Source organism: Exiguobacterium sp. s5 (genome assembly GCF_018618075.1).
In the GTDB taxonomy this organism is placed as follows: domain Bacteria; phylum Bacillota; class Bacilli; order Exiguobacteriales; family Exiguobacteriaceae; genus Exiguobacterium; species Exiguobacterium mexicanum_A.
In genome coordinates this window covers 170,397-212,585 of record NZ_JACSLK010000006.1, presented here as the reverse complement: position 1 = coordinate 212,585, position 42,189 = coordinate 170,397, and the positions used below count along the sequence as shown (strand labels likewise).

Annotated in this window: 36 protein-coding genes, 2 rRNA genes and 1 riboswitch (1 of these 39 cut by a window edge); of the genes, 34 read left to right on the top strand and 4 right to left on the bottom strand. The window is 54.5% G+C overall.

Going from position 1 to position 42,189, the window contains the following annotated elements; all coding sequences use genetic code 11:
• From KNP60_RS13100 to clpB, 27 genes are all read left to right on the top strand, one after another.
• Nucleotides 1-83, top strand: a 23S ribosomal RNA gene (locus KNP60_RS13100); the annotation flags it as partial.
• A gap of 57 nt (nt 84-140) precedes the next feature.
• Nucleotides 141-256: ribosomal RNA gene (gene rrf, locus KNP60_RS13095) — 5S ribosomal RNA — on the top strand.
• Between the two features lie 83 nt (nt 257-339).
• Nucleotides 340-531, top strand: coding sequence for an NETI motif-containing protein (locus KNP60_RS13090; RefSeq protein ID WP_034781380.1), 192 nt, complete (start codon nt 340-342; stop codon nt 529-531).
• A 140-nt stretch (nt 532-671) separates the two neighbouring features.
• Nucleotides 672-773, top strand: a riboswitch (purine riboswitch).
• 69 nt (nt 774-842) lie between these two features.
• Nucleotides 843-1,331, top strand: a complete 489-nt coding sequence (purE, locus tag KNP60_RS13085; RefSeq protein WP_214797642.1) for a 5-(carboxyamino)imidazole ribonucleotide mutase — start codon at nt 843-845, stop codon at nt 1,329-1,331.
• The gene (purK, locus tag KNP60_RS13080) at nt 1,331-2,425 is read left to right on the top strand and encodes a 5-(carboxyamino)imidazole ribonucleotide synthase (RefSeq protein WP_214797641.1); all 1,095 of its coding nucleotides are present in this window, start codon (nt 1,331-1,333) and stop codon (nt 2,423-2,425) included. The genes purE and purK overlap by 1 nt, the downstream gene beginning before the upstream one ends.
• Nucleotides 2,422-3,714: an adenylosuccinate lyase gene (gene purB / locus KNP60_RS13075; protein WP_214712328.1), complete on the top strand. Its 1,293-nt coding sequence runs from the start codon at nt 2,422-2,424 to the stop codon at nt 3,712-3,714. The genes purK and purB overlap by 4 nt, the downstream gene beginning before the upstream one ends.
• 48 nt (nt 3,715-3,762) lie before the next feature.
• Entirely contained in the window at nt 3,763-4,464 is a 702-nt protein-coding gene (gene purC, locus KNP60_RS13070; RefSeq protein ID WP_214797640.1) for a phosphoribosylaminoimidazolesuccinocarboxamide synthase, read from the top strand.
• Entirely contained in the window at nt 4,464-4,706 is a 243-nt protein-coding gene (gene purS, locus KNP60_RS13065) for a phosphoribosylformylglycinamidine synthase subunit PurS (protein WP_214754309.1), read from the top strand. Before purC ends, purS begins: the two co-directional genes overlap by 1 nt.
• Nucleotides 4,703-5,383, top strand: coding sequence for a phosphoribosylformylglycinamidine synthase subunit PurQ (purQ, locus tag KNP60_RS13060; protein ID WP_214754307.1), 681 nt, complete (start codon nt 4,703-4,705; stop codon nt 5,381-5,383). Before purS ends, purQ begins: the two co-directional genes overlap by 4 nt.
• The gene (purL, locus tag KNP60_RS13055) at nt 5,367-7,586 is read left to right on the top strand and encodes a phosphoribosylformylglycinamidine synthase subunit PurL (RefSeq protein ID WP_214754305.1); all 2,220 of its coding nucleotides are present in this window, start codon (nt 5,367-5,369) and stop codon (nt 7,584-7,586) included. Before purQ ends, purL begins: the two co-directional genes overlap by 17 nt.
• Nucleotides 7,562-8,971 carry an amidophosphoribosyltransferase gene (purF, locus tag KNP60_RS13050; RefSeq protein ID WP_058765678.1) on the top strand — a complete coding sequence of 470 codons (1,410 nt, stop codon included), beginning with the start codon at nt 7,562-7,564 and terminating at the stop codon, nt 8,969-8,971. Before purL ends, purF begins: the two co-directional genes overlap by 25 nt.
• Before the next feature lie 12 nt (nt 8,972-8,983).
• A complete protein-coding gene (purM, locus tag KNP60_RS13045) occupies nt 8,984-10,018 on the top strand; it encodes a phosphoribosylformylglycinamidine cyclo-ligase (RefSeq protein ID WP_034781315.1) in 1,035 nt (344 codons plus the stop codon).
• A complete protein-coding gene (purN, locus tag KNP60_RS13040; RefSeq protein ID WP_214754303.1) occupies nt 10,015-10,593 on the top strand; it encodes a phosphoribosylglycinamide formyltransferase in 579 nt (192 codons plus the stop codon). The genes purM and purN overlap by 4 nt, the downstream gene beginning before the upstream one ends.
• A complete protein-coding gene (gene purH / locus KNP60_RS13035) occupies nt 10,590-12,110 on the top strand; it encodes a bifunctional phosphoribosylaminoimidazolecarboxamide formyltransferase/IMP cyclohydrolase (protein WP_214797639.1) in 1,521 nt (506 codons plus the stop codon). The genes purN and purH overlap by 4 nt, the downstream gene beginning before the upstream one ends.
• A 13-nt stretch (nt 12,111-12,123) precedes the next feature.
• Nucleotides 12,124-13,377, top strand: coding sequence for a phosphoribosylamine--glycine ligase (gene purD / locus KNP60_RS13030; protein ID WP_214797638.1), 1,254 nt, complete (start codon nt 12,124-12,126; stop codon nt 13,375-13,377).
• Nucleotides 13,378-13,476: 99 nt separating this feature from the next.
• Nucleotides 13,477-15,762: a putative bifunctional diguanylate cyclase/phosphodiesterase gene (locus KNP60_RS13025; protein ID WP_235420260.1), complete on the top strand. Its 2,286-nt coding sequence runs from the start codon at nt 13,477-13,479 to the stop codon at nt 15,760-15,762.
• Between the two features lie 179 nt (nt 15,763-15,941).
• Nucleotides 15,942-17,684: an adenine deaminase C-terminal domain-containing protein gene (locus KNP60_RS13020; protein WP_214754297.1), complete on the top strand. Its 1,743-nt coding sequence runs from the start codon at nt 15,942-15,944 to the stop codon at nt 17,682-17,684.
• A 68-nt stretch (nt 17,685-17,752) separates the two neighbouring features.
• A complete protein-coding gene (locus KNP60_RS13015) occupies nt 17,753-18,058 on the top strand; it encodes a YerC/YecD family TrpR-related protein (protein ID WP_034781303.1) in 306 nt (101 codons plus the stop codon).
• Nucleotides 18,059-18,094: 36 nt separating this feature from the next.
• Entirely contained in the window at nt 18,095-19,477 is a 1,383-nt protein-coding gene (locus KNP60_RS13010; RefSeq protein WP_052090282.1) for a TrkH family potassium uptake protein, read from the top strand.
• Between the two features lie 12 nt (nt 19,478-19,489).
• Nucleotides 19,490-19,726 (top strand): hypothetical protein, encoded by a 237-nt coding sequence (locus tag KNP60_RS13005; RefSeq protein WP_131437309.1) that lies wholly within the window; start codon nt 19,490-19,492, stop codon nt 19,724-19,726.
• A 93-nt stretch (nt 19,727-19,819) separates the two neighbouring features.
• On the top strand, nt 19,820-20,497 hold the full coding sequence (gene pcrB, locus KNP60_RS13000; RefSeq protein ID WP_214797637.1) for a heptaprenylglyceryl phosphate synthase: 678 nt from the start codon (nt 19,820-19,822) through the stop codon (nt 20,495-20,497).
• 38 nt (nt 20,498-20,535) lie between these two features.
• On the top strand, nt 20,536-22,752 hold the full coding sequence (pcrA, locus tag KNP60_RS12995) for a DNA helicase PcrA (protein WP_034781291.1): 2,217 nt from the start codon (nt 20,536-20,538) through the stop codon (nt 22,750-22,752).
• A gap of 9 nt (nt 22,753-22,761) precedes the next feature.
• The gene (gene ligA, locus KNP60_RS12990; RefSeq protein WP_214797636.1) at nt 22,762-24,759 is read left to right on the top strand and encodes an NAD-dependent DNA ligase LigA; all 1,998 of its coding nucleotides are present in this window, start codon (nt 22,762-22,764) and stop codon (nt 24,757-24,759) included.
• 240 nt (nt 24,760-24,999) lie between these two features.
• Entirely contained in the window at nt 25,000-26,844 is a 1,845-nt protein-coding gene (locus tag KNP60_RS12985) for a DUF7507 domain-containing protein (protein WP_214797635.1), read from the top strand.
• A 142-nt stretch (nt 26,845-26,986) separates the two neighbouring features.
• Nucleotides 26,987-28,159, top strand: a complete 1,173-nt coding sequence (locus KNP60_RS12980) for a CamS family sex pheromone protein (RefSeq protein ID WP_214797634.1) — start codon at nt 26,987-26,989, stop codon at nt 28,157-28,159.
• A gap of 141 nt (nt 28,160-28,300) precedes the next feature.
• Entirely contained in the window at nt 28,301-29,164 is an 864-nt protein-coding gene (locus KNP60_RS12975) for a DnaJ C-terminal domain-containing protein (protein ID WP_214708842.1), read from the top strand.
• A gap of 18 nt (nt 29,165-29,182) precedes the next feature.
• Entirely contained in the window at nt 29,183-31,774 is a 2,592-nt protein-coding gene (gene clpB, locus KNP60_RS12970) for an ATP-dependent chaperone ClpB (protein WP_034781279.1), read from the top strand.
• Nucleotides 31,775-31,812: 38 nt separating this feature from the next.
• On the opposite strand, the gene KNP60_RS12965 is transcribed toward clpB, so the two are convergent.
• Together KNP60_RS12965 and hemG are read right to left on the bottom strand one after the other, a co-directional pair.
• The gene (locus KNP60_RS12965; protein WP_034781277.1) at nt 31,813-32,886 is read right to left on the bottom strand and encodes a TIGR04053 family radical SAM/SPASM domain-containing protein; all 1,074 of its coding nucleotides are present in this window, start codon (nt 32,884-32,886) and stop codon (nt 31,813-31,815) included.
• Nucleotides 32,883-34,247: a protoporphyrinogen oxidase gene (gene hemG / locus KNP60_RS12960; RefSeq protein WP_034781274.1), complete on the bottom strand. Its 1,365-nt coding sequence runs from the start codon at nt 34,245-34,247 to the stop codon at nt 32,883-32,885. Before hemG ends, KNP60_RS12965 begins: the two co-directional genes overlap by 4 nt.
• Before the next feature lie 112 nt (nt 34,248-34,359).
• On the opposite strand from hemG, the gene KNP60_RS12955 reads away from it, so the two are divergent.
• Together KNP60_RS12955 and glsA are read left to right on the top strand one after the other, a co-directional pair.
• Complete coding sequence (locus KNP60_RS12955; RefSeq protein WP_214797633.1) at nt 34,360-34,533, top strand: hypothetical protein; 174 nt, start codon at nt 34,360-34,362, stop codon at nt 34,531-34,533.
• 58 nt (nt 34,534-34,591) lie between these two features.
• On the top strand, nt 34,592-35,533 hold the full coding sequence (gene glsA / locus KNP60_RS12950) for a glutaminase A (RefSeq protein WP_034781271.1): 942 nt from the start codon (nt 34,592-34,594) through the stop codon (nt 35,531-35,533).
• On the opposite strand, the gene KNP60_RS12945 is transcribed toward glsA, so the two are convergent.
• A complete protein-coding gene (locus KNP60_RS12945) occupies nt 35,530-36,303 on the bottom strand; it encodes a CHAD domain-containing protein (protein ID WP_034781270.1) in 774 nt (257 codons plus the stop codon). The genes glsA and KNP60_RS12945 overlap by 4 nt on opposite strands.
• A gap of 37 nt (nt 36,304-36,340) precedes the next feature.
• On the opposite strand from KNP60_RS12945, the gene KNP60_RS12940 reads away from it, so the two are divergent.
• From KNP60_RS12940 to KNP60_RS12925, 4 genes are all read left to right on the top strand, one after another.
• Nucleotides 36,341-37,711 (top strand): MATE family efflux transporter, encoded by a 1,371-nt coding sequence (locus KNP60_RS12940; protein ID WP_214797632.1) that lies wholly within the window; start codon nt 36,341-36,343, stop codon nt 37,709-37,711.
• Between the two features lie 172 nt (nt 37,712-37,883).
• On the top strand, nt 37,884-39,029 hold the full coding sequence (gene nagA / locus KNP60_RS12935) for an N-acetylglucosamine-6-phosphate deacetylase (RefSeq protein WP_214797631.1): 1,146 nt from the start codon (nt 37,884-37,886) through the stop codon (nt 39,027-39,029).
• The gene (nagB, locus tag KNP60_RS12930; RefSeq protein ID WP_214797630.1) at nt 39,026-39,790 is read left to right on the top strand and encodes a glucosamine-6-phosphate deaminase; all 765 of its coding nucleotides are present in this window, start codon (nt 39,026-39,028) and stop codon (nt 39,788-39,790) included. The genes nagA and nagB overlap by 4 nt, the downstream gene beginning before the upstream one ends.
• A 151-nt stretch (nt 39,791-39,941) precedes the next feature.
• Nucleotides 39,942-41,045 carry an LCP family protein gene (locus KNP60_RS12925; protein WP_034781266.1) on the top strand — a complete coding sequence of 368 codons (1,104 nt, stop codon included), beginning with the start codon at nt 39,942-39,944 and terminating at the stop codon, nt 41,043-41,045.
• A gap of 33 nt (nt 41,046-41,078) precedes the next feature.
• Here the strand turns inward: KNP60_RS12925 and KNP60_RS12920 are convergent, their stop codons facing one another.
• Complete coding sequence (locus KNP60_RS12920; protein WP_034781265.1) at nt 41,079-41,807, bottom strand: GntR family transcriptional regulator; 729 nt, start codon at nt 41,805-41,807, stop codon at nt 41,079-41,081.
• 96 nt (nt 41,808-41,903) lie between these two features.
• Between KNP60_RS12920 and KNP60_RS12915 the strand changes: the two genes are divergently transcribed.
• A protein-coding gene (locus KNP60_RS12915; RefSeq protein WP_214797629.1) for an alanyl-tRNA editing protein crosses the window boundary here: on the top strand, nt 41,904-42,189 show its 5' end (the start). 875 nt of this gene lie beyond the right edge of the window; only the first 286 of its 1,161 coding nucleotides appear in the window; the start codon lies at nt 41,904-41,906; its stop codon lies beyond the right edge, outside the window.

Sequence of the window (42,189 nt, the reverse complement as noted above, 5' to 3'; positions counted from 1 at the left end):
AGACGATGAGGTAGATAGGTCATGGGTGGAAGCACGGCGACGTGTGGAGCTGAATGATACTAATCGGTCGAGGCTTTGATCTAGTCTAATGGTTTGTATGAATTGATGAGTCTTCAGTTTTGAGAGAACGATCTCTCTTGTCTGGTGGCGATGGCGAAGTGGTCACACCCGTTCCCATGCCGAACACGGAAGTTAAGCACTTCAGCGCCGAAAGTAGTTGGGGGTCTCCCCCTGTGAGGATAGGACGTCGCCAGGCAAACGGTGGTTCTGGAGCATTCGCTCAAGGGCCGCCGCTTTTTTTATTTATATCGCGATTCAAATGAAAGAGAGGAAGAACAGATGGCCAAAAAAATCAAAGTATACGTCGAGCCAAACGAGACAATCGATGAGTGTTTAAATCGAATTGCTCAAATGGGGTATCGCCCGGTACGTAGGATTGAGAAGCCTGTCTTTGAACAAACGGGAACCAAAGACGAACCTGTACATTCCCATCAGTCGATTTTATTTGAGTGCGTTGCTCTCAAACCATAATGCCAAACCGTCACGAATGAGTGGCGGTTTTTTTGTGTTTTAATGAACCTAAAGACGAACGATAAATATTCAGACAATTAAATTGTTCGCCGTTTGTTGACATGTTTTGAATGAACAAGGTACGATAGGCGTGTGAGTTAAGAACAAATTAAATAGTGCTCCATATAATCGCGAGGAAATGGCTCGCAAGTTTCTACCTGATCGCCGACTCTGATCAGACTATGGGGTATAGTCGACATTTTTTTGTCGTGGTCTATACCCTAAACTGGTTATTCGGTTTAGGGATTTCTTTTTTTAAGGGGGACATTTAAGTGAAGGCAACAGTAGGTGTGATCATGGGTAGTTCTTCCGATTGGGAAACAATGAGCCATGCTTGTGAGATCCTTGAAGAGTTGAGTATTCCATATGAAAAACAAGTTGTCTCGGCGCATCGGACGCCGGACTTAATGTTCGACTACGCTGAGGAAGCTCGGGCAAGGGGCATACAGGTCATTATCGCAGGAGCGGGAGGCGCAGCTCACTTACCAGGTATGGTCGCTGCAAAGACCACATTACCCGTCATCGGGGTACCAGTACAATCGAAGGCGTTAAACGGACTTGATTCATTGCTCTCGATTGTTCAAATGCCTGCAGGTGTACCGGTCGCAACAGTCGCCATCGGTCGAGCTGGGGCGATGAACGCAGGTCTTCTCGCGGCGCAAATCTTGAGCCTCCAATCTTCTGAATTGATTGAACGTCTCGAGGTTTACCGCCAAGTGAAACGAGATATGGCACTCAAAGCGACAGAGGAGCTGATTTGATGAGAATCGGAATTTTAGGCGGAGGCCAGCTAGGTCGGATGATGTCACTCAGCGCGAGTGCTATGGGATACGAAACGCTAAGTCTTGATCCAAACCCAAACGCACCGGCCGCTCAAGTCGCGCCAAGCATCGTGGCTACATTTGACGACGTAACAGCAGCTCGTGAACTCGCTCAGCGTTCAGACGTCATCACATACGAATTCGAAAATATCGATACAGCGATGATTGAGGCTATCGCTGACAAGTGTCCGCAAGGGATGGATGTCTTAAAGGCGACACAGCATCGGCTCTATGAGAAGCAAATGATTGAAGGTGCGGGCCTTCACGTCGCTCCATATGTTCCAGTTCGTTCCCTCCGAGACGTCACTCGAGCAAGAGACGTGTTAGGCCTCCCATTCGTCATCAAGACGTGCCGATTCGGATATGACGGAAAAGGTCAAACGGTCTTGCGGACGGAGCAAGATGTTCGCACATTTACGGATCAGTTCGAAGAGACGGAGTACGTGGCCGAAGCTTGGCTGCCTTTTAAAAAAGAAATTTCGGTCATCGTAACGAGAGGGGCTCACGCGACGACAACGTTCCCGATCAGCGAGAACATTCATCATCAAAATATTTTACACTTATCGATAGTGCCAGCCCGAGTAGAACAAGACATTTTGGAAGAGGCTCGGCATTTGGCCCTTCAACTCGCTGACCACATCGGATTGATTGGAACGCTTGCGGTTGAACTGTTCATCATGGAAGATGGTTCCTTGTATGTGAATGAACTTGCTCCCCGTCCCCACAATTCAGGGCATTACACGATTGACGCCTGTGAGACGTCCCAGTTCGAGCAACATGTACGGGCAATCACTGGTATGAAGCTCGGTCGTACGACACTCCACACCCCGGTCGTGATGGTTAACCTGTTAGGCGAACATATGAATGAGCTGAATCCGCAAACGTTACCGTCGAATGTTAAACTACATTTGTATGGAAAAGAAGAAGCGAAGACTGGTCGGAAGATGGGGCACTTGAACGTGCTCGCCGATTCCGTCGAAGAAGCGCTTCAGACCATCGAACAATTGGCAATCTGGAAGGAGACCGTTTTATGATTTCACGTTATACCCGTCCCGAGATGGCGGCGATTTGGACAGACCAAAACAAATTTGAGGCATGGCTTCAAGTAGAACTTTACGCATGTGAGGCGTGGAGCGAGCTAGGCGTCATTCCAAAAGAAGATGTCGCGGTCCTGTGGGACAAAGCATCGTTTGATGTCGAACGCATCTTGGAGATCGAGCAAGAGACGCGCCATGACGTTATCGCCTTCACGCGTGCCGTCTCAGAGACGCTTGGAGAAGAGAAGAAGTGGGTGCATTACGGACTGACTTCGACAGACGTCGTCGATACGGCCTTATCGTACTTGATTAAGCAAGCAAACGATATTTTAGAAGCTGACATCGACCGCTTCATCGAGATCCTCGCTGAGAAAGCGAAAGCACATAAGTATGACATCATGATGGGCCGTACACACGGTGTTCACGCAGAACCGACGACGTTCGGATTGAAACTCGCCCTTTGGTACGAAGAAATGAAGCGCAACAAGAAGCGGTTCATGGCAGCCCGTGAGACGATTGAGTTCGGCAAGATGAGTGGTGCGGTCGGCACGTTCGCAAACATCGATCCGTTCATCGAGTCGTATGTATGTGACAAATTAGGGATTCAAGCGGCACCGATTTCGACACAGACGTTACAACGTGACCGTCACGCCGAATACATGTCGACACTCGCATTGATTGCCACATCAATCGAGAAGATGGCGACAGAGATTCGCGGCCTCCAAAAGACAGAGACACGTGAGGTCGAAGAATTCTTCGCCAAAGGACAAAAAGGGTCGTCAGCGATGCCGCATAAACGCAACCCAATCGGTTCAGAGAACATGACCGGCCTGGCCCGTGTCATTCGCGGTCATATGGTGACGGCGTATGAGAACGTTCCCCTCTGGCATGAACGTGACATCTCACACTCATCAGCAGAACGGATCATTCTTCCGGATGCGACGAGTCTCCTCAACTACATGTTGAACCGCTTTGGCAATATCGTGAAGAACTTGACGGTCTTCCCGGACAATATGCGCCGGAACATGGACCGGACGTTTGGCATTATCTTCTCCCAACGCATCTTGCTCGCGTTGATCGAAAAAGGATGGTCGCGCGAAGCGGCGTATGACGCCGTTCAACCGAAGGCGATGCAGGCGTGGGAAGAAGAGACGATGTTCCGCACTTTGATTGAACGAGACGCCGAAATGGGCGCGCTCTTTACGAGTGACGAGCTCGACGACCTATTCGACCCGAGCCATCACGTGCGCCGTGTCGATGTTATTTTTGAACGCTGTGGTTTGTGATCGTTGAGGGGCGTCATGCCCCTCTCACTTTTAAGGGGGACGATACAGATGGAAGCAATTTACGAAGGTAAGGCAAAAGCGTTATTCGAGACAGAAGAACAGGGTGTGCTCCGCGTCTATTATAAAGACGACGCGACAGCATTTAACGGGGAGAAGAAAGAATCAATCGCCGGCAAAGGCGTGTTGAACAATGCTATTACGACGCGCTTGTTCGAACTCATGCACGATAACAAGATTCCGACACATTTCATTAAGCGTCTATCGGATCGTGAACAGCTCGTGCGCCGTGTCGACATCATTCCGCTCGAGGTCGTCGTTCGCAACATCGCCGCCGGAAGCCTTGCGAAACGACTCGGTTGGGAAGAAGGGACACCGCTCCTGTCACCAATCGTCGAGTTCTACTATAAAGATGACGCACTCGGAGATCCACTCTTAACAGAGGACCATATCCGTTTACTGCAAGTCGCCACACACAAAGAAGTCGAAACATTGCGACAACTTGGGCTGTGGGTCAACGATGTGTTACTCGACTTCTTCAACGAACACGGCATCGATTTGATCGATTTCAAACTCGAGTTCGGTAAAGTCGACGGCACGATCATCCTTGCTGACGAGATTTCGCCGGACACGTGCCGACTCTGGGACAAAGAAACGAAACAAAAGCTCGATAAAGATGTTTTCCGCAGAGACCTCGGATCTCTGACAGACACGTATAGCCAGTTGTTAACACGCATAGGGGGAATGAACTGATGAAAAAAGTAAACGTGTACGTGACATTACGTGAAAGTGTACTCGATCCACAAGGCGTCGCCGTCAAAGGCGGACTCGAACATCTCGGCTTTACAGGCGTTGAATCAGTACGCATCGGGAAAGTGATCGAGCTTCAAGTGGCAGAAGAGACGACCGAAGCGATGGTCCGTGACATGTGTGAGAAGTTGCTCGTCAACACGGTCATCGAGAACTATCGAATCGAGATGGGGGTACTCGCATGAAATTCGCTGTCATCGTCTTCCCGGGATCAAACTGTGACCTCGACATGTATCACGCTGTAAAAGATGTCCTCGGCGAAGAAGCGGACTATGTGTTCCATACGGAAACGTCGCTTGACGGTTACGACGGTGTGCTCCTGCCAGGCGGATTCTCATATGGGGATTACTTGCGCTGCGGCGCCATCGCCCAGTTCTCACCGATTATGAGTGAAGTCAAACGGTTCGCAGAAGAAGGGCGTCCGGTACTCGGCGTCTGCAACGGTTTCCAAGTGCTCGTCGAAGCAGGACTCCTACCGGGCGTATTGATGCGTAACCGTGATTTGAAGTTCATGTGCAAGACGGTCGAATTGAAAGTCGAGACGAACGAGACGATGTTCACGAACGATTATGCACTCGGGGAAACGATCCAAGTCCCGATCGCGCACGGGGAAGGCAACTACTACTGTGACGAGGCGACGCTTGAGACGCTTCGTAGCAATGGGCAGATCGCTTTCACATATACCGACAACCCGAATGGATCGGTCGCGAATATTGCAGGGATCACGAACGCACAAGGCAACGTACTCGGAATGATGCCGCACCCGGAGCGAGCGGTCGAAGTATTGCTCGGCGGGGAAGACGGCAAACGATTATTCACTTCGATGGTGAAATGGGGGACTCGACATGCTACTTACAACTGAACCGACAGCAACACACATCCGTGAAGAGCGACTTTACGCCACGATGGGATTGACCGATGAGGAATACGCGCTCGTCGTCTCACTGCTCGGTCGTGAGCCGAACTACACCGAGATTGGGTTATTCTCGGTCATGTGGTCTGAACACTGTTCGTACAAAAACTCGAAGCCTGTCCTCCGGAAATTCCCGACAACCGGGAAACATGTCCTTCAAGGACCTGGGGAAGGTGCTGGCATCGTCGATATCGGCGATGGCCAGGCCGTCGCTTTCAAAATTGAGAGCCATAACCATCCGTCGGCGATTGAGCCGTACCAAGGTGCGGCGACAGGTGTCGGCGGGATTATCCGTGACATCTTCTCGATGGGCGCGCGACCGGTCGCACTCCTTAACTCGCTCCGCTTCGGAGATTTGAACGAATCACGTGTGAAACATCTCTTCGGTCATGTCGTCTCAGGCATCGCCGGGTACGGCAACTGTGTCGGTATCCCGACGGTCGGGGGGGAAGTCGCGTTCGACCCGGCCTATGCGGGTAACCCGCTCGTCAATGCGATGTGCGTCGGGCTCATTCGCCATGAAGACATTCAAAAAGGGATTGCCGAAGGTGTCGGTAACTCAGTGATGTATGTCGGGGCGACGACAGGACGCGACGGCATTCACGGGGCGACGTTCGCCTCGGAAGAACTCGGTGAGGATGCGGACGAAAAACGCCCGGCCGTCCAAGTCGGTGACCCGTTCATGGAGAAACTGTTGATTGAGGCGTGTTTGGAAGTCATTAAGCACCCAGCCCTCGTCGGGATCCAGGACATGGGAGCGGCTGGTCTCACGTCGTCTTCGGCCGAAATGGCATCGAAGGCAGGCATGGGCATCGAGATGAACCTCGACCTCGTCCCACAACGCGAGGCTGACATGACGCCTTACGAGATGATGTTGTCCGAGTCACAAGAGCGGATGCTCCTCGTCGTCAAGGCAGGACATGAAGATGAGATCGAAGCGATTGTCACGAAGTGGGGACTTCATGCGATCAAAGTCGGTGAAGTCATCGAAGACAAAGTGCTCCGCCTGCTCCATCACGGGGAAGTCGCGGCCGAAGTACCAGTCGATGCGCTCGCAGAAGACGCACCGGTCTACCATAAGCCGTCGAAAGTACCGGCGTACTATGAAACGTTCCAAGCGATGACACCAATCCAACCGATTGTCTCGGACGTCCTCTCGACATGGAAAGACGTGCTCGCCATGCCGACAATCGCTTCGAAACGCTGGGTGTATGAGCAATACGACCATATGGTCCAAACGTCGACCGTCGTCGCCCCAGGAAGTGATGCGGCCGTCATCCGCATTCGCGACACAGACAAAGCACTCGCGATGACGACGGACTGCAACGCCAAGTACGTGTACCTCGACCCACGTGTCGGTGGTGCGATTGCGGTCGCAGAGGCAGCGCGCAACATCGTCGCCAGCGGTGCCACACCACTCGCCCTCACCGACTGCTTGAACTTCGGTAGCCCGGACAAACCAGAAGGCTTCTGGCAGCTCGACCAAGCTGTCGAAGGGATGGCCGAAGCGTGCCGTGCCCTCGATACACCGGTCATCGGCGGAAACGTCTCGCTTTACAATGAGTCGAACGGGACGGCGATTTATCCGACGCCGGTCGTCGGCATGGTCGGCTTGATCGACAAGCCGGAACATATCACGACGTCGTTCGCGAAAGCAGCAGGCGACATCATCTTCCTACTCGGGGAGACGAAACCAGAATTCGGCGGTAGTGCGCTCCAAATGCTGCAAGACGGTAAAGTGAGCGGACAGGCGCCGATGCTTGACCTCGAGACAGAGAGCCGTCAGCAACAAGTATTGCTTACGGCGATTCGGGAAGGTCTTGTCACAGCGGCTCACGACGTATCGGAAGGTGGACTGGCCGCGGCACTTCCTGAACTCGTGTTCGGCACGGGCTTCGGCGCAGATGTCACAGTCGACGCCGATCTCGTGACGACACTTTTCAGCGAATCACAGTCACGGTTCCTCGTCACAGTCGTGCCACATCAGGCTGATGCGTTCGCGAAGTTGACGAAGGCGACACGCATCGGACAGGTGACAGACACGCCACAATTGACGGTCCGTGCGAGCGACCGCCTCATCGAAATGGACGTCACGGAACTTGAACGGGTATGGGAAGGAGCTATTCCATGTTATATGACATCCGAGGCATGAACGAGGAGTGCGGGGTATTCGGGGTTTTTAATCACCACGAAGCGTCACACCTCGCCTACTATGGCCTCCACAGCCTGCAACACCGGGGACAAGAAGGGACAGGCATCGTCACGGCTGACGGCGAGCGCTTGCACGCCAAACGCGGGCTTGGCCTCGTCGCTGAAGTGTTCGACGAACCGTCGCTCGACGCATTGACCGGGCATCACGCCATCGGTCATGTCCGTTATTCGACGGCAGGCGGCAACACGCTCGAGAACGTCCAACCGCTCCACTTCAAGTCGCTTACGGGCGACTTGGCGATGGCGCATAACGGTAACCTCGTCAACGCCAACGAGTTGAAACACATGCTCGAAGCGGAAGGTGCGATCTTTCAGACGACATCTGACACGGAAGTCGTCGCCCACTTGATTAAACGAAGCCGCGGCAACTCGATGAAAGAGCGGATTGCAGATAGCTTGGCCCGTCTCGTCGGCGCGTTCGCCTTCCTCTTCTTGACGGAAGACGCGCTCTACGTCGGCGTCGACGTTCACGGCTTGCGTCCGCTCTCGCTCGGCCAGACCGAGGATGGCGCTTACGTATTCGCCTCAGAGACATGTGCGTTTGACGTCGTGGGGGCGACGTACGTACGCGATGTCGAGCCAGGGGAACTCCTCATGATCACGCAAGACGGGATCGTGTCGGAGCGGTACAGCGAGGCATCGGTCCGCGCGATGTGTTCCATGGAATACATCTACTTCTCGCGGCCGGACTCGATCATCGATGGCGTCAACGTGCACACGGCCCGTAAGGCGATGGGGAAGAAGATGTTCGACGAGGCACCAGTCGAAGCGGACGTCGTCACCGGCGTCCCGGACTCGAGCATCTCGGCGGCCATCGGTTACGCTGAGGCGAGCGGAATCCCGTACGAGATGGGACTCATCAAAAACCGCTATGTCGGCCGGACGTTTATTCAGCCGTCGCAAGAACTACGGGAGCGCGGTGTCAAGATGAAGCTGTCAGCGCTTCGAGGCGTCGTGAACGGAAAACGGGTTATCATGGTCGACGATTCGATCGTCCGCGGTACGACGAGCAGACGCATCGTCAAGTTGCTCCGTGAAGCCGGGGCGACCGAGGTGCATGTTCGCATCACGTCACCACCAATCAAGCATCCGTGCTATTACGGTATCGATACATCATCAAAGGAAGAGTTGATTGCGGCCACCAAATCCATCGAAGAGATTAAAGAAGAGATTGGGGCCGATTCACTGGCGTTCCTCACATTGGACGGAACGGTCGAAGCGATCGACCGGCCGTTCGAAGGGAACTTGCGCGGGCAGTGTGCCGCTTGCTTCACCGGACTTTATCCAACTGAACTGGCGGAACTTGTAACAGAGACAAAAGCTTGAGGGGGACTGACGATGAGTTTAAGATATGAACAAGCGGGTGTGAATTTAGAAGCAGGCTATGAAGCAGTATCACGCATGAAGCGTCACGTTGCACGGACGATGCGTCCAGAAGTGATGACCGGGCTCGGCAGTTTTGGGGCGATGATCGACCTCGGCTCGATGCAGTTGAAACATCCGATTCTCGTCAGCGGAACGGATGGGGTCGGCACGAAACTCAAACTCGCGTTCGCGCTCGACCAACATGATACGATTGGAATTGACTGTGTGGCGATGTGTGTCAACGACTGTCTCGTCCACGGGGCCGAACCGCTTTATTTCTTAGACTATATCGCGACCGGCAAGGCAGAACCGGCCAAACTCGAGCGCATCGTCGCAGGGGTCGCCGAAGGTTGCGTCCAAGCGGGCTGTGCCCTCGTCGGAGGCGAGACGGCCGAGATGCCGGGTATGTATCCGGACGGCGAGTACGATATTGCTGGATTCGCCGTCGGTGTCGTCGAGAAGGAAGCACTCATCGATGGCCGGACAATCGAAGCGGGGGACATCGTCCTCGGACTCGCGTCATCCGGTGTTCATTCGAACGGATTCTCGCTCGTCCGCCATATCGTCGAGTCACAAGGCCTTGCCTACACTGACGAGATCGCCATGCTCGATACGACGCTCGGGAACGCCCTTTTGTTGCCGACACGCATCTATTCCGAGGCGGCGAAAGCGGCCATCGCGACGGGGCGTGTCCAAGGCATGGCCCACATCACGGGCGGCGGTTTTTACGAGAACGTGCCACGCATGCTGCCGGAAGGCCTCGGTGTCACATTCGATGCCTCGAATTGGCCGAGCCTGCCGGTGTTCGACTGGCTCGAGCAAGTCGGGCACGTCTCGAAACAAGAGATGTTCAACGTATTCAATATGGGCATCGGCTTCATGATCACGGTCCGGCCTGAAGATGTCGAAGCCGTCGAAGCCGCACTCGAACGCGCCGGAGAGACGTCGCACCGTATCGGGAAAGTTGATGCCAAACCGGGCGTCCGCATCATGGGGGTCGACCAGTGAAAAAGTTTGCCATCTTCGCCTCCGGGTCCGGTAGCAACGCCGAAGCGATTTGGCAAGCCATCGACCGAGGCGACTTGTCAGGGGAATGTGTCCTGCTCGTCACGGACAAACCAGAAGCGAAAGTACTCGAGCGGGCGGATCGGTTCAACATCGCGAGCTTCTCGTTCGAACCGAAGGCATATGCGTCAAAAGCGGAATTCGAACAAGAGATTCTCGTCTTGTTACAGACGCTCGGCGCCGACTATATCGTCTTGGCCGGGTATATGCGGTTGATTGGGGACGTATTGCTGTCAGCATATCCGAACCATATTATCAACATCCATCCGTCGCTCTTACCGGCGTTCCCTGGAAAAGACGCCATCGGTCAGGCGCTCGCGGCGAACGTGCCGACGAGCGGTGTCACCGTTCATTACGTCGATGCCGGGATGGATACGGGACCGATGATTGCCCAACAAGACGTCGCCATCGCAGGCTGTGATGCGGCCGAAGCGGCAAGACGCATCCAAGCGGTCGAGCATCAGCTCTATCCGCACGTACTACAACAAGTGTTTATCCAACAGGAGGTTTTCAAGTGAGAGCATTACTGAGTGTGTCAGATAAAACAGGAATCGTCGAGCTCGCGCAGGCGTTGCATGAAGCGGGCATCGAACTCATTTCGACAGGCGGGACGGAAGCGGCGCTCATCGCGGCCGGTCTTCCCGTAAAAAATATCTCGGAAGTGACATCGTTCCCAGAGATGCTCGACGGTCGCGTGAAGACGCTCCATCCGCTCGTACATGGCGGACTTCTCGGACGCCGCGATTTAGATTCGCACGTCGAACAGATGAAAGACCACGACATCGAGCCAATCGACTATGTCGTCGTCAACTTGTACCCGTTCAAAGAAACGATTGCGAAAGAGAACGCGACGTATGATGAAGCGATTGAGAATATCGATATCGGTGGACCGAGCATGCTCCGTTCGGCCGCGAAAAACCATGCCAGCGTGACGGTCGTCGTTGACCCGGCCGACTACGGTCATGTGGCCGAAGCGGTTCGTGCCGGCGGGACGACGTTCGAAACACGTCAACGTCTTGCCACAAAAGCGTTCCGTCACACGGCGGCGTATGACGCCTTGATTGCCGACTATTTAGGGCAGCAGATCGGCGAGACGTTCCCGGAACAGCTCACGGTCACGTATGAGAAAGTACAAGACCTCCGTTACGGGGAAAACCCGCACCAGCAAGCAGCGTTTTATAAGACGCCGCTCTATCACGGGATGACGCTCGCGAACGCGGAGCAGCTCCATGGAAAAGAACTCTCATATAACAATATCCAAGATACGAACGCGGCGCTCGAGGCGCTCAGTGAATTGACGGAGCCGGCAGCGGTCGTCGTCAAACATATGAACCCATGTGGTGTCGCTGTCGGACAGACAATCAGCCAAGCGTTCTCAAGAGCCCATGCGGCCGATCCGGTCTCGATTTTTGGGGGCATCGTCGCCTTGAACCGTGAAGTCGATGTGGAAACGGCAGAGGCCCTCCGTAACATCTTCCTAGAAATCATTATCGCGCCATCCTTTAGCGAGGCAGCACTTGACCGATTGAAAGAGAAAAAGAATCTTCGGTTATTGACGCTCGATATGGGCCAGATGACAGGGATGCGCTTGACAGCTGTCGCGGGCGGTCTACTCGTACAAGATGGGGACGACGTCACACTCGATGATGCGTCATGCCAAATCGTGACGGACCGTCGTCCGACGGCGTCTGAATGGGAAGACTTGAAACTTGCGTGGCGTGTCGTTAAACACGTGAAATCAAACGCCATCGTCGTCGCCAAAGACGAGACGACGATCGGCATCGGTGCGGGACAGATGAACCGCGTCGGCGCGGCGAAAATCGCATTCGAACAAGCAGGGGAACGTGCTCAAAGGGCCGCTCTCGGTAGCGATGCGTTCTTCCCGATGGGCGATACGGTCGAGGCTGCGGCCGCAGCCGGGATCACGGCCATCATTCAACCAGGCGGATCAATTCGTGACGAGGAGTCGATTGAAGCGGCGAACCGTCACGGCATCACGATGGTGTTCACGTCAGTTCGACACTTCAAACATTGAGAGGAGCGATAAGATGAACGTACTCGTCATTGGACGCGGCGGGCGTGAGCACGCGCTCGCTTGGAAGTTGAGACAAGACGGACATGAGGTGTTCGTCGCTCCGGGTAATCTTAATATGGGCGACGTGACGTGTGTACCAATCGAAGAGACAGATGTCTCTGGCCTCGTCGAGTTTGCGAAACGCGAGGCGGTTGACTGGACGATCGTTGGTCCAGAGTCGGCCCTCATGGCCGGTGTCGTCGATGTGTTTCAAGCTCATGGACAAAAAATCTTTGGACCGACGAAGGCGGCGGCGTTGCTTGAAGGCAGTAAAGCGTTCGCGAAAGAAGTGATGCGTGAAGCCAATATCCCGACCGCAGGGTACGACACGTTCACCGACGCTGAGTCAGCGCTCCGACAGATCGATCAACTCGAAGCACCACTCGTCGTCAAAGCGGATGGACTCGCCGCCGGTAAAGGGGTGACCGTCGCGTTCACACTTGAAGAGGCGAGAGCAGCCATCCATGATATTTTCGATACCGATAAGTTCGGGGACCAATCACGTGTCGTCATCGAAGAATTTTTGGATGGAGAAGAGTTCTCGCTCATGGCGTTCGTGTCAGGGGAGCACGTTATCCCGATGATCACGTCACAAGATCATAAGCGTGCCTATGACGGAGACGCAGGACCGAATACGGGCGGTATGGGCGCCTACAGTCCGATGCCTCACTTGGATGATGCTGTGTATCAAGAGGCGGTCGAACGTGTGCTCTTCCCGCTGGCGCGGACGATGGTCGAGCGGGGCACACCGTTCGAAGGGTTCTTGTATGCGGGCCTCATCTTGACGGCGGATGGCCCGAAAGTGATCGAGTTCAACGCTCGATTTGGCGATCCCGAGACCGAGGTCATTCTTCCTAACTTGGCATCTCCTCTCCTCGGCGTCATCGAGGCGGTCATGGACCAAAAACCGTATCCGATTGAATGGGTAGAAGGCTATACGATTGGAGTCGTCGTCGCGGCAGAAGGCTATCCTGATCGAGCGACGACCGGGCAGGTACTGTCAGGCTTCGGTGACTTACGAGATGATGTGCTCGTGTTCCATGCGGGGACGACCCGGGACGGGACCCACATCATCGGTAACGGAGGGCGATTGTTCGTCCTCACGTCGACGAAACCGACGTTGCTTGAAGCGAAGACGGCCGTCTATACGGCACTCGAACAACTTGATTTGCCACAGACGTTTTACCGGCGTGATATCGGAGGGCGGGCGTTGGCTCAGATTTTTTAAAGGATGGGTCAACCCGTCCTTTTTTTCATGCGAAAAGAAGGGAATCCGTACTTCCTGCTCTACAATAATGGAGTAGATTGAAGGAAGAAGGTGGTCGACGTGCGCATTCGGACGAAGCTCATGATTGCGGTGGCCGTGAATATAATTGTGTTTGTCGGTGTCATCTTTTTTGGGGTACGACCATATTTCATCGAGAAAAGCATGGAGCAAGATCGTCAAACGGTCGAGAGTCAAATCGCGAGCGTATCTGAGACGCTCGCCAATCGGAAGAGCACACTCGAGCGCACACTCATCGACTGGGCTGTCTGGAATGATACGTACACGTTCGTGCAGCGACGAAATGCCGCTTATATCCAAAGTAACATCAGTGAACAGTCGCTCGAGAACTTGAGCGTCAACGCTATCGTCTATTTGGACAACGAGGGGGAAGCTTTCTACTCGGCGTTTCGTTCGACAGCCATGTCATTGTCGAAAGCCGACCAACAAGCGATCATCCGGGCGGTTACCTCTCGCTTGACCAATCGGAGCGATGCACAGAACGGCGTATACGCCAGTGATTTTGGCCCGACGTTATATGTCAGTCATCCGATTCTACGAAGTGACAGTAGTGGACCACGCCAAGGAACGCTCATCATGCTCGAGTTCGTCGATTCGACGGTCATGGCAGATATAAGTGCCCAAACGAAGATACCATTGACGATTCAGCCGGTTCGTCGAGAAGAGACAATCATCAAGAGCGGGACGGACGGGACCGATGTGGTGATCCCACTCGACACGGTGTTTCAGCAATCCGATTATGAAGTCGGGTTCACCGTCGCGCAAACGCACTACGAAAATACGGTCACGATGTTGCGGCTCGGCATGCTCGCGCTCGTCATCCTCGGGTTCGGTCTGTTCTTCTCTTTGTTATGGACGATTCACCGGGTCGTGATTCGGCGGCTGATGGAGATCGTGAGTGAGTTGAAGATCATCACACTCGAGCGGGACAGCCGACTCCGCCTCAGTCGGGACGCGCACAGCCACGACGAAATCGAACAGATGGCGACGAGTATGAACGAGGTGCTCGCGGCACTCGAAGATACGCGCGCCGAAGTGATCGACCGGGCGTTCCGAGACGCATTGACGCTTCTTCCGAACCGGCTCGCGCTAGAAGATTATTTCTCGACCGTGCGTGGAAAGCAGGAACGGATCGGAGTGCTCGGATTGGATTTGGATGACTTCCGCCGGATCAACGACCAATACGGACATCGGACGGGTGATTCTGTTCTCATCTATCTCGCCTCACGGCTCAACTTCTATAAAGAAGACGGGTTCGTCGCTCGCATCGGTGCCGATGAGTTCATGCTCGTCCATCCGGGCTGGACACTTGACCAGCTCCAACCGGTCGCCCGGCACTTGACGAAAGACTTGAAGGACTGGGCCCATGTCAACGGTGTGAAAGGGATGGCGGCGACAATCGGCATCGATGTGTTCACCTATGCCGAGCCGCAACACACGTATGAGGTCATGATGGGGCGGCTCGACGTGGTCATTCACGAGGCGAAACTGTCAGGGAAGAACCGTGTCTTGACGTTCCAAGAAATCGAGGACGGGAGCCATTATTTACAGACGCTCGAGATGGAACGCGATTTGCGCCATGCCCTCGAACACGATGAGTTTGAACTGTATTATCAACCGATTGTATCGCCACGGCCGTTTGCAGTACGGGGAGTCGAGGCGCTCATTCGCTGGAATCATCCGGGCAAAGGTCAGATTTCCCCAGGCCTATTCATCCCGGTCGCCGAGCAGCTCGGTCTTATCTCGGACTTGGGACGCTGGGTGCTCGTACAGGCGGTCACGGAGATGAAGGATCATGTGGAACGACATCACTTGTTCCTTTCGATCAACGTATCGAAACGCCAAATCGCCGACGGGTCGTTTTTAGCTTCATTGGAACACGTGCTGACCGAAACGGGATTTGACCCTCATCGCCTTCATGTCGAAATCACCGAGAGTGAGGTCGGCGGGAATTTGTATGAGCTTCAGCAGTTCATTCACGCGCTCAAAGCGATCGGCGTCAAAATCTCGCTCGATGACTTTGGTGTCGGGACATCGTCGCTCTCGTTCTTGCAGTCGCTTCAACTCGATATTATTAAAATCGATCAAAACTTTGTCAAAGGGATTCCTGAGAACACGTTCGATCGGGCCTTGCTTGAAGGGTTATATCAAACGTTCCATACACTCGGTCTCGATATCGTCACGGAAGGTGTGGAGCGTCCGGAGCAGCTCGCGTTCGTGCTCGAACATAGCAGTTCGCTCATCCAAGGTTACCATTACAGCAAACCGGTTCCGCTGGCACAACTTGAGCATTACTTGAAGAAAACGGTCACGATGTATGACTGGTAAAGACACCTCCTGCGGGAGGTGTCTTTATTTGTGTGAATTTCATGTGAATTCCGTTACAATTAGCAACATAACTTGCGACCCTTTCATAGAAAAGGTAAACTTGAAACAGATGAAAGAAAACGCTTACAAAATTATTGTCTGATAATAATGGCGAGGCGATTAAGGGAGGATTGGGTTCGATGCCAACAAAACGATCGGCGCGGGCACCGTGGTCTAAAGCGATGATTCGGTCACAACTAGAAGTCGTGAGCCAAGTCAGGCCACCTTCGCTCGTATTGACGAATGCCACGTACTTGAACATGTACGTGAAGCAGTGGAAACAAGCAAATATTTGGATCGAGCATGACCGGATCGTCTATGTCGGGCCAGATGTACCGAAAGCGGCCGTCGAGACGGTGGACGTATCCGGAAAATATATCGTGCCTGGCTATATCGAGCCACATGCGCATCCATTCCAACTTTATAATCCGGCGACGCTGTCGAAGTATGCAGGCGAGCGGGGGACGACGACGCTCGTGAATGACAACATGCTTCTTTTTTTACAAAATAAGGAGCAAGCGTTTGCGCAACTCGATGCGATCCAACAGCTTCCGACGAGCACATATTGGTGGGCGCGTCTCGATACACAGACCGAGCTCGACCGGGACAGTGTCCTTGTCGATTCCGAGCGGATTCACGACTGGTTCAATCATCCGGACGTCATCATGGCCGGTGAATTGACGGCATGGCCGCGCACGTTGAAAGGCGATGACGAGATGTTGCAGTGGATGCTCGACGCGGAGACGTGCGGGCTCCCGGTCGAAGGGCATTTCCCGGGTGCCTCGGCGAAGACGTTGACGAAGATGGCGCTGATGGGTGTTCACAGCGACCATGAAGCGATGACGGCCGAAGAAGCGCTCTGCCGGCTCGAACACGGCTATACGACGACACTCCGTCATTCTTCGATTCGTCCTGACCTTCCGGGACTCATCCGTGGCCTGCTCGACGCCGGACTCGAGGCGTTCGATCATGTGATGGTCACGACAGACGGGTCGACGCCAGGATTTTATCAAGACGGGCTGCAAGACGCGCTTATTAAGATCATGATTGAGGCCGGATTGCCGCCGATTGAGGCGTACCGCATCGTGTCATTGAACGTGGCGCGACACTTTGGGCTCGATCACGTTCTCGGTTCGATTGCGCCGGGACGCATCGCCCATCTGAATATTCTTGATGCGATCGACGAGCCGCGCCCGTCCGCCGTCATCGCCAAAGGGCAATGGATTTACCGGGACGGGGCATCGTTGTTCCCGAACGAGCTCGTCGATGCGGCGCTCGCGCTCATGCCGTCGACGGACGTCGACATCGAACTGACGCCGAACGATCTGTCGTTCAGCATGCCTGTCGGGCTCGACATGGTCAACTCGGTCATCATGAAACTGTTCAAAATCTCGCACGACACCGGTCAAGACGAATTGCCGCGTGACGGGGACGAGTCGTTCCTCATGTTGCTTGATAAAGAAGGGAAGTGGCGCCTCAACACGGTGCTGAAAGGATTTGCCAACGACTTTGGCGGGCTCGTCAGCTCGTATTCGATTAGTGGCGACTACTTGATCTTAGGGAAATGTAAACAAGACATGCTGACGGCGTTCGAACGGATGAAACAGCTCGGCGGCGGTATCGTCCTCGTCGACCGTGGTGAAATTATCGCGGAAATTCCGCTCCCGCTCTGTGGCATGACGTCGAAGGAGCCGATTGAACAGTTGATCGTCCAAGAAGAAGTGTTGCGGTCCGAACTGCTCACGCGTGGTTACAAGTTTGAAGACCCAATCTATACGCTCTTGTTCTTGGCGTCGACGCACTTGCCATATGTGCGGGCCACACCGCTCGGAATTTACGAAGTGATGAAGAAACAAATACTATTTCCGGCGATTTTACGATGAACAGTTGAGTCCGAGCCGGTCGTGCTTTAGAATGATAAAGAAGTACGATGGAGAGAGGATGCTTGCGGATGCAACTCGATAAATTACGAGGACGAGAGCTCGATCAGCTGTTTGAGGCGATTTTGAAGCTCGATACACTCGAAGATTGTTATCAACTATTTGAAGATTTAGCGACCGTGAACGAAGTGCAGGCGCTCGCCCAACGGCTAGAAGTGGCCCGCCAAATTCGTGAAGGTAGCACGTACCATAAAATTGAAGAAGCGACAGGAGCTTCGACGGCCACGATTTCCCGCGTCAAGCGTTGCTTGAACTATGGGTCAGGCGGCTATGATCTTGCCCTTGAACGTCTACAACAATCAGAAGGTGACTCGTAAGAGTCATCTTGTTTTTGATGGGAGAGGAGGGGCGAGATGCAAGACAAGTTTATGAAGCGAAATTTACAGCTGTTCTTTCGGAAGCTGACACCGGTCCAGACACTCGTGTTGATTTATAGCGCGGCGGTCGTGTTGGCCGTCATTTTGCTCGCTTTACCGATTGCGCGACAACCGGGCGTCTCGATCACGTTCACCGATCTCGTCTTTTTCGCGGTCAGCTGTGTCAGCGTTACCGGATTGACCCCGATCGTCGTGACCGATACGTTCTCGACGTTCGGATTATTTATCATCTTGTTCATCGTTCAAGTGAGCGGGGTCGGGTTGATCAGTCTTCACGTCATCATGTGGATCTTGCTTGGCAAGCGCATCGGTTTTCGCGAGCGCCAGCTGATTTTACGTGACCAAAACCAGACGTCGATGTCTGGGATCGTCAAGTACATCACCGAGATCGTCATCACCGTTATCGCGATTGAAGCGGTCGGTGCGGTGTTGCTTGGGGTCCATTACTTAAATTACTTCGATACGGCCAGCGAGGCGTTCTTGCAAGGCCTGTTCGGTTCGATCAGTGCGACGACGAACGCCGGCTTCGACATCACCGGCAGCTCGCTCGCACCATTCCGGGAAGACCCGTTCGTCATCTTCACCCAAATCGCGCTCATGACCGGCGGTGCCATCGGGTTCCCGGTCCTCGTCGAGATTCGCACGTATTTGACGAACCGAATCATTCGGAAGCGCGAGAATTTCCCGCGCCGTTTCTCACTGTTCACAAAACTGACGGTATCGACGTTCTTCATCTTGATTGCCATCGGGACCGTCGGTTTGTTCCTGTTTGAGTATGACAACGCGTTCAAAGAGTTGCCGCTCTGGCTCGCACTCTCGGACTCGTTGTTCCAGTCCGTGACGACGCGAAACGGGGGGTTGTCGACCGTTGATGTCAACTTGTTCTCGGAAGGCAGCATGTTGCTGCTCTCGATTCTGATGTTCATCGGGGCGTCACCGTCCTCGGTCGGTGGGGGGATTCGGACGACGACGTTCGCCGTCGCCGTGCTCGGGGTCGTCGCGTTCATTCGCGGGGACTCGTCCATTAAAATCTTCGGACGTGAGATCGTGCTCGAGGACATTTGGAAAGCGTTCGTCATCATTACCGTGTCTCTGGCCGTCCTGTTGACCGGGGTCATGGTGCTGACGTTCTTCGAAGACGCATCGCTCACGCGTATCTTGTTCGAGGCGTGCTCGGCGTTCGGAACGACCGGGTTGTCGGTCGGGCTATCGTCCGAATTTAGTAACGTCGGCAAGTGGGTGCTCACCATTTTAATGTTCATTGGACGCATCGGTGTCATCGCCTTCATCTTGATTTTGCAGCGGAGACAGCCGAAACGGATGTACAACTATCCGAAAGAATCAATCATCTTAGGGTAAGGAGATCAGAACATGAAAGCTTTTTGGATCAATTTCGGTTACGTGTTCGCCGTCCCGGTGTTGCCGTTCATCGCGGTTGTGAACGGAACGGCGCTCTGTTCACCGGATTCTCCGCTACTTGATATTCCCGTGCTCGGCTTTTTCTTGGCGAATCCGCTCTGGTTCATCCCGGTGTACGGGCTGTTCGCTCTGCTCGTCGCCAAGTGGATGACGGCCCGCGAACAAAAGACGCACGCGAGACGTGCTTGAGACTTGCCTCGGCAAGTCTTTTTTTGTTCAACAGATGCAAGTGGCGGGAAAAATCGCTACACTAGAGAAGGTATCGAAGGGGAGGGAAGCCGAATGGATTTTCAATCGTGGCGCCACGTGTTTAAACTAGATCCGAATAAACCGCTCGATGATTCGGCGCTCGCGGCGCTCATCCGCTCCGGTACGGACGCCTTCCTCATCGGAGGGACCGACGGGGTCGATGCGGAGAACACATTCGCGCTCTATGCCCGACTCGAAGGGTGCGGCATTCCGCTCGCGCTTGAGATGAGCCATCCCGAGCAAGTGGTTCGAGGCTTCGATCACTATTTTATTCCGACCGTCCTGAATGCAGGAACTGTCGACTGGCTCATCGGTCATCAAGTGAAGGCGTTTGAACGACACGGACACTTGTTTCATGACCAGGTGACCGGACAAGGCTATATCGTCTTGAACCCGGACGCGAAAGTGGCCCGTGTGACCGAGGCGAAAACCGACCTTTCCATCGAAGAGGCGGTCGCTTACGCAGAAGCCGGTCATCGCTTGTTCCGCTTGCCTTCGCTTTACGTGGAGTATAGCGGCACACTGGGATCCGTCGAGCTCGTCAAAGAAGTACGTTTAGCGGTGCCGGACGCCCACTTGTTTTATGGGGGCGGCATCACTGATTTTGAATCAGCTCAAACGATGGCCGCATACGCGGACACGATCGTCGTCGGTAATGTGATTTATGACAATTTCGAAGGAGCGCTTGCGACTGTCGCAGCACTTCGATAAAATAAGAACAAACGTTTGGTTAGAGAAAGGAAACGATTATGTATAACTTGAGTGAAGAACTAGTCAAAGGCATGAACCCCCCGCAAGCGGAGGCGGTCAAATATACGGACGGGCCGCTCCTCATCATGGCCGGGGCAGGGTCTGGGAAAACACGTGTCTTGACGCATCGCGTCGCCTACTTGATGGCGTCGAAACAAATCGCGCCGTGGAACATTCTCGCGATTACGTTCACGAACAAAGCGGCCCGCGAGATGAAAGACCGGATCGCCCGCCTCGTCGGCGGTGTCGCGGACGATATTTGGATTTCGACGTTCCACTCGATGTGCGTCCGGATTTTGCGCCGCGACATCGATCGCATCCGCTATGACCGGAACTTCTCGATTCTCGACTCATCCGATCAGTTGACGGCAATCAAGCAAGTGCTCAAAGAGCTGAACCTTGACCCGAAAAAATATGAGCCGCGGACGCTCCTCGGCATGATCTCGAACCATAAGAACGAACTCCGTACGCCGCAAGACGCGGCTGGACTCGTCGGTAACAACCCCTACGAGAAAGTCATCTCGGACGTCTATACGGCGTATGAGAAAAAGTTGAAGCAAAACAACGTGCTCGACTTTGATGACTTGATCATGAAGGCGATTCAGCTGTTCCAAGAAGCGCCGGACGTGCTCGCGTTTTATCAGAAGAAGTTCCAATACATCCACGTCGACGAGTATCAAGATACGAACCGGGCCCAATATACGCTCGTTAAACTGCTCGCGCAAGCGCATGAGAACTTGTGTGTCGTCGGTGACTCGGACCAGTCGATCTATCGCTGGCGCGGGGCCGATATCGCCAATATCTTGACGTTTGAGAAAGATTACCCGAGTGCGCACGTCATCTTGCTCGAACAAAACTATCGGTCGACGAAACGGATTTTGGAAGCGGCGAACGGTGTCATTCAAAACAACTCGAGCCGAAAAGATAAGAAGCTATGGACCGAGAACGTCGAAGGGGAGAAACTGCTCCTTCACGTCGCCTCGGATGACCGGGATGAAGCGTTCTTTATCATCAATCAGATGAAAGAACTCCGCCAAGAGGGTGTCGATTACGGCGAAATGGCCGTTCTGTATCGGACGAACGCTCAATCGCGTGGACTTGAAGAGATGCTTCTCAAGTCGAACATCCCGTATAAAATGGTCGGCGGGACGAAGTTCTATGAACGAAAAGAAATCAAAGACATCTTGGCGTATTTGCGCTTGATCGCCAACCCGGACGAGGACATCTCCTTCGTCCGTGTCGTCAACGAACCGAAGCGCGGCATCGGCGCCGCGACGGTCGATAAGCTCGGCGACTTCGCCGGGATGCAGGGTGTGTCGCTCATGGAAGCGATTCGTGACATCGAGCTGTCGGGCATTGCCCCACGCACAGCGACGAAGCTTGCCGAGTTCCGTCAATTGATGGTCGATTTGCGTCAAATGGCCGACTACTTGTCGATTTCCGAATTGATTGAAGAAGTGCTGAAGAAGTCAGGCTACGAAGAGATGCTCAAAATCGAGAAGACGCTTGAAGCCGAGAGCCGCCTCGAGAACTTGCAAGAGTTCCTCTCGGTCGCGCAAAACTTCGAGAAAGAGAGCGATGAACAAACGCTCGTCGCTTTCCTGACCGACTTGACGCTCGTCTCGGACCTCGACACGCTCGAAGAAGTCGACGAGTTGCACCAAGTGACGCTTATGACGCTCCACTCGGCCAAAGGGCTCGAGTTTCCAGTCGTCTTCTTGATTGGGATGGAAGAAGGGTTGTTCCCGCACAGCCGTGCCTTGAACGACCCGGAAGAGATGGAAGAAGAACGTCGTCTCGCCTACGTCGGGATCACACGGGCTGAGAAACGTCTCTATTTGACGCGGGCCCAGTCTCGCATGTTGTACGGTCGTTTCCAAAACAACCCGGAATCGCGCTTCTTGCACGAGTTGCCAGAGACGCTCTTGGAGCGTTCGGGCAAAGCGAAAAAGGCGATGCCATGGAATCCGGTCGAGTCGCCGGGGAAACTTCCGGTGAACGGCTTCAGCTCGAAACCAAAACCGAAGCTTGCCCAGTCGTCCGGCGCCGAATCGATCGGTTGGAACGTTGGGGATAAGGCCAATCATAAAAAATGGGGTCAAGGCACGGTCGTCCAGACGCGTGGCGAAGGCGATCAGCTCGAACTCGATATCGCTTTCCCGGCAGTCGGCATCAAGCGCCTGCTCGCCAAGTTTGCCCCAATCGAAAAAGCGTGAGGTGATCACATGGAGATGGCAGAACGTGTTGAAGCGATTCGTCAAAAGTTAAACCAATACGGATATGAATATTATGTGCTCGACCGCCCGAGTGTCCCGGATGCGGAATACGACCGTCTCATGAACGAATTGATTGAAATCGAGACGGACTATCCGGAACTTCGGAGTCCAGACTCTCCGACGCAACGGGTCGGCGGTGCCCCGCTCGACGCGTTCGTCAAAGTGACGCATGATACGCCGATGCTCTCGCTCGGGAACGTGTTTTCTAAAGAAGAGCTCGTCGAATGGGTCGAACGCATCGAGAAAGATCTCGGTTACAGTCCGCTCTTCGTCGCCGAGCTCAAGTTTGACGGGCTCGCTGTGTCACTGAAATACGAAGACGGTCGGCTCGTCCGTGGCGCGACGCGCGGTGACGGGACGACCGGAGAAGACATCACGCAAAACTTGAAGACGATCCGCTCGATTCCGCTCCGGTTGAACGAGGACGTCACGTTCGAGGTGCGCGGTGAGGCATATATGCCGAAACGGTCGTTCGAACATTTGAACGACGAGCGAGAACGTCTTGGGGAACCTTTATTCGCCAACCCGCGCAATGCGGCGGCAGGTTCGCTCCGGCAGCTCGACTCGAAAATCGCGGCGTCGCGGAATTTGGCGTTCTTCGCCTACGGGCTCGTATCGACGGACGACCTCGTCGCCTCGCATGACGAGTCGCTCGCGTATTTGCGCCGTCTCGGCATCGCCGTCAGTCAAGAATACACGACATGTCATACGGCCGATGAGTTATGGGACTATATCGAAACGTATGTGACGAAGCGGTCCGAACTGCCGTACGAGATTGACGGCATCGTCATCAAAGTCGCAGCTTACGAAGAGCAAGAACAGCTCGGCTTCACGGCGAAGAGCCCGCGTTGGGCCGTCGCGTATAAGTTCCCGGCCGAAGAAGTCGTGACGACGATTGAAGACGTCGATTTCAGTGTCGGGCGGACCGGAAAAGTCACGCCACGCGCACGGTTCGCACCAGTCTCGGTCGCCGGGTCGACCGTGACGTATGCGACGCTCCATAACGAGGACTTCATTGTAGAGAAGGACCTTCACATCGGGGACCGTGTCGTCATCAAGAAAGCCGGCGATGTGATTCCAGCCGTCGTCTCGGCGCTCGTCAGTGAGCGGACCGGGGAGGAGACGGAAATCGTCTTCCCGACGCATTGTCCAGCTTGTGAATCTGAACTCGTACGGTTAGAAGGAGAGGCGGACCACCGCTGCGTCAATCCGGAATGCCCGGCCCAACTGCTCGAAGGGTTGATTCATTTCGTGTCACGCCCGGCGATGAACATCGATGGGCTCGGCGAGAAAGTAATCACACAACTCCACGCGTCCGGGCTCGTTCATAACGTGGCCGACCTGTACCGTCTCGACCGGGACGCGCTCCTCGAGCTCGACCGGATGGGCGAGACGTCGGTGACGAACTTGCTCGCGGCGATTGAGCAATCGAAACAGAACTCGCTCGAGCGCGTCTTGTTCGCGCTCGGTATCCGCCTCGTCGGACAAAAAGCGGCCGCGTTGATTGCGGAACGGTTCGAGACGATGGAAGCGGTCATGGAGGCCTCGATCGACGACTTGACGTCAATCGATGGTATCGGTACGAAGATGGCTGAATCGATCGTCTTATACTTTGAGAAGCCGGAAGCTCGTGACCTCGTTCGTGACCTCGGCGCGGCAGGTGTCAACCTGACGTTCAAAGGTACGAAACGACCGGTCGCTGACGCTGATGCGCCGCTCGCCGGCAAGACGGTCGTTTTGACCGGGAAACTGCATGAGATGACGCGCGGGGAAGCCGGCAAGCAGCTCGAATTGCTCGGTGCGAGTGTCACGGGAAGCGTCAGCAAGAACACCGACCTTCTCGTCGCCGGCGAGAAAGCCGGGTCGAAACTGACGAAAGCCGAATCGCTTGGCATCGAAGTGTGGGACGAGGCGGCGTTGCTCGCCTTCTTGGCAGAACAATCTTGAAGGAAAGGTCTTCCGTGTGGAAGGCCTTTTTTCATTGACCTAATTTTCAACCGTTTTAGGATGACGGCGGGTTCGTGAGAACGTGCGAAGGGTAATGAATAGTATCTACAAATACTTTTTGACACCAAGAACTCACACCACGACTCGCGCACAATCATCCTCTATCCCTCTCCCGTGCCGGAGCGTGTCATCGCAGACAGTCGTCACAGTTTGGCAGACACCTTAGAGGAGGGGACCATCATGCGAAACACTAACCGACGCATCTTTGCACTCATCACATTCGTCCTCGTATTGATTGGCATGTGGGCACCGAATGGCATTTATGCGAACACGACAATGACACCAACGCCAATTTATGCACAAATTGATTTGAGCCCTGAAGAAATCGAAGCGTACGACGACGCAAGCCTGATTTACGACGACGTGACGTACTACGGGGCGCGTGAATCGTCAACGATTTGGCGGTTCATGTTGGATGCCGCCGACGTTGACGTTACGACCATCGATCAAGTCACGTTATATAATGGTGAGGGCGTTCCTTATTCGTTCCCGGACGCCGTCTATGCATTTCATGTTGAGGAACTTGCGGGCGAGTCGACTGAGCCGGGTGATGACGGGACAGAGACAGTTCCGGACGTTGAAACACCGGTCGAGCCTCCGCTCGTTGAATCAGAGCCAGAACCTGTCACAGAAGAAGTGACCGCACCCTCCGCCACCCCAGTAGTTGCCATCGATCAATTGGTGCTCGGTGCCGACGGGCCAATCGAGCGTGTGTTAGGCGGAGATTTAGTGACGTATCGGCTCGTCATCGATGTGACGGGCGCCCCTGTCGATAATTTTTCCGTATCCAACACGGTCCCGGAAGCGTTGACCGTCGTCGCGGACTCGGTTGAAGTTCTCGGTCCGGAAGGGTCGGTACCCCCGACGACCGTGAGTGGACCACCCGCCTTCGATTGGACGTTTCCGACGATACCGGTCGGGACGACGACAATCCAGTTCGATGTGTTCGCACCAGACGTGACAGATGAGACGGTGGTGACGAATACGTTTTGTATCGGTGTTGAAGGAGCAGATGAATTGATTCCGGCCGAATGTGCCGAGGCGACCGTCACGGTCGTACCGAATGAGACGATTGGTCTCGAGGTCGGTAAAGAGGCAAATATTGATCAAGCCGTCGTCGGCGGAGTGATTCCGTATACGTTCGTCATCGAGAACACAGGCGAGACGGCGCTCATGATCACCTCCATCGAAGATGAGTTCTTTAGCGGCGACATCGATGCTGACAAGGTCGAAGCATTCAATGCCGACGTGCGTGAGCAGTTGATGGCGCTCATCGGGGAGAACGGCCTCGCGGCAGGTGAACGCGTCGAGGCGACGGTCAACTTAACAATCCCGAGCGACTATGACCGGACGAACGCTCCTGAGATCGGGAACGTGTTCCGGGTCGGTGCGACCGATTCCTATGGACGGATCGTCGATGCCGAGAGTCAACAGATCGTCTTATTGAACCAAGCTGATTTCACGGTCACGAAAGTGGCGAGCCCAGGGACGGTGCACCCGGGCGAGGCGATTCGCTATACGTATACAATCACAAACACGTCGAATGTCACCTTGTACTTTGTCGATGTCATCGATGAATGGACGAGCGGGGCGTTGACGACCAAAGAACAGCGCGAGACGACCGAGACGCTTCGAGACGGCATGCAGGCTCTCGCTGAAGTCGAGAACGGACTCATCCCAGGTGAGGAAGTCGTGCTTGAAGTGGAGAAAGTGTTGTTACCATCCTATGATGTGCGAGCGGGCGCAGTACTGACGAACCGGACGACGTTCACGTTCGAGGTCAATCGTGAAGCGCGTGTGTCCCGAACGGCCGAGGCGACGGTGCATGTGAAACAAGCCATCCCGGAACCTGAACGCGACGAATCTGTGTATGTGCCTGAACCGACGACCCCGGTGACACCTGACCAAGCGACACTACCGATGACAGGTTCGACAGAAACGTGGGGGACGGTCATTGGTCTCGTTTTAATCGTGCTCGGGCTCTTGTTCGTGACGCATCGGCGCCGTCCATCCACAAAAGCATGATCGCAGGCGCCCTCCGACACGAGTCGGGGGGTGCTTTTCTTTGAATCGGGACTGATGCCGCTTCGACACTTTTTTCGACGGACGATTTTGTTATAATGGACGAAGTGTAACGAATCGAATCATCAAAGGAGTTCAGACATAGATGAAATGGAAACAATTGATTATCCCAGCTCTCGCCGCGACGGTTTTCCTCGGCGGGTGCTCGATGAAAATCCCGATGGGGGAAGAGGAAGTCACACCGACGGGTGAAGAGACGGCAGCCGAAGGCGTCACAGAAGCGATTCAAGCGCGTGATTCATATTACCAGATGGTCATTCCATTTAAACCGGCGGCAGCCCGAGGTTTGGCCCAGCGCCAAGTGAGCTCGTCGCTCGAGCTCGAAGAAGTGGAGCTCGGCCTCATGCGCCATTCGACCGGCGCATTCAAACCGGAAAACTATGCGTACCAAGAAGGACAGCTATTGACGAGTGAAGATGTCTCGCGTCTGCTTGGCCGTAAAGACAAAACGGCAGAAGGGCTCGTCCCGCTCAACCCGGCGTATGCGAACGGCACGGCCGAAGTGGCCGAAAACCAATTCGTCGAGGAGAATAAAAAGTCGCCACTCTATTTGGCGTCGCTCGTCGAACAGAACTATATGACGAAGACGGATAACGGCTATCAACTCGGCGGTGTTTCATTCGCTTTGATTTTGAACCGGGAGTACGTGTTCCAAGCGCCGAATTTCGGTCCGACGTATACGGAAAAGTTGGACGAGAAGAAAGTCATCGCTGAAGGAGAACGCATGGCGAATGAACTCGTCGCCCAGTTGCGGAAACGTGAGGACTTCAAAGATCTCGATATCAACGTCGCATTGTATATGAAAGCGTCGCAAGGGTCACCGACGCCGGGGAACTATGTCAAATCGGCATTCGTTGGCACGGCTGGCGAGGTGACGGCGAGTGATTGGAAAGATGTCGACGAGACGTATTATTACTTCCCGTCCGCCAAAGCGACGACGGAAGTGCGCGATGACGCTCAAAAATTCTCCCTCTTCAGCGACCGAATCGCTGATGTGTTCCCAGATTTCAGCGGGATGATCGGGAAAGGTTTTTATCAGAACGGGGAATTGTCACGGATTGAGATCGATATTCCGATCCAGTTCTATAGCCGAGCCGAACTCGTCGGCTTCACGCAGCACGTCGTCGGCCTGCTCGAGAACCGCTGGGAATACAACCGGAACGTACCGGTCCGAATCAACGTCACCTCGCTCGGTGGCGAACAAGAAGTGACGATCGTGTTTGAAGAGGGCATGGATAGTCCGAAAGTATATTTCTAACCGATAAGAAGGCATCGTGATGAAACGAATGCCTTCTTTTTTTCGTATGACAAGTAACGAGGAAATTCTTTGACCTTCTTTGACCAAATCGGTAGAATAGACTTAACAGAATCGGGAAAGGGATAGGTGAGGTGAAACGAGATGGCAAAAAACTATTATGACGTCCTTGGCGTGCCGAAGCAGGCATCCGACCAAGACATAAAACGAGCGTATCGAAAGTTGGCAAAACAATACCATCCGGACGTGAATAAAGATCCGGGTGCCCAAGACAAGTTCAAAGCAATCCAAGAGGCTTTTGACGTGTTGAGCGATCCTGACAAAAAAGCGAACTATGACCGTTACGGAAGTCCGGAAGGACCGACGTTCGGTGGAGGGTACAGCGGTGATGGGTACGGGGAAGGATCGGCCCAATTCGAGGACTTGTTCCGTCAATTCGGCGGTGGGTCACGAACGACGTCGCGCACATTCGGTTTTGAGGACATGTTTGGCAGCTTCTTTGACCAGGCGGTCGAAGAAGACCTCGATGAGACGGTCCGAGTCAATGTCCCGCTCAGTCAGTTGACGAGTGATGCCAAAGTGAGCCTGCGCCTACAGACGGGGACGGTCAACGTCAAAATCCCGCAAGGCGCCCATGAAGGACAAAAGCTGCGGCTCAAAGGCAAAAGCAGTAAAGTCGGACAGTCGGGCGATCGAGGCGATGTGTACGTCGAGCTCCACTTCACCGATGACGACATGTACCGGCGCGAAGGGGCGAACGTCATCACCGTCAAACGGTTGCGTCCGCTCGCTTTCCTCGACGGCGCGGAAGTCGTCGTGGCGACACTCGATGGTGGTCGGGTCAAGCTGAAAGTCAAACCGGGGTCGCGGCCTGGTCAACGGATGCGCATCCCGGGACGTGGATTCATGACCGCTTCGAAAGTCCGATCGGATCTATTCGTCCAACTTGAAGTCGATTTGCCGCTAGACGCCGCCCACCGATCTGTTTACGAACAACTCGAACGCTGAGCCTAAGGAGGAAGCAGAATGGATTTCAATCGATTTACCGATAAAGCACATGAAGGTATCGTCAGCTCGCAGGCACTTGCGAAACAGTACCACCATAGCGAGATGAACGAATGGCACGTCTTGGCGTCGATGATTTCACAAACGGACGGCATCGCGCCGCTCTTACTGCAAAAAATGGAACTGAGTGTCGCTGATATCGAGGCCGAGGTCGCGATGGCGCTCAAGAACGCACCGAAACTTCAAACACCGACGACGCCGATGATCTCGGCCTCGTTGTTGAACGTGTTGACGACGGCGGAACGTGAAGCGACAGGGATGAGCGATGAATACGTCTCGGTCGAACATATTCTGCTTGGGATCATCATGAACAAGAGTCAAGCACAGAACATGCTCGAGCGCAAAGGTGTGACCGAGGAGAGATTGCGTGAGGCACTCGTCGCCGTCCGGGGCAATCGACGGATCACGTCAAAATCACCGGAAGCGACGTATGACGTCTTGACGAAGTATGGACGCGATTTGATCCAAGAAGTGAAGACCGGCAAAATCGATCCCGTCATCGGGCGCGATAGCGAGATTCGGCGTGTCATCCGTATCTTGAGCCGGAAGACGAAAAACAACCCGGTCTTGATCGGGGAACCAGGCGTCGGGAAAACGGCGATCGTCGAAGGGCTCGCCCAACGCATCGTCCGCGGCGACGTGCCGGAGAGCTTGAAAGACAAGACGATTTTCAGTCTCGATATGAGTTCGCTCGTCGCAGGGGCCAAATATCGCGGCGAGTTCGAAGAGCGGCTCCAAGCCGTCTTGAACGAAGTGAAAGAAGCGGAAGGGAAAATCATCCTCTTCATCGATGAACTGCACACGATCGTCGGGGCCGGTAAGTCCGAAGGCGCGATGGACGCCGGGAACATGCTCAAACCGATGCTCGCCCGCGGTGAACTCCACTGTATCGGTGCGACGACACTCGATGAATATCGGCAATATATTGAGAAAGATCCAGCGCTCGAGCGCCGCTTCCAACAAGTGCTCGTCGACGAACCGGACGTCGAAGACACGGTGTCGATCTTGCGTGGATTAAAAGAGCGCTTCGAGATTCACCACGGTGTCCGCATTCACGACAACGCGCTCGTCGCAGCGGCCGTGTTATCGAACCGCTATATCACCGACCGGTTCATGCCGGACAAGGCGATCGATCTCGTCGACGAATCGTGTGCGATGATTCGGACGGAGATGGAATCGATGCCGGCCGAGCTTGATGAACTCGTGCGCCGCGTCATGCAACTCGAGATCGAAGAGGCGGCCCTGAAGAAAGAGAGCGATGACGCCTCGAAGAAACGACTCGATGCGTTGCAGCAAGAGCTCGCCTCGATCCGCGAACAGTCCGACGCGCTTCGACTCCGCTGGGAAAACGAGAAAGAGTCGACCCATCGTGTCCAACATATCCGTGGGGATTTAGAAAAAGTGAAACTTGAACTGCAAGAAGCCGAGAGCCGTTACGATTTGAACCGGGCCTCCGAGCTCAAATATGGCCGCATCCCGGAACTCGAGCGCGAGCTTGCAGAAGCAGAGCGGCTCGCTGGTTCGGTGACACGTGAACTCGTCCGGGAAGAAGTGACCGAGGAAGAGATTGCCGAGGTCGTCTCGAAATGGACGGGCATCCCTGTGACGAAATTGACCGAAGGAGAACGAGATAAGTTGCTCAACCTCGAGACGGTACTTCATCAACGCGTCTTCGGACAAGACGATGCGATTCGGCTCGTCAGCGACGCCGTCATTCGGGCTCGGGCCGGCATCAAAGATCCGAACCGTCCGATCGGCTCGTTCTTGTTCCTCGGACCGACCGGTGTCGGGAAGACCGAGCTCGGGAAAGCGCTCGCCGAAGCGATGTTCGACTCGGAGGACCATATCGTTCGCCTCGACATGAGCGAGTATATGGAGAAACACGCCGTGTCGCGTCTCGTCGGGGCACCTCCGGGTTATATCGGCTATGAAGAAGGCGGCCAGTTGACGGAAGCGGTCCGCCGCAACCCGTACTCGGTTCTCCTGCTCGACGAGGTCGAGAAAGCGCACGCCGATGTGTTCAACATCTTGCTGCAACTGCTCGACGATGGTCGCTTGACCGACTCACACGGGCGTGTCGTCGACTTCAAAAACACGATCGTCATCATGACGTCGAATATCGGGGCCGACATCTTGCTCGAAGCGGCGAAAGATGGCGTCATCGATGAGGCGGAAGAACGCCAAGTCATCGAGCGGCTCCGCCGCCACTTCCGTCCCGAGTTTTTGAACCGGGTCGATGAGACGATTTTGTTCCATCCACTCACGCGGGCTCAAATCGGCCAAATCGTCGAAAAAGCGGTCGCGCGCATGGGCAGTCGCTTGACGGCGCGTTCGATTCAAATCGAGATCACGGATGCCGCGAAGGTGTTCATCGCCGACGAGGCGTATGAGCCACAGTTCGGGGCCCGTCCAATCAACCGGTACGTACAACGGACGATTGAGACGAAACTCGCCCGTAGCATTCTCGCCGGAGACATCGAGGACGGCCAGACGGTCGTCATCGACGTCGAGAACGACGAGTTGACGCTTCGTCCCGCGACGGTCACTCACTGAATCACGAAAGAGCGCTGGCTGACGCCGGCGCTCTTTGTTTATGCAATCGGTTCGGGTTGATAGACGCAGTACGGTTCCTCGGCCTTATAGTCGCCGGTGACGGCATAAGCGCGGGCCCGAGACCCTCCGCAGACGTATCGATATTCACAGTAGCCGCATTTCCCGTGGTGTGTATCAGGGTCACGCAGCGATTTGAAGACCGGGTGGTGCCGATAAATCTCAGCGAGCGGTGTCTCTTTCACGTTGCCGCACGTGATCGGCAAAAAGCCGGACGGCTGGACGTCGCCCGTATGCGAGATGAACACGAAGCCGTTCCCGTCATTCGTGCCGCGAGGCGCCTTGGCGAGGTCGTCATGCGGATGGCCGATGGGCGGCAATCCAACTTGTTTTCGTTTCAAATTCTCTTGCCGGGCGATGCGCCGATAAAACTGGGCCTCGGTCGTCGAGATGATGAACGGGACGTGCTCTTGCAACGCGAACGCCCAACGGAGTACATCTTCATGCCGTTCTGGCGAGATCGGCTGGAGGAGTGACCCGCGACCGGTCGGCACGAGGAAGAACAACGTCCATACCGAGACGCCGAGTTCACCGACGAGTTTGGCGATTTCCGGGAGTTGGTCGACGTTATACTCCGTGACCGTCGTATTGATTTGGAATGACATCCCTTCTTCTCGGAAGTATGAGATGCCACGCAGCGTCCGTTCAAAACTGCCACGCGTTCCCCGGAAGTAGTCATGCGATTTGGCATCCGGACCGTCGAGTGAGAACGCCCAGCGCGTCAAGCCGGCGTCTTTCGCCCGTTTGACGGCGTCATGGGTCACACGAGGTGTCGCCGACGGGGTCATCGACACACGCATGCCGAGCGAAGCGGCATATTCGGTCAGTTCGAACAAGTCCTCACGCATGAGCGGGTCGCCCCCGGTGAAGACGAGAATCGGATTATCCATCGCCTGGATGTCTCGGATGAGTGCCTTGCCTTGCTCGGTATCGAGTTCACCCGGATAGCGATGGAACTGGGCCTCGGCTCGGCAATGGACGCACGATAGCGCACAGGCACGTGTTACTTCCCAGATGACGATGAATGGATTTTCGTTGTAGTCGACTCGTTTCATACGGACACCGCCTGTCTCGCCATCACCCGGGAGACGGCCTGTTTGGCCGAGTCGACGCAGTCGGGGAGACCGACGCCATGCAAGATGGCACCACATGCCTCGATCCCGTCGAGTGTGGACAGCTGCTCTTCGAAAGCGCGCACGTATTGTTTGTGACCGACCTCATATTGCGGCATCGTATCGATGTGCCGTTCGACTTTTGTGAAAATCGGGGTACCGACGTGTTGAATCTTCCGCAGTTCACGCAGCGCGAAGTCGGCGATGGTCTCGTCGGATTCCGTCAACAAATCGGGAACGAACTCAGATCCGATGTAGACGCGTAAGAGCGCCTTATGTTTTGGTGCCATGTGGGGCCACTTCTTATGCATCCAACTGCAGGCCGTCAAGGCGTTCCCTTCCGCTTTGGCGATGACGTAACCGGTCCCGTCGAGTGACGTGACCTCTTTTTCATCGAACGCCGCGAGCACGGTGATGGAAGACGTCCGTTTCAACTCGGACAATTTTTCTGCTTCCGGGAGACCGAGGATCGGACCGAGCGCATTCGGCGAAGTGGCCAAAATGATGCCGTCGAACGACTTGGTCGTCCCGTCGGCGAGGGTGACTTCATGGGGCCGGACCGACGCGACCTTCGTCTCTGTATAGAGGCGGTCAATCGACGGGCGAAGCGCCTCGATGAGGACGCCGAGACCTTGCTGAAGGGATAGAAACTTCCCGGCTTCACGTGGCTTGACGCCGGCTTGAACAGGTGGTGTCAATGCTTTCATACCGAGAATCAGGCTGCGTGTTTTTTGTTCAATCGTGATAAACTGAGGGAAAGTAGACTCGATGCTCATATCGTCGAGCGTCCCGTTGTAGATTCCCGAGAGAAGCGGTTCAATCATCGCATCGACGACTTCTGATCCGAGCCGGGTCCGGAAGAATTTGTCGAGCGAGATGTCTGTTCCCGTATAGACGCGTGGCAGCACGAGGTCCATCCCGGCCCGAAGTTTACCGCGCCACGTGAACAAATCGGTCTTGACCATCGGCCAAAACTTGGTCGGGATGCCCATGACCGATCCGTCCGGCATTTGTCGAAGCTGTTGGCGGACATAAATGTACGATGTCCCGGTCATCGACCGGACGAGATGGTCGTCGAGTCCGAGCTCGGTGATCAGTTCGGTCAATGTCGGTTTTCGGGCCATGTATCCGTCCGGTCCGCATTCTAAGACGAAGCCGTCTTGATAGACGGTCTTGATTTTTCCACCGATTCGATCGCTCGCTTCGTACATGGTGACGTGCGCCCCGGCTTGTTTCGCGTAATAGGCGGCGGCCATGCCTGTAATTCCTCCACCGATAATTGCAATTTTGTTCAATCCATTCACCCATTTCTATGTAGTGTTCTTCCTAACGGTACCGAGAATATTGACGTAGACATAGGATAAGTCTCACATGGTTCTAGACAAATTCGTCACGATTGGGAAGGAGAGGCTCTATATGGTTTGGTTCGGCATAACGGCGACAATCGTCGTGGTCGGCATTATTGCCTTCATCGCATCGATGAATCGGTACGGAGAGAAGCTCGACGGAGATGAAGACAGCCCGTCGGTCCTTTGGGCTGATGAGGAATGGTATAAGCCAGAAAAGGAAGACGGACCACTTGATGGTTAACCGTCTTCGAATATGATAAGATGACCCGGTTGAAAACTATCGGACATGGGGTGATTGGATGAACGTATTGGAACAACAGTTGGCGCATTTGGTCGATGAGTGTCGTCCGTACACAGCACAAGGGAAAGTCGCCGACTATATTCCTGAGCTCGCGCATGTACAGGATGATTTGCTCGGCGTGGCGATTTGTTTGCCTGATGGTTCATATATTCATGCGGGGGACGTCCACCATAAGTTCACAATCCAAAGCGTCTCGAAGGCGTTGACGCTATGTTACGTCTTGATGGAGTTTGGAGAAGATTACGTGTTCTCGAAAGTCGGGATGGAGCCGACCGGCGACGCGTTCAACTCGATTGCCAAGCTTGAAGAGACGGTGCCGTCAAAGCCGCTCAATCCGATGATCAATGCAGGGGCGCTCGCTGTCACGAGCATGATTTTAGGGGACACGGCGGAACTGAAAATCTATCAGTTCCGCCAGTTTTTGGCGACGTTGCTCGACGTGCCGGTGGAGGAAATCACGTATAACGAAAAAGTCGCCCGCTCGGAATACGAGACGACCGACTTGAACCGGGCCTTGCTCTATTTCATGCGCCATCACGGGATTGTCGAGGGTGATGTCGATGAAATCATCGACGTGTACACAAAGCAGTGTGCGATTGAAATCGATTGCTTTGACTTGGCCCGCATTGGCCGAATTTTGTCGGGCAACGGGGAAGACCCGGTCACGGGCGAAGAGCTGATCCCGCGTCGCGTCGTCCGAATCGTCAAAGCGATCATGACGACGTGCGGCATGTACGATGCGTCGGGGGAATTTGCCGTCCGTGTCGGTCTCCCGGGAAAGAGCGGGGTGTCCGGGGCCATCCTTGCGACCGGTAAACACGAGCTCGGACTGAGCGATGTCGGCTTCGGGATTTTCGGACCGGCGCTCGACTCGAAAGGGAACTCGATTGCCGGGATGAAACTGCTCGAACTGCTCGTCGAACGCTACACGTCCCGCTAAAGCTGGATGGCGTCGACCGATTCGTCGAGCCGAGATTGCAGCTCGTGCACGACTTGTTCGTAATCGTCGGCCAAGGCGGCGGGCGGTGTGAAATCGCTCCAACGCAATAACAGTTGATGTCGGTCGTTCATGTCGCCGAGCTCGGTCTGGAGCCGCTTCAGTTTTTGAATTTGATCTTTTGAGGCTTTCGTCTCATAGTTCAATAAGTACTCGTTCAAATAGCGCTCTCGTTTCACGGCGAGCCTGACTTTGTGGAGCGTCTCGAGCCGGTCGGACATCTCCGTCGCATCGTGATGGGCGTCGATCCGTCGTTTGCGGTCGCTCCTCGCTTTATCGATAAATGACGAGGCGTCCTGCTTTTTGAAGGCACGGAACAACTGTCCTCCGATAAAGCGGCGAACTTGTTGGTCGAGCGATGGGGTCATCTTCTCCGTGACGCGCGTATTTAAAATCGTGCGGTCTTTGGCGCGGCTCGCTTCGACGTGATCGGCGAAAGCCTGCTCGAGCTCGGTCTCGACAGCGAGCCCTTCGAGCAGAACGTCCCCGTCACGCACTGCACCGAGCGCCTCCATCAACTGTTTCAACTGACGATACGTGGAAGGTTTCGTGTCGTACAGTTGCATGAACGTCAATAGTTTCCGAAGATGGACCCGCGCTTGGTGGATGTCTTCGCTGTTTTGGAACGTGAGCGCCTCGGTCATATAATGATTGAACGTGTTCCACGTCTCCAAAAGCTCGTATTTTAATTTCTCCGCATTCCGTTGATTCATTCTAATTTTTCCTTTCTGAAATGAGATGAGGTTGTCCATGTATCAAACACATTCACTTAATGAAAAAATTAAACTGTTCTTCACCATCTTCTTCCCGATTTTGGTGACACAAGTGTCCTTTTACTTAATCAGCTTTTTTGACACGGTCATGTCAGGCCGTGCCGGTGCCGTCGATTTGGCAGGCGTCGGTGTCGGGTCGAGTCTATGGATGCCCGTCTATACGGGGTTGAGCGGGATTTTGCTCGCTGTCGCACCGATCGTCGCGCAGGCGCTCGGGGCACGCAACATCCAACAGATTCAACGGACACTGTATCAAGGTGTTTACTTAGCGATCGGGCTGAGCGTCGCGACGCTCGTTCTCGGCTTCTTTCTCGTCCCAAGTGCTGTCGACGGCATGGGGCTGAGTGAAGAAGGCAAACGGATTGCCAAAGGGTATTTGCTCGCACTCGGATTCGGAGTATTGCCGATGTTCTTGTTCAACGTGCTGCGCACACTCATGGACTCGCTCGGCAAAACACGAATTTCGATGCTGCTTATATTATTAGGGTTACCCATTAACGTCGGGTTAAACTACATCTTCATCTTTGGAAAACTTGGTGTGCCGGCATACGGCGGTGTCGGGGCCGGAATTGCCTCAGCGATCACCTACTGGTTGCTGTTCTTTATGGCGTTCGCGTTCGTCCGGAACGGAAAACCGTTCCTCGAATATCGCTTCCTGCGTTCAGTGGAACGTCTCATGTGGCCGAGACAAAAAGAGTTGCTCAAGCTCGGCACGCCGATCGGTCTCGCCATTTTTGCCGAAGTCAGCATCTTCGCCGCAGTGACATTGCTCCTTAGCGCCTATGGTGACAATATCGTCGCGGCCCACCAAGCGGCCATCAACTTCGCCTCGTTCGTCTATATGTTGCCGTTGTCGGCATCGAGCGCGCTCACGATCGTCGTCGGGTACGAACTCGGGGCCGGGCGACTCAAGGACGCGGTGCGCTATGCTAAAATCGGGATCGTACTCTGTCTGGCCGTCTCGCTCTTCTCGGGTGGTCTTTTGTTCTGGCAAAATGAACGGGTTGCCGCGATTTATACGAACGACGCGGCCGTCGTGGAACTCGCGGCCCACTTCATGATCTTCGCGGTCTTTTTCCAACTGTCGGATGCGGTCGCCGCACCGATTCAAGGGATTTTGCGTGGCTTCAAAGACGTGAACGTGACGCTCGTCTTGTCGCTTATCGCCTATTGGGTGATTGGTCTCCCGCTCGGCTATACACTCGCCGAACAGTTCGGCTTCGGACCGGACGGTTACTGGATCGGGTTGATCGCAGGTCTTGCGGCAGGCGCCGTCTTGTTGTTCATGCGTCTCATTCATATCGTCAAACGGTATGAGGGGAAACCGCTCATGAACGAGATCTCATAACCTGCAAAAGTTGATGTCACTGACGTCAACTTTTGTTGTTTTAGGCATGAATAAGTCGGGCAAAGGATTGAGGGAATCAATCCTTTTTATTAAACAAAATTGGTCTATACAACTATACTTATTTTTGTTATGATGACGATGAAGCTACTTGAGGAAAGGTGGATGACCAATCATGGTGATCATCAACGCACAGATCGTTTCGGGGGACAAGACATGGGAACGAGGATATATCCGGTTCGACGGAGCGACGATTGAGAGCGTCGGTTCGATGGATGAGTATAGAGCAGAAGGTGAGACGGAGCTCGATGTGGACGGGGCGCTTGTGACGCCGGGCATGATTGACGTTCATATCCACGGCGGGTATGACGTCGACACGATGGATGCGGATGAAGACCGATTGCGTCACCTCGCCAAGTCGATGCTTGCTGAAGGAGTGACATCATTCTTTGCGACGACGATCACGCAGTCACCGACTGCCATCACGAAGGCGCTACAATCAGCCCGGACTGTCATCGAGGCGGGAGACACGTCGCTCGTCGGTATCCATCTAGAAGGACCGTTCGTCAACGTCGATAACGCGGGGGCGCAACCGGCAGAATATATTATCGACCCCGACGCGGAGCAGTTCCGGACATGGCAACAGGAGGCCGGCGGGCACATCCGTCTCGTCACGTATGCGCCGGAACGTCCAGGGGCACGTGAACTCGAACGAGCGATGCTTGAGACCGGGGCGGTCGGGTCGACCGGACACACGAACGCCACGTTCGCCGAGAACAAGGAAGCGAACGTCAAACATGCGACGCACTTATACAATCAGATGCGCGGACTTCACCATCGGGAGCCGGGAACGGTCGGCTATTGTTTATTGGAGCGGGACGTCATGGTCGAAATCATTCCAGACGGGATTCACAGCCGTCACGAGATGGTCGACTTCGCCTATCGCATGAAGGGGGCGGACGGGCTCGTCGTCATTACGGACGCGATGCGGGCGAAAGGGCTTCCGGACGGTCGCTATGAACTCGGAGGCCAACCGGTCATCGTTGCGGACGGGGCAGCCCGCCTTGAAGCCGGAAACTTGGCCGGTAGCGTCTTGACGATGGACGCGGCGTTCCGAAACGTGGTCACGTTCACAGGATGCACATTATCTGAAGCGGTGAAGATGACTTCGACGAACCAAGCGCGTGAATTCGGATTGACGAAAAAAGGATCGATTGCGGCTGGCTTTGATGCGGACCTCGTCATTTGGGACGATGCGCTGTCGGTCACGACAACGATTCTTCAAGGACGTATCGCTTATTCGAAGGAGGATATGGAATGAACATACTAGTTGCGAAAACACCGACAGATGCAGAAACGATCGCTTATACACTCATCACTGAACGATTGGCTGGGAAACGAGAGTTCGTGCTCGGGCTGGCGACGGGGAGCACGCCGGTCGGCATGTATCAGATGTTCAAACGTGACAAGCTTGACTGCAGTCATGTGACCAGCGTCAATTTAGATGAGTACATCGGACTCGCATCGAGTCATCCGCAAAGTTATCATCACTTCATGGAAGAACGCCTGTTCAATGACGTCCCGTTCAAAGAGAGCCATGTGCCTCGTGGGGACGCGGAAAATCCGGAAGCGGAAGCGGCACGATACGAACAGCTCGTCCGATCGATTGGGGTCGATCTTCAATTGCTCGGCATCGGAGAGAACGGACATATCGCCTTCAATGAGCCGGGTACCGCGCTCGATGCGAAGACGCACGTGACCGAACTGACCGAGTCGACGCGGGAAGCGAACCGTCGTTTCTTTGACACGATTGAAGAAGTGCCGACACATGCCATCACGATGGGGCTCGATACGATCATGAACGCGCGAGAAATTGTACTCGTCGCAACAGGTGCTCGTAAAGCGGAAGCCGTGCACCACATGATTGAGAGCGTACCGACGATCGAGTGGCCGGCTTCCATCTTACAGGCGCATCCAAGCGTCACCATCGTGCTCGACGCCGAAGCGGCTTCAGGATGCAGTGACGTGTTACAGGCACGTGGCAGCGAAGCGGCCGACCGATTCTTTTCCATCCGAGCTTAACGACCTGGAGACAAGTGTCTCCAGGTTTTTTTATGGCCAACTGTGGGAAATTGTATGGAAATGGATTTGTAATCAAAACGTTTTCGACAAAAGTCGAGGATTCCTCTATAATAGGTGAAGCTCATATCAATCGACCGTGAAGGAGAAAATCATGAATTCAAGAACCCAGGCTCGTAGACGTCGCAAAGGCCCGTCTGCGTTTTATAAGCTGTTCAGCGCCCTCGTATTGATTGCCGTCATCGTAGGCTCGAGCATGTATGGGACAGCGTTTTATAAAGCACATAACATGTTGTCCGGTACGCAAGTGACACTTGAGGATGATCCGACCCTCGAACCGACGCGATTCGATAAAGAGGACACCGAGAGCTTCCTCGTGCTCGGGACGGACTTGTCCCCGCAAAAGAAAGCACGCGGGGAGTACGGTCGTTCAGACGTCATGATCGTCGTCATTTTGAACAAGAAAAATAAGCAGACGACGATGCTCAGCATCCCGCGTGACTCGTACGTCAATATCGACTACACGGGCTTCAACATCCCGTATGGCAAGACCGGTCTCGATCAAGATAAGATCACGCATGCGTACTATTTCGGGTCGATGGATGAATCGAACCCGAACAACGGGATGCGAGTAGCGACGAACACGATCGAAGACTTGGTCGGTATCGATATCGATCACGTCGTCTCGCTCAACTTCCAAGGGTTCGTCGACTTCATCGATGCCGTCGGCGGCGTCGAAATCGATGTCCCGTTCTCGTCGGAACAGAAGAGTTATGACGCTTCCCGTGAAGTCGTCCAAGTCGAAGAAGGATTGCAACAGTTGTCAGGTGAAGAGGCACTCGCTTACGTCCGGAACCGCTATGACGACCCACGCGGTGACATCGGACGCGGACAGCGCCAGATGGAAGTGATCAACGCGGTCCTTGACCAAGCGCTCGGCACCTCACTCATCAACAACTATGACAAGGTGTTGAAGGCGGTCGGTGACAACATGCAGACGACGCTCGGTCCAAACGACTATATGCGCCTGATCGAAGACGTCGGTGCCCTCAACAACACGGTCCAGTATCAGTTGACCGGTGAAGGGGCCCGCGGCAACGACGGCCATTTCTATTACTTCTTGAACGAGCCGTTACTCGAAGAAGTCCGCTATCGTGTCCAACAGGCCGATGCGGGCAATGAAGTGGAGCCGATGACCGATACAGAGCTCGAAACGTATATGTATGACCCTGCCGGCATCACGTACGAAGCACAATAAAAAATGGTTTGCCGTCCGCGGCAAACCATTTTTTTACGTCCGATCCATGGAGACGGTGAACGAGTAGGCGTCACCACGGAACAAGGAACGGCTATATTCGAACATGTCTCCGTTTTCGAGATACGTTCGTTGGTCGATCAAAAGGACAGGGGCGTTCGGAGAAATCGTCAACAGCTTCGCTTCTTCCGGCCCCGCGCTCCGTGCCTCGAGCGTTTGGGTCGCGTTCTTTAATCGAAGGCCGGACTGCTCGGCAAACTCATAGATTGAACCGACGGCAACCGTCTCGGTCAGTTCTGGCAACAAGGCGACCGGGATATACGCGGTCTCGAGGGCGAGCACGTTCTCATCGGCGAGACGCAACCGTCGCATCTCATAGACGGGGGTATCAAGAGACACGCTCAACTTTTGAGCGATTTTCGCCGGGGCTGGAATCGTCTGGAACGATAACAGGCGGCTGAACGGTCGCATGCCCCGATGTTTGATTTCTTCTGAGAAGCTCGTCAATCCAGACAAGGCCATCGTGATTTTCTTGTTGGCGACGAACGTTCCCCGGCCTTTTTGCCGGCTTAAATAACCGGCGTTGACCAAGTTCGTGATCGCTTGTCGGACCGTCATCCGACTGACGTTATAGCGCTCGGAAAACTCCCGTTCGGATGGGATCGATTCTCCGGGTTGAAGCTCGCCGGCATCTATTTGTTGCTTTAAATAGGCTTCGATTTGATAATAAATAGGTAGCGGTGATTGTTTATCAATCTGTAACATGCATATCGCTCCTGACTTCGAAAGTAAGTGTTTCTTATTATAGACCAAATTAGACTAGTTGTCTGAACATATCTTACAGAAAAGGCGGCGACAGCAATGAATTCATGGCAATTTGAAACGACGGTGACCGAGACCCGCACCGATGCGCGCGGGACATGGATCGCGCTTGAATCCACATTATTTTATGCAGAAGGCGGGGGACAACCACCGGATGCCGGGACACTCAACGGAGAGCCCGTGCTCGATGTGCAACGGGTCGACGAGATCGTCTGGCACTTGATCGAACGTACGCTCGAACCTGGAACGCTTGTGACGGGCGTCGTCGATGAGGCGGTCCGTCGCGACCACTCGATTCAACATACGGCCCAACATGTATTGACGG

Excerpts from the sequence above, each read along its gene's own strand:
- KNP60_RS12955 (WP_214797633.1), top strand. The coding sequence starts at position 34,360 with ATGGTTTGGTTCGGCATAACGGCGACAATCGTCGTGGTCGGCATTATT.
- KNP60_RS12920 (WP_034781265.1), bottom strand. The coding sequence starts at position 41,807 with ATGTTACAGATTGATAAACAATCACCGCTACCTATTTATTATCAAATC.
- purL (WP_214754305.1), top strand. The coding sequence starts at position 5,367 with ATGCTACTTACAACTGAACCGACAGCAACACACATCCGTGAAGAGCGA.
- purM (WP_034781315.1), top strand. The coding sequence starts at position 8,984 with ATGAGTTTAAGATATGAACAAGCGGGTGTGAATTTAGAAGCAGGCTAT.
- KNP60_RS12940 (WP_214797632.1), top strand. The coding sequence starts at position 36,341 with ATGTATCAAACACATTCACTTAATGAAAAAATTAAACTGTTCTTCACC.
- pcrB (WP_214797637.1), top strand. The coding sequence starts at position 19,820 with ATGGATTTTCAATCGTGGCGCCACGTGTTTAAACTAGATCCGAATAAA.
- glsA (WP_034781271.1), top strand. The coding sequence starts at position 34,592 with ATGAACGTATTGGAACAACAGTTGGCGCATTTGGTCGATGAGTGTCGT.
- KNP60_RS13015 (WP_034781303.1), top strand. The coding sequence starts at position 17,753 with ATGCAACTCGATAAATTACGAGGACGAGAGCTCGATCAGCTGTTTGAG.
- pcrA (WP_034781291.1), top strand. The coding sequence starts at position 20,536 with ATGTATAACTTGAGTGAAGAACTAGTCAAAGGCATGAACCCCCCGCAA.
- KNP60_RS13090 (WP_034781380.1), top strand. The coding sequence starts at position 340 with ATGGCCAAAAAAATCAAAGTATACGTCGAGCCAAACGAGACAATCGAT.
- KNP60_RS13010 (WP_052090282.1), top strand. The coding sequence starts at position 18,095 with ATGCAAGACAAGTTTATGAAGCGAAATTTACAGCTGTTCTTTCGGAAG.
- KNP60_RS13020 (WP_214754297.1), top strand. The coding sequence starts at position 15,942 with ATGCCAACAAAACGATCGGCGCGGGCACCGTGGTCTAAAGCGATGATT.
- purS (WP_214754309.1), top strand. The coding sequence starts at position 4,464 with ATGAAAAAAGTAAACGTGTACGTGACATTACGTGAAAGTGTACTCGAT.
- purB (WP_214712328.1), top strand. The coding sequence starts at position 2,422 with ATGATTTCACGTTATACCCGTCCCGAGATGGCGGCGATTTGGACAGAC.
- nagB (WP_214797630.1), top strand. The coding sequence starts at position 39,026 with ATGAACATACTAGTTGCGAAAACACCGACAGATGCAGAAACGATCGCT.
- purF (WP_058765678.1), top strand. The coding sequence starts at position 7,562 with ATGTTATATGACATCCGAGGCATGAACGAGGAGTGCGGGGTATTCGGG.
- clpB (WP_034781279.1), top strand. The coding sequence starts at position 29,183 with ATGGATTTCAATCGATTTACCGATAAAGCACATGAAGGTATCGTCAGC.
- nagA (WP_214797631.1), top strand. The coding sequence starts at position 37,884 with ATGGTGATCATCAACGCACAGATCGTTTCGGGGGACAAGACATGGGAA.
- KNP60_RS12965 (WP_034781277.1), bottom strand. The coding sequence starts at position 32,886 with ATGAAACGAGTCGACTACAACGAAAATCCATTCATCGTCATCTGGGAA.
- KNP60_RS13005 (WP_131437309.1), top strand. The coding sequence starts at position 19,490 with ATGAAAGCTTTTTGGATCAATTTCGGTTACGTGTTCGCCGTCCCGGTG.
- KNP60_RS12945 (WP_034781270.1), bottom strand. The coding sequence starts at position 36,303 with ATGAATCAACGGAATGCGGAGAAATTAAAATACGAGCTTTTGGAGACG.
- KNP60_RS12980 (WP_214797634.1), top strand. The coding sequence starts at position 26,987 with ATGAAATGGAAACAATTGATTATCCCAGCTCTCGCCGCGACGGTTTTC.
- purD (WP_214797638.1), top strand. The coding sequence starts at position 12,124 with ATGAACGTACTCGTCATTGGACGCGGCGGGCGTGAGCACGCGCTCGCT.
- purQ (WP_214754307.1), top strand. The coding sequence starts at position 4,703 with ATGAAATTCGCTGTCATCGTCTTCCCGGGATCAAACTGTGACCTCGAC.
- purK (WP_214797641.1), top strand. The coding sequence starts at position 1,331 with ATGAGAATCGGAATTTTAGGCGGAGGCCAGCTAGGTCGGATGATGTCA.
- KNP60_RS12985 (WP_214797635.1), top strand. The coding sequence starts at position 25,000 with ATGCGAAACACTAACCGACGCATCTTTGCACTCATCACATTCGTCCTC.
- KNP60_RS12925 (WP_034781266.1), top strand. The coding sequence starts at position 39,942 with ATGAATTCAAGAACCCAGGCTCGTAGACGTCGCAAAGGCCCGTCTGCG.
- purC (WP_214797640.1), top strand. The coding sequence starts at position 3,763 with ATGGAAGCAATTTACGAAGGTAAGGCAAAAGCGTTATTCGAGACAGAA.
- KNP60_RS12975 (WP_214708842.1), top strand. The coding sequence starts at position 28,301 with ATGGCAAAAAACTATTATGACGTCCTTGGCGTGCCGAAGCAGGCATCC.
- ligA (WP_214797636.1), top strand. The coding sequence starts at position 22,762 with ATGGAGATGGCAGAACGTGTTGAAGCGATTCGTCAAAAGTTAAACCAA.